Raw genomic sequence first — 56222 nt, 5'->3', positions numbered from 1 at the left:
CCTGGTGTCGTCGGGGCGGGTCACCCACTCCTGCTCCCGGCGCACCGGCAGCTGCCAGCAGACGTCCGGCTTGGTCTCCAGCGGGTGCCGGCCGGTGCGCAGCGCCATCGCGTGCAGCGCGCAGCCGGCGCCGGCGGGGAAACCGGGCCGGTTGAGGAACACGCAGGCGCCGTCGACGGTGCGGGTGCGCAGCGCCTGCTCCGCCTCCTCGCCGTCGGCCGGCTCGGTCAGGGTGTCCGGCTCGGTCCACGCGGCGCGGTCCCGGCCGACCTCGCCGGCGCGCTGCCAGTCCGCGGCGGTGAGCTCGGCGACCGACGCCTCGACCCGGGCGAGGTCGTCCTCGTCGGTGAAGAACGCGCCGTGGTCGCAGCACCCGTCGTCGGCCCGCCCCTCGACGATGCCGGCGCACCCGCGACCGAAGATGCAGGTCCACGCGCTGGTCAGCCAGGTCAGGTCGGCGCGGACGACGTGGTCGGGATCGGCCGGGTCGGGGAACTCCAGCCACTCGCGGGCGAAGTCCAGCGCCACCTCGGGAGGCGGTTCGGGGTGCACTGCAGCAGCGTAAGGGCCGCACCCGGCAGACTCAGGGGCATGCGGCTGGGAGTGCTGGACGTCGGATCGAACACCGTGCACCTGCTGGTGGTCGACGCCCACCGCGGCGCGCACCCCACCCCGATGCACGACGACCGCTGGCTGCTGCGGCTGGCCGAGCACGTGGGCTCGGACGGCAAGCTGTCCAAGGCGGGGGAGAAGGCCCTGCTCACCGCGGTGCAGCAGGCCAAGGAGCAGGCCGAGGACCGCGGGGTCGACGAGCTGCTGGCGTTCGTCACCTCGGCGATCCGGGAGGCCGACAACGGGGCGGCGGTGCTCCGGCGGGTGCGCGAGCAGACCGGCGTCGACCTGCAGGTGCTCACCGGCGAGGACGAGGCCCGGCTGACCTTCCTCGCCGTCCGCCGCTGGTTCGGCTGGAGCGCCGGCCGGCTGCTGGTGCTCGACATCGGCGGCGGTTCGCTGGAGCTGGCCACCGGCGTCGACGAGGACCCCGACGTCGCGCTGTCGCTGGAGCTGGGGGCCGGCCGGATGACCCGGCGCTTCCTGCCCGCGGCGGCGACCGGCGGCCGCCCCGACCTCGCGGCGCTGCGCAAGCTCGACGAGCACGCCGGCGACCTGCTCGCCCCCGCGGCGCGGAAGCTGCGCGGCGCGGGCGCGCCCGACCTGGTGGCGGCGACGTCGAAGACGTTCCGGACGCTGGCCCGGCTGGCCGGTGCCGCCCCCTACGCCGCCGGACTGCGGGTGCCCCGCGAGCTCAGCGCGATCGGGCTGTCGCAGCTGATCGGGTTCGTCAGCCGGATCGAGTCGCACGCGCTCGCCGAGCTGGAGGGCGTCTCCGCGCAGCGGGCGCACCAGGTGCCCGCCGGTGCCGTCGTGGCGCAGGCCGCGATGCGCGCCGTGGACGTACCGTTCGTCCGTATCTGCCCGTGGGCGCTCCGTGAGGGCGTCATCCTGCGGCGCCTGGACCAGCTGGAAGGAGCGTGACGGTCTGATGGCGGAGCCGAACGGCGACTACAGCGTCCGCACGCTCGCCGACATCCTGCGCGAGCACGGCCTCGAGACCGAGCAGGGCACCCGGCCGGGCCGCCGCGCCCCGTCCGCCGGCCGCCGGAACACCGGCGCGCACACCGCGCCCGAGCAGCCCGCGGTCCGCGACGAGGGCCGCCCGGGAGGTGCGCCCGCCGCACCGGCGGTGGCGAAGGCGGCCACCCCGGCGAAGCCGGCGCCGGCGGCCACGCCGCAGCAGCCGCCGATCCGGGTGCCGGAGACCCCCGCGCTGGCCAGGATCCTCCAGGAGCACGGCCTGGAGTCCCCGGCAGGCACCCGGCCCGACCGCCCGCAGCCGCACGTCCGCCGGCCCGAGGCCGCCGGCCCGGTGACCGGCGACCGCCGCGTCACCGGCGACCGCCGGGTCGGCGACCGGCGCACCGCGCGCCCGGCGGCCGAGCTGTTCCGCCAGGACCCCCCGGCCGCGGGCGCCGCCCCGGCGGCCGGCCCCGCCTCGGCCGCGGGCCCGGCCTCGACGGCCGGACCGAGCACCTCCGCGGTGCCGGCGGCCCGCGCCGACCGGCGGGCCGCAGCCGCGGAGCCGGCCACCGGCGCCGGCCGCCCAGGAGCCGGGCCCGCGCACCCGGCCACCGGCCGCATCCCGGCCGCCCGACCGGCCGCGGAGGAGACGCAGACGAGCGGCCGGGGCCACCGGGCCGCCGGCGCCGCGCCCGCCGCCGAGGCCACCGGCCGCGGCAACGCGCTGGACTGGCTCCGGTTCGTCGGCGAGATGGTGGTCGCGCTGGCCGGCGGTGTCGGGGTCTACTTCGCCTTCACCGTCCTGTGGCAGCTGGTGCCGTGGCTCGCGGTCGTCGCCGCCCCGCTCGTGGTCACCGGGCTGGTGGCCGGCGCCGCGTGGTGGCGGCAGCGGCGCGGCGACGGACCCCTGGGGGTGCGGCTGCTCGCCGTCCTGCTGTTCGCCGGCACCCTGCTGGCGGTCGCGCCCGCCGCCGGCCTGATCAACGGCTGACGCGGCGGGCGCCGCCGCAGGTCAGGAGCCGGCGAACTGCTCGACGATCGTCTTGCCGAAGGCGGGCAGGTCGTCGGGCTTGCGGCTGGTGGTCAGGTTGCCGTCGACGACGACCTCCTCGTCGACCCACTCCGCGCCCGCGTTGCGCAGGTCGGTCTGCAGCGACGGCCACGAGGTCATCCGGCGGCCCCGGACGACGTCGGCCTCGGCGAGCACCCACGGGGCGTGGCAGATCGCGGCCACCGGCTTGCCCGCGTCGAAAAAGGCCTTCACGAACGCCACCGCACCGGCGTCGGCGCGCACGAAGTCGCCGTTGACCACCCCGCCGGGCAGCACCAGGCCGTCGTAGGAGCCGGGATCGGCGTCGGCCACCGCCACGTCGACGTCCTTGGGGTCGCCCTTGTCGATGTGCTGGAACATCGTGATCGAGCCCGCCTCGAGGCCCACCAGCTCCGGCTGCGCGCCGGCGTCGACGAGCGCCTGCCACGGCTCCTCCAGCTCGACCTGCTCCACGCCGTCGGTGGCGAGCACCGCGATCCGCTTGCCGCTCAGTTCGTTGGCCATGGCCCGCGGCTACCCCGGGCGGCGGCCCGGCACACGGGCGGGCGCTAGCGTCGCCCGGGTGATCCCGACCCTGGCCGGCCTGGCCGCCCGCCTCCGGCCCCGCCGCGGACCGGTCGCGCCGGTGCCGCGCGCGGCCCTGCCGGAGGTGCTCTCCGGGCTGGCCGCGACCGGTGCCCCGGTCTGCGTGGTCACCGGCCCGGACGTCGACGCCGCCGGCCTGCTGGCCGAGCTGCCCGCCGGCAGCGACCTCTGCGTGCCCCTGCGGCACGTCGCCGCCGCCGGCACGCTGGCCCGCGACGCCGCCCGCCGGTCGGTGACGCTGACCCTGCGGGTGGCGACCTGGAACGGCACGGCCGCCGCGGTGCTCGCCGAGGTGCGCCGCCGGGTGCCGACCACCGGCGTGCAGCTCGACGCCCGGCTGCCCGGCGCCGAGCAGGCCTGCGCCGCGCTCGACGGGCGGGTGCAGCTGGTCACCGGCTCGCTGCCCGCCCCGGCCGGCGCGACCGCCCCGGCGGACGCCGAGCTCGCCGCCGTCCGCTGCCTGGAGGTGCTGCTGGCCGGCCCGGCTCAGGTCGCCGTCGACGCGGGCGACCCCCAGCTGGCCCGGCTGGCCGTCGAGCGGGCCGCCTGGCACGCCCGCCCGCACGTCCCGCCGTCCCCCCGACCGCCCGAGAGCTGGGAGCTGCTCATGCCGTACGACCGTCCGAACCCCCCGCTGCCGGCGCCCGTCCGGCTGCTCGTCCCGGTCACCGGGGGTGCCGCGTGAGCGCGCGCAGCGGGCTGGCCCTCGTGGGTGGCGGCAAGATCGGTGAGGCGCTGCTCTCCGGGCTGGTGCGCCGGGCGGGCAGCGGCGCCGGGATCCGGGTGGTCGAGCGCAGCCCCCAGCGGGCCGCGGAGCTCGCCGACCGGTACGGCATCGAGGCCGTCGACCTGCCGACGGCGGCCGAGCGCGCCCGGGTGCTGCTGCTCGCGGTGAAGCCGCAGGACATCGACACCCTGCTCGGCCTGCTGGCGCCGCACGTCACCCCCGACCACCTGGTCGTCTCGGTGGCCGCCGGGGTGCCCAGCAGCCGGATCGAGGCCGCGCTGCCCGCGGGCGTGCCGGTGGTGCGGGTCATGCCGAACACCCCGGCGCTGGTGGACGCCGGCATGAGCGTGCTGTCGCCCGGCGCGCACGCGGGGGAGGCCGACCTGGACGAGGCGGAGGCGCTGCTGTCGGCGGTCGGCGAGGTGCGCCGGGTGCCGGAGAGCCAGCAGGACGCGGTGACGGCGCTGTCGGGCAGCGGCCCCGCCTACTTCTTCTACCTCGTCGAGGCGATGATCGACGCCGGCATCCTGCTGGGCCTGCCCCGCGCGGTGGCCGCCGACCTGATCGTGCAGACCGCCTACGGCGCCGCCGTCATGCTGCGCGACTCCGGCGAGCACCCGGTGGTGCTGCGGGAGGCGGTGACCAGCCCGGGCGGCACGACCATCGCCGCGATCCGCGAGCTGGAGCGCCACGGGGTGCGGGCCGCGCTCATCGCGGCCATCGAGGCGGCGCAGCAGCGGTCGGTCGAGCTGGGGCGCGCGGCGGACTGAGCGCCGGTGGCCGGGGGGTGTGGATGACGCTCAGTCACGACCGTCACCGGCACCCCTCGGCTCCCACGACCCCCACCGGGGTGCGGCGGGTCGTACCGGCTGCGTACTCGAGTGACACCGGTGGAGTTACGACGGTGTGGTTTTCCACAGAAATCTGTGGACAAGGCTCCAGCCTGGCACTGTCGACTTGGGGACAACACGCCGTGACTGGAGTGTCACGCGGTGTCTCTGTCCACTTGTGCCCAGGACGGACCGTTCCGCCTGTTCGTTTCACCCATCGCATCCGTCACACGGGTCGCTCTAGGGTCGTTACCAGCACGTGATGGTCCTGCCCGCCGGTGGGGAAGCCGGTGGCCCGACTCGTGCTGTTACGGAGAGACACCACCATGAGCATGCCCCAGCGCACCCCGATGCACACCCGGCCCGGCGTCCCGGCGCCCCGCCCCGTCGGCCGCCCGATGGCCGCCTCGGCCCTCGCCCGCCCCGTCCCGGCCGCGCACCCCGCCGCCGTCCCGGTCGGCCGGCAGGCCCCGGTCCCGCAGCAGCGCGCCGCCGTCACGTTCCTCACCGTCGCCGAGGTCGCCGCTCTCATGCGCGTCTCGAAGATGACCGTCTACCGCCTCGTCCACGGCGGCGAGCTGTCCGCCGTCCGCGTCGGCCGCTCCTTCCGGGTGCCCGAGCGCGCCGTGCACGACTACCTGCGCGACGCCTACACCGACATCGCCTGAGCAGGGACCCCGCGCCGCGGGAAACAGGCACGACCGGGGACGCCGGCCGGCGCGCGCACCGCGCCGGCCGCCCCCGGGCCGGTCCGCCTCGGTGCGGTCCGGGCCGCCGGGTAGGCTCGTGCGGCGAGCGGTGTCGCTCCTCCTCGGAGGGCGGGCCGCGCACGAGCTGATCACCTCGCACGGTGCCCGGTCCACGCAAGCGTTCGTGACCCCCACGGTCACCGCTGCCGGCCGCCGCGCGACGACGACACCGGGAGCAGGACATGGGTTCGGTCATCAAGAAGCGCCGCAAGCGGATGGCGAAGAAGAAGCACCGCAAGCTCCTCAAGAAGACCCGCGTGCAGCGGCGCAACAAGAAGTGAGCTGACGCTCGTGCCGCCCGCGGTCGTCCTCGTCACCGGCGTCAGCCGGTGGCTGGGCGGCGCGCTGGCGGCCGAGCTCGCCCGGGACCCGGGCATCGAGCGGGTCATCGGGGTCGACGCCGTCGCCCCCGGGCAGGACCTGCTCCGCGAGCTCGGTCGCACCGAGTTCGTCCGCGCCGACATCCGCAGCCCGGTCATCGGGAAGGTCGTCGAGTCGGCGCGCGTGGACACCGTCGTCCACATGAACAGCCTCGGGACCCCCGCCCGGCGGGCGTCGATGAAGGAACTCAACGTCATCGGCACCATGCAGCTGCTGGCCGCGTGCCAGCGCGCGTCGACCGTCCGGCGGTTCGTCCTGACCTCCACCAGCGCGGTCTACGGGGCCAGCCCCCGCGACCCCGCGGTGTTCACCGAGGCGATGCAGGCCCGCCGCACCCCGTCGGCCGGCTTCGCCCGCGACAGCCTCGACGTCGAGGGGTACGTGCGGTCCTTCGCGCGCCGCCGCCCGGACGTCGACGTCGCGGTCCTGCGGTTCGCCAACCTCCTCGGCCCGCGGGTCGAGTCGCTGCTGACCGCCTTCTTCCGGCCGCCGGTCGTGCCCACCGCGCTGGGCTTCGACGCCCGCCTGCAGGTGCTGCACGAGCAGGACGCGCTCGCCGTGCTGGCGCGCGCCGCGACCACGGACGTCACCGGCACCGTCAACGTGGCCGGCGACGGCACCGTGCTGCTGTCCCAGGCCGTCCGCCGGCTCGGCCGCGTGCAGCTGCCCGTCCCCGCCCCGGCGATGGGGGCGCTGGGCCGGCTGAGCCGCCGGCTCGGGCTCTCCGGCGCGGTCGACTGGTCGCCCGAGCAGGTGCGGTTCCTCAACTTCGGCCGGGTGCTCGACACCCGGGTGCTGCGCGAGCAGTTCGGGTACCAGCCGCGGTTCACCACCGAGGCGGCGCTGGCCGACTTCGCCCGCACCCTCCCGCCGGTCGTGCGCCCCGACGCCGTGGCCGACGTCGCCGACGGGCTGCGCACGGCCGCCGAGCGGCTCGTGGGTGGCGCGGCGGCGGTCGCCGGTGCGCTCCCCGGCCGGCGCAGCCCCGCACCGGCCGTCCCTGGACTGCGGGCGGTGCACGATGCCTGAGGCACGGGTGATCCCCTTGCGACCGGACGACGACCAGCCCGGGCCGCCCCCACCGTCGGGCTGGGAGGCCCAGCTGGCCGGGGCGCTGGACTTCCTGCGCCGCCGGGTCACCGGCGAGTACGAGACCGACGAGTTCGGCTTCGACCCCGACCTGACCGACCACCTGCTGCTGCCGCTGCTGCGCCCGTGGTTCGAGCGGTGGTTCCGGGTCGAGACGCAGGGGATCGAGCACGTGCCCGCCGACGGCGGCACCCTGCTGGTGGCCAACCACTCCGGGGTGGTGCCGGTCGACGCGCTGATGGCCACGGTCGCCCTGCACGACGAGCACCCGGCGTCCCGGCGGCTCCGGCTGCTCGGCGCCGACCTGGTCTTCCAGTACCCGTTCGTCGGCGAGCTGGCCCGCAAGTTCGGCACCACGCTGGCGTGCAACGAGGACGCCGAGCGGTTGCTGCAGTCCGGTGAGCTGGTCGGGGTGTTCCCCGAGGGCTTCAAGGGCGTGGGCAAGCCGTTCAGCGAGCGGTACACCCTGCAGCGGTTCGGCCGCGGCGGGTTCGTCAGCGCCGCGCTGCGCACCGGCGCCCCGATCGTGCCGTGCGCGATCGTCGGCGCCGAGGAGATCTACCCGATGCTGGGCAACGCGCGCACCGCCGCCCGGCTGCTCGGGCTGCCCTACTTCCCGATCACCCCGACGTTCCCGCTGCTGGGCCCGCTGGGCGCGGTGCCGCTGCCGTCGAAGTGGTTCATCGCGTTCGGCGAGCCGATCGAGACGGCGTCCTACGGCGCGGCCGCCGCGGACGACCCGATGACGGTCTTCAACCTCACCGACCAGGTGCGGGAGACCATCCAGCACTCCCTCTACCGGCTGCTGCTCGAGCGCCGCTCGGTGTTCAGCTAGCCGGGTGCATCCACGGCGGCCCCCCGGCGCGAAGACCGGGTGTGACGCCGTTCGGTCAGGACCAGGCCCGCTGGGTGGTCCAGCCACTCGTCGACGTCGGGTTGGCCGCCGAGGAGGTGGGCGACCTCGTCTTCCGGCTCGCGTTCCAGGCGGTCGTCGGCGGCGGGACCGACGTCCACCGGGTGGTCGCCGACCGGCCCGCCGCGGTGCGGGCGGCGTGGCGCCAGACCCTCGGGCGGCTCATGGTCGCCGCCGCGGCCGGGTAGCGGGGCGGCTCAGAAGGGCCAGCGGTTGCGGCGGCGCAGCGCCACCAGCCCGCCGACCACGCCGCCGGACAGCGCGGCCGCACCCACGGTGGAGCCGGTGATCTTGGCCGCCTTCCGGCCGGTGCGGAAGTCCTTGACCGTCCAGCCGCGGGAGCGGGCGACGGCGCGCAGCTCGGTGTCCGGGTTGACCGCGACCGCCGTGCCGACCAGCGACAGCATGGGCAGGTCGTTGGTCGAGTCGCTGTAGGCGGTGCAGCGGGCGAGGTCCAGACCCTCGCGCTCGGCCAGCGCGCGCACCGCCTGCGCCTTGGCCTCGCCGTGCATCAGCTCGCCGACCAGCCGGCCGGTGAACCGCCCGTCGACGACCTCGGCCACCGTGCCCAGCGCGCCGGTGAGACCCAGCCGGTGGGCGATGATCGAGGCCAGCTCGACCGGGGTGGCGGTGACCAGCCACACCCGCTGGCCGGCGTCGAGGTGCTGCTGGGCCAGCGCGCGGCTGCCCGACCAGATCCGGTCGGCCATCAGCTCGTCGTAGATCTCCTCGCTGGCCTGCACGATCTCCGAGACCGGGCGGTCGGCCACGAACGCCAGCGCGTTGTCCCGGACGGTGTGCATGTCGCTGGCGCTCTCGCTGCCCGACATCCGGAACTTGGCCTGCTGCCAGACGAACGAGGCGACGTCGCGGCTGGTGAAGTACTTGCGCGCGGCCAGCCCGCGGGCGAACCAGAACAGCGACGCGCCCATCATCATGGTGTTGTCGACGTCGAAGAACGCGGCGGCGGTGCGGTCGGGCACCGGCGCCTGCGGTTCGGTCTCCGCGGCCGCGGCCGACGCCTCACCGGCGACCACCGCCCGGGTCGACAGGTCGTCGAGGTCGCCGGGCACCCGCGCGCCTCGACCGCGGAAGGGCACACGGACCACTGGGCATCCTCCCGTCGGCAGCGCTGTCGGACCGACCCTAGCGACAGCCCACGCCGAGCAACGGGGGGACGCAGAGGGTCACACCCGGCAGCACCGGCGGCAGGTCGACCAGCGGCGGACGGGCCGTCGTGGGCGGCGCGGTCGTCGGTGCCGGGGCGGGTGAGCCGGACCGCGTGGGCAGCGGCAGGCCGCCGCCCTTCCCGGGCGCCGCGCCGGCCCCCCGACCCGGCCCGGAGCCCGCTCCGGACGACGGCGTGGCGCTGGGTGCGGTGGCACGACCGGTCGCGGACGGCGCCGCGCTGCTCGCCGGGGCGCTCTCCCCGGCGCCGCTGCCGCCCTCCTCACCGGCCGCGGCCCCGGCGGCCGCGGTCTGCGGTGCCGAGGTCGGCGCGCTCCCGCTGCTGGGGGCGGCGGGAGCGGTCGCGGACCCGCTCGGCGAGCTGCTGCCCGGGGCGCGCACCGGCGCCGTCGGCGCGGGCGGGCAGGGCGCCGGCACCGGGCCCAGGTCGTCGGCGCCGTCGGTGGCGGGGCCGCCCGCGCAGGCCAGCGCCGCGCGCAACCCGTCGGCCCGGCCGAGCACCGCGGTCAGCAGCTGCTCGGAGGCGGTCAGCGCCTCGCCGGTCTGCTGCGGCAACGCGTCCGCCACGTCCGCGAGACCGCGCCGCTGACCGGTGGCCCACCGGGTGAGCTCGGTCAGCCGGGCGGGATCGCGGTCCTCGACCGCGGAGGTGGCCGACCACCAGGTGCCCTCGGTGGTCTGCCCGTCCATGGTGCGCAGCGTGTCGACGACGAGCGCGGGGTCCGCGCCCGCGGCGAGCACGACCTGCCGGCCGGCCGGGGCGGTGCCGGCGGGGAGCGCGGTGGTGCTCTGCCGGGCCAGCGCGTCGAGCTCGCGCAGCCGGGTGCTGGCGAACTCCAGCAGGGTGCTGCCCCGGGAGCTGTCCCCGGCCAGCGCGAGCTGGGTGCGCTCGCCGCCGCGCTTGACGTCGTAGAGGAGGTCGCCGGGGCCGGCGCCCTGGGCCGCGGCGAGCAGCCCGCCCAGGGCGGTGAGGGCGACCGCGGCACCGGCGAGGCCCGCGGTCAGCCGGGAGCGCCGGCCGGCGGTGACCAACCGGCGCAGCCGGCTCGGGCGGGCCGCCGGCGAGCGCACGCCGGCGTCCCGGACGGCGGCCATCGCCACCAGCCGCTGCCGGGCCGCGCGGCGGAACCCCTCGTCGACGGCCGGGACCAGGTCGGTGCCGGCGAGGTCGGTGGACAGGGTCGCGAGCCGGGTGAGCACCAGCGCCTCGCGGTCGAGGGGGGCGCCCGGGGCGTCGTCCTGCCGGACCGTCACCGCGCACCTCCCGCCGTCGTCCCCGGGTCCCGCCGTCCGGGACTCCCCGGCCGGTCAAACGAGGACCGGACCAAAGGCGTTACGCGGTTCCTGCGAGCACGTCCCGGTGGACGGGGTATCGGCAGCCGTCGGCCTGCGCCGGCACGGGTGCCGGCGTGGCGCCGGTCACTGCAGGCCCTCGGGCAGCAGGGTGGCCAGCCGACGGACGGCGCGGTGCTGCAGCGCCTTGACCGCGCCCTCCTTCTTGCCCATCGCGGCCGCGGTCTCGGCCACCGACAGCCCCTGCAGGAAGCGCAGGACGATGCACTCGCGCTGGTCGCCGGACAGCCGCTGCACCCCGGCCAGCAGCACCTCGTTGGTCAGCCCCTGCAGCACGGCGTCCTCGGGGCCGTCGGTGGCGCGATCAGCGTCCCGCATGTCGGCGGTGCTGACCTCCAGCCGGTACCGGCTGCTCTTCACGTGGTCGAGCACGATGTTGCGCGCGATGGTGATCAGCCAGGCGCCCACGTCGCGGCCCTGGAAGGTCAGCGAGTCGATCCGCCGCAGCGCCCGCACGAACGTCTCGCTGGTGAAGTCCTCGGCGGTGGCCCGGTCGCCGACCCGGTGCACGAGGAACCGGAACACGACGTCGACGTACCGGTCGTAGAGCTGCCCGAAGCCCTCCGCGTCGCCGGCCTGCGCGCGGCGCACCAGCTCCCAGACCTCGACGTCGGCACCGGCGGGGGCGGGCGGGTCGGCGGGCGGCCCGGCGGCGGGCTGGGGCCCCCGGAGCGGCGCCGGGGACGAGGTGGGCTCGGGAGGGGCGGACCGCGGGGAGGGGACCGGCCCTGCCAGGGCCTGCCCGGGCGCAGGCCGGGGCAGCGGCCGGGGGCGGGTCATGCCGGGTCGACCTCCCTTCCGCCCCACCGGCCGACCTCGCGGGCCACGACCAGCGCGCCCGCTGGCTGCGGCGCGAGGTCCATGGTGACAACATCGTGCCGCCGCGTCCACGCGGCGTCGCCGGCAGACCGTCCGGCGGCCGCCCCTTCGACCTGCGGAGGTCCTGGTGCCCGCTGCAGCCCGCCCTGCGGAGCCGGCCCGCACGCTCGCCGAGGTGGTGCGCATCACGGCGGCGCGGGCCGGGGACGCGCCCGCGCTGGTGCACCGCGACCGGCGGCTGTCCTGGGCCGAGGTCGACGCGCTGCTCGACCGCGCCGCCGCCGGGTACGCGGCAGCCGGCCTGGGCGCCGGCGACCGGGTGGCCGTGCAGCTGCCCAACTCGCTGGACTGGGTGGTCGCGGTGCTCGGGGCGCTGCGGGCCGGGCTGGTCGTCGTCCCGGTGAACACCGCGTACACCGACCCGGAGGTCGAGCACCTGCTCGCCGACTCCGGTGCCCGGCTGCTGGTGACCGCCGCGGAGCGCGCCGAGCTGGCCGGCGTGCCGGTGCTCGCCGGCCCGCCGTCCGCCGACGGCGCACCGCCCGAGGTGCCGGCCGACCCCTCGTCGCTCGCCCTGCTGGCCTACACGTCCGGCACCACCGGCCGGCCGCGCGGCGCGATGCTCACCCACGGGGCGCTGCTGGCCAACGAGCAGCAGCTGCTGGCGCTGGACCCGCCGCCGGTGCGCGCCGGCGACCGGGTGCTGGTCGTGCTGCCGCTGTTCCACGTCTACGGCTTCACCGCCGGCTGGGGCCTGGTCGCGGCCACCGGCGCCTGCGCGGTGCTGGTCGACGAGTTCGACCCGGCCGGAACGCTGCGGCTGATGGCCGAGGAGGACGTCACCGCCGTCCCCGGTGCCCCGCCGATGTACGCCGCGTGGCTCGCGCTGGCCGACGCCGCCGGCAGCGACGCCGAGCTGCGCCGCGGGTTCGCCGCCGTGCGCACCGCCAGCTCCGGGGCGGCGCCGCTGCCCGCCGAGGTGTCCCGCGGCATGCGGGAGCGGGCCGCGGTCACGATCTGGGAGGGCTACGGGCTCACCGAGGCCGGCCCCGTGCTGGCCAGCACGCTCGCCTCCGGCCGGCCCAAGCCGGAGTGCATCGGCGGTCCGCTGCCCGGTGTGGAGCTCGCGCTGCGCGACACCGCCGGTGGCCCGGCCGCCGCCGACGACCCGGGCAGCCGGGTGCGCGAGGACCGCTTCGGCGACCCGTACGGCGACGACGACCCGGACGCCGCCGGCGAGGTCTGCGCGCGCGGTCCGAACCTGTTCTCCGGGTACTGGCCCGACGGCGCCGACGGCCCGGACGCCGACGGCTGGCTGCTCACCGGTGACATCGCCTGGCGGGACGGCGACGGCGACCTGCACCTGGTCGACCGGCGCCGGGACCTCGTCCTGGTCAGCGGCTTCAACGTCTACCCGGGCGAGGTCGAGCGGGTGCTCGAGGAGCACCCGCAGGTCGTGGAGGCGGCGGCCATCGGCGTGCCCGACCCGCGCACCGGCGAGGCGGTGCACGCCGTCGTCGTCCGCGCGCCCGGCGCGGAGCTCACCGAGGACGGGCTGCGCGCCCACGCCGCGACCTCGCTGGCCCGGTTCAAGGTGCCGGTCGCGGTGCACTTCGTCCCCGAGCTGCCGCACTCGCTGGCCGGCAAGGTCAGCCGTGCCCGGCTGCGCGAGCTCGGGCTGGAACGGATCGCCGGTGCGGCGGCGGAGGAGGCCGGCCGTGCCTGACCTGCAGCTGCTGACCCGGGTGGGCTGCCACCTGTGCGAGGTCGCCGAGGAGACGCTCACCCGGATCGCCGGGGAGGCCGGGACGACGCCCCGGCTGGTCGACGTCGACTCCGACGACGAGCTGCGGGCGGAGTACGGCGACCGGGTGCCGGTGGTGCTGCTCGACGGGCGCGAGCACAGCTACTTCACCGTCGACGTGCCCCGGCTGCGGCGCGACCTCGGGCTCGGCTGAGCGGCCGATCCGCTCGGGTGGTCCCCCGTCGGGGGGTCGGTTACGGTGGCGTCGGCCACAGCACGTCGCGGTGACCTGCGCTGATGCCCTCAGCGACTTTGTTCCTGCCTTCACAAGCGGTTACCGTGAGGTGGCCGGGCGCTGGAGCGCCCGTGTCCCCGAAGGAACTCGTCCCTGAACGCCTCCCGACCGTCCCCGGCGCCGCCGCTGCCGGTCGGAGCTCTTGTGGAGCCTGCCCGTGACCCAGTCGCGGCCCCGGATCGTCCCGGAGGCCACCGTCGCCCGGTTGGCCGTGTACCTGCGGGTGCTGGCCGGCCTCGCCGACGGCGGCCGCACCCACGTCTCCTCCGGTGAGCTCGCCGCCGCGGCCGGGGTCAACCCGGCCGGCCTGCGCAAGGACCTGTCCTACCTCGGCCCGTGCGGCGTGCGCGGCGTCGGCTACTCCGTCGCCGGGCTGCGGCAGCGGCTGACCGACACCCTCGGCGCGGCCCGGTCGCGGCCGTGCGTGCTGGTCGGGGCCGGCCGGCTGGGCTCGGCGCTGGCCGACTACGCGGGCTTCGCCAGCCGGGGGTTCGAGTTCGTCGGCCTGCTGGACGCCGACCCGGCGCGCGTCGGCGCGCAGGTGGGCGGCCACACGGTCCGCCCGGTCGACGACCTGGAGGCCGTCGTCGCCGCGACCCAGGCCTCCATCGGGGTCATCACGACACCGGCCGAGGTGGCGCAGTCGGTCTGCGACCGGCTCGTCGCGGCCGGGGTGAGGAGCATCTTGAACTTCGCGCCGGTGGCGTTGTCCGTGCCTGCGGGCGTCGACGTCCGCAAGGTCGACCTGTCCGTGGAGCTGCAGGTGCTGTCCTTCCTGGAGCAGCAGCGCGACGACTCCCCGCCGGCCGCCCCGACCTCCGGCCCGGTGCGCGCGGCCGTGGCGGCGGGGGCGGCCCGGTGAGCCTGCTCGCGGTGGGCATCAGCCACCAGACCGCGCCGGTCTCCCTGCTGGAGCAGGTGAGCATGAACGGCGACGACAAGGTCAAGACGCTGCACGAGCTGGTCGACAGCGACCACGTCTCGGAGGCCATCGTGCTGGCCACCTGCAACCGCATCGAGGTCTTCGCCGAGGTCGACCGCTTCCACGGCGGGCTCACCGACGTCAGCCGGGTGCTCGCCCGGCACGCCGGCGCCACGGTCGAGGAGCTCTCCCCGTACGTCACCGTCTACTACGAGGACCAGGCGATCGGGCACCTGTGCACCGTCGCCGCGGGTCTGGACTCGATGGTCGTCGGCGAGACGCAGGTGCTCGGCCAGCTGCGCGCCGCCTACGCGCTCGCCCAGGAGGAGGGCACGGTCGGCCGCGAGCTGCACCCGATCGCCCAGCGGGCGCTGCGCGTGGGCAAGCGGGTCCACTCCGAGACCGGCATCGACAGGGCCGGCGCCTCGCTGGTGTCGGTCGCCCTCGACCGAGCCACGGCTGTCGTCGGCGACCTGGCCGGCCGCCCCGTGCTCGTCGTCGGCGCGGGCTCGATGGGCGCGCTGGCCGCCACCACCCTCGCCCGCCGCGGCGCGGAGGTCACGGTGAGCAGCCGGACGCCGGCCAGCGCCGCCCGGCTCGCCGAGACCGTGGGCGGCCGGGCCGCCGACCTCGAGCGGTTGCCCGAGGAGCTGGTCGCCGCCGACGTGCTGGTCACCTGCACCGGCGCCACCGGCACCGTGATCGGCACCGACGTGGTCGGCGCGGCCCTCGCCGCCCGGGGCGACCGGCCGCTGGTGGTCGTCGACCTGGCGCTGCCCCGCGACGTGGAGCCCGCCGTCGCCGCGCTGCCCGGCGTGCACGTCGTCGACCTGGCGATGCTGCAGGGGGAGCGCGTCGCCAACGACGGCCGGCCGGTCGCCGGCTCCGTCGCCGCCGACGACATCGCGGCCGCGCACGCCCTGGTCGAGCTGGAGACCTCGCTGCTGCGCGCCGAGCGCCAGGCCGCCGCGGTGGCACCGACGGTGTCGGCGCTGCGCAGCCAGGCCGCCGAGGTCGTCGACGCCGAGCTGCTGCGGCTGTCGACCCGGCTGCCCGACCTGGACGCCAAGGCCCGCAGCGAGATCGCCCGCACCGTGCGCCGCGTCGTCGACAAGCTGCTGCACGAGCCCACCGTGCGGGTGAAGGAGCTGGCCGCCGCCCCCGGCGGCACCGACTACGCGGACGCGCTGCGCGCGCTGTTCGGGCTGGCCCTGGACTCCGGGGTGGACGCCGAGACCGGTGCCCTGTCGCAGGCGGTCGCCGTCCCCACCGAGGGCAGGGTCGGCACGCCGCTGGCGCAGATCCCGGGGGCCGTCGAATGACCACGACGACCGGCACGCTGCGGCTGGGCACCCGGGCCAGCCAGCTGGCGCTCACCCAGTCCCAGCACGTCGCCGACGCGCTGACCGCCGCCACCGGCCGCCCGGTCGAGCTGGTGCACGTGCGCACCGAGGGCGACCGCTCCAGCGCCGCGATCGCCCAGCTCGGCGGCACCGGCGTGTTCGTCACCGCGCTGCGCGAGGCGCTGCTCGACGGCACCGTCGACCTCGCCGTGCACAGCTACAAGGACCTGCCGACCGCGCCGGCCCCGGGGCTGGCGCTCGCCGCGGTCCCGCCCCGCGAGGACCCGCGCGACGTGCTCGTCGCCCGCGACCGGCTCACCCTCGGCGAGCTGCCGTCCGGGGCGAAGGTCGGCACCGGGGCCCCGCGGCGGATGGCGCAGCTGCGCGCGCTCGGCCTCGGGCTGGACGTCGTCCCGATCCGCGGCAACATCGACAGCCGGATGGCCCGCGTCGTCCCCGGCGACCTCGACGCGGTCGTGCTCGCCCGCGCCGGGCTGTCCCGCATCGGCCGGCTGGCCGTCGTCACCGAGGTGCTCGACCCGCTGCAGGTGCTGCCGGCCCCCGCGCAGGGCGCGCTCGCCGTCGAGTGCCGCGCGGACGACACCGGCGTGCGCGAGCTGCTGGCCGCGCTCGAGGACCCGGCGGCCCGGGCCTGCGTGGCCGCCGAACGGGCGGTGCTCGCCGCCCTGGAGGCCGGCTGCAGCGCGCCGGTCGCCGCCTACGCCGAGCTCGCCGAGGGGGACGACGGCGTCGCCGAGCTGTACCTGCGGGCCTCGGTCACCGCGATCGACGGCAGCGACGCCGTCCGCGGCTCGCTCACCGGGCCGGCCACCGAGCCCGAGGTGCTCGGCCGGGCGCTCGCCGCCGACCTGCTCGACCGCGGCGCCGCCGAGCTCATGGCGGTCCGGCCGTGACCGCCACCCCGCGCCTCGTCGGCGCACACCCCACAGACCCCGCACAACCAGACAACCCCTCCGGGGGCAGGAACAGGAGCACGCGATGACGCGCTCACGCAAGCAGAACGGCACCTCGAACCCCCGCGTGGTGTTCGTCGGCGCGGGTCCCGGTGACCCCGAGCTGCTCACCGCCCGTGCCACGGCCGCGCTGGCCGCGGCCGATGTGGTGCACGCCGACCCGGACGTCGCGCCGGCGCTGCTGGACGCCGTCCGGGCCGCGCAGGCCGACCTCGAGGTGACCACGGTCGCCGGTGAGCCGGCCGACCTGGCCAAGGGCGCGGTCGCCGCGGCCAAGACCGGCCAGGTCGTCGTCCGGCTGGTCGCCGGTGACCCGTTCACCGGTGACGCGGTCGTCAAGGAGGTGCTGGCGGTCACCCGCACCAGCGTCCCGTTCGACGTGGTGCCCGGTGTCGCGCTCGGCACCGCCGTCCCCGAGTACGCGGGCGTCGCCATCGGCGGCACCTCGCTGCAGGCCGACCTGCGCGCCGGCAGCGACTCCCCGGCCGACCCGGCCGCCCTCGCCGCCGCCGCGGCGAGCACCGGCGCCACCCTGGTGCTGCAGGCCACTGCCGAGCAGCTGCCGACCGCGGCGACCGGCCTGCTCGAGGGCGGCATGTCCGGCAACACCCCGGTGGTCGTCACCGTCGAGGGCTCGGGCACCGCGCAGAAGAGCGTCGCGGCCAAGCTCTCCGCCGTCGCGGAGAAGAACGCCGGCCTGGACTCCTTCGCCGGCCCGGTCGTGGTGACCGTCGGCGCGGCCGTCGACAAGCGCGCCAAGCTCTCCTGGTGGGAGAGCCGCCCGCTGTTCGGCTGGCGGGTGCTGGTGCCGCGCACCAAGGAGCAGGCCGGCGACATGAGCGAGCGGCTGCGTGCCTACGGCGCCGTCCCGGTCGAGGTGCCGACCATCGCCGTCGAGCCGCCGCGCAGCCCCGCGCAGATGGACCGCGCCATCAAGGGCCTGGTCACCGGCCGCTACGGCTGGATCGTGTTCACCTCCACCAACGCCGTCCGCGCGGTGAAGGAGAAGTTCGCCGAGCTGGGCCTCGACGCCCGCGCGTTCGCCGGCGTGAAGGTGGCCTGCGTCGGGGAGCAGACCGCGCAGGCGGTCCGCGAGTTCGGCATCGTGCCGGAGCTGGTGCCCACCGGCGAGCAGTCCAGCGAGGGCCTGCTGGCCGACTTCCCGCCCTACGACGACGTCTTCGACCCGATCGACCGGGTGCTGCTGCCCCGCGCCGACATCGCGACCGAGACCCTCGCCGCCGGGCTCAAGGAGCGCGGCTGGGAGATCGACGACGTGACCGCCTACCGCACCGTCCGCGCGGCCCCGCCGGCCGCGTCGGTCCGCGAGGCGATCAAGGGCGGCGGTTTCGACGCGGTGTGCTTCACCTCGTCGAGCACGGTGCGCAACCTGGTCGGCATCGCCGGCAAGCCGCACGCCAAGACCGTCGTCGCGGTGATCGGCCCGGCCACGTCGGCCAGCGCCACCGAGTTCGGCCTGCGCGTCGACGTCCAGCCGGAGACCGCGGCCGTCGGCCCGCTGGTCGACGCGCTGGCCGAGTTCGCCCGCGCCCGCCGCGCGGAGGCCGAGGAGGCCGCCAAGTGACCGCGGAGCCCGACGTACTGACGGCCGGCGGCGCCAACCCGGGCTTCGCCCGGGGCCGCCGGCTCCGCTCCACCCCGGCGATGCGCCGCTGGACGGCGCAGACCCGGCTGGCCCCGGCCGACCTGGTGCTGCCCGTCTTCGTCAAGGAGGGCATCGCCGAGCCGCAGCCGATCAGCTCGATGCCCGGCGTCGTGCAGCACAGCCAGGAGTCGCTGCGGAAGGCCGCCGCCGAGGCGGCCGAGGCCGGGATCAGCGGGCTGATGCTGTTCGGCATCCCGGCGGAGAAGGACCCGGTCGGCTCGCAGGCCGATGCCGCCGACGGCGTGGTCAACGCCGCGCTGCAGCAGCTGCGCAGCGACCTCGGCGACGAGCTGGTGCTGATGGCCGACCTGTGCCTGTGCGAGTACACCGACCACGGGCACTGCGGGGTCGTCACCCCGGCGGGGGTCGTGGACAACGACCCCACGCTGGACCGGTACGCGGCGGTCGCGATCGCCCAGGCCCAGGCCGGCGCCCACGTGATCGCCCCCAGCGGGATGATGGACGGCCAGGTCCGGGCGATCCGGGCCGGGCTGGACAGCGCCGCGTACACCGAGACGCCGATCCTGGCCTACGCCGCCAAGTACGCGTCCGGCTTCTACGGGCCGTTCCGGGAGGCCGCCGAGGGGGCGCCGCAGTTCGGCGACCGCTCGACCTACCAGATGGACCCGCCGAACGCCGACGAGGCGCTGCGCGAGGTTGCGCAGGACCTCGCCGAGGGCGCGGACGCCGTCATGGTCAAGCCCGCGCTGCCCTACCTGGACATCGTCCGGCAGGTCGCCGACGCGGTGGACGTGCCGGTGAGCGCGTACCAGGTCAGCGGCGAGTACGCGATGGTCGAGGCCGCCGCGGCGCACGGCTGGGTGGACCGCCGGCGGGCCGTCCTGGAGACCCTCACCGCCATCCGGCGGGCCGGGGCCGGCTCGGTGCTCACCTACTGGGCGGTCGAGGCCGCCCGCTGGCTGCGCTGAGCACGGCGCACCTCCGTCCATGACCGACGACCCCTCGGACCCGGCCTACGTCGAGCCCGGGGGGTCGTGGCGGTCGTTCTGGCTGGTCGCCGCCGCGCTGGCGGTGCTCGCCGTCCTCGCGGCCGTGCTGCCCGGGCCCGACCTGCCCGCCCTGGGCTGGGCGCTCGCCGCGGTCGTCGTCCTCGGCGTGGTCGCCGGCGGTTGCCTGTCCGCGCGCCGGGTCTGGACCGTCCGGGTGGCCGGCCGCGGCCCGGACGCCGCGCTCACCGTCGGCCGCGAGCGGCTGCCGCTGGCCGACGTCGACGCCGTCCACCTGCGGGCCGTCGCCGCCGGCACCGCCGGGGTGGACGCCGGGGCGCCGGTGCTCGGCGGCGGCTGGTCGGTGCCGCAGGGCCGCACCGGGCTGCCGCTGCGGCGCGCCGACGGGCGCACCGTGCTCGTGCCCACCCGCTCCCCGCGCGAGCTGACGAGGGTGATCCTCGCCGCTCATCCGGCCGGGGGCGCGGGTTCCACAGACTCACCTGGGAGAGTGGACGCGTGACGTCGCCGTACCCCTACGAGGCGCCGGTCTCGGCGCAGCTGTTCGAGCAGGCCCAGGGGGTGATCCCCGGCGGCGTGAACTCCCCGGTGCGGGCGTTCCGGGCCGTCGGCGGCACCCCGCGGTTCATGGCCTCCGGCGCCGGCCCCTGGCTGACCGACGTCGACGGCCGCCGGTACGTCGACCTCGTCGCGTCGTGGGGGCCGATGATCCTCGGCCACGCCCACCCCGAGGTCGTCGCCGCCGTCACCGAGGCCGCCCGCCGGGGGTTCACCTTCGGCACGCCCACCGCCGGCGAGGCCGAGCTGGCCCAGGAGATCGTCGACCGGATGCCCCCGGTCCAGCAGGTCCGGCTGGTCAACTCCGGCACCGAGGCCGTGCTCTCGGCCGTCCGGCTGGCCCGCGGGGTCACCGGCCGGCCGCTGGTGGTCAAGTTCGCCGGCTGCTACCACGGCCACGTCGACGCGCTGCTCGCCTCGGCCGGCTCCGGCGTCGCGACCCTCGGGCTGCCCGACACCCCCGGCGTCACCACCGGCGCGGCCGCCGACACGATCGTGCTGCCCTACAACGACGTCGCCGCCGTCGAGGCCGTCTTCGCCGAGCGCGGCGACCGGATCGCCTGCGTGATCACCGAGGCCGCGGCCGGCAACATGGGCGTCGTCCCGCCGCTGGACGGGTTCAACGGCCACCTGCGCCGGATCACCGCCGCGGCCGGCGCGCTGCTGGTCGTCGACGAGGTGATGACCGGCTTCCGGGTGAGCCGCTCCGGCTGGTACGGGGTCGACCCGGTCGACGCCGACCTGTTCACCTTCGGCAAGGTCATGGGCGGCGGCATGCCGGCCGCGGCGTTCGGCGGCCGCGCCGAGGTCATGCAGCAGCTGGCGCCGGCCGGCCCGGTCTACCAGGCCGGCACGCTGGCCGGGAACCCGGTCGCGGTGGCCGCCGGCCTGGCCACGCTGCGGCTGTGCACCGACGAGGTCTACGCCCGCTGCGACGAGGTGGCCGCGACCCTGCGCGGCGCGGCCAGCGCCGCGCTGTTCGGCGCCGGCGTGCCGCACCGGGTGCAGCAGGCCGGGTCGATGTTCTCGGTGTTCTTCGTGCCCGACGAGCGCCCGGTGCGCGACTACGACGACGCCCGAACCCAGGACACCGCCGCGCACACCGCCTTCTTCCACGCGATGCTCGCCCGGGGCGTGTACCTGCCGCCGTCGGCCTACGAGGCCTGGTTCGTCAGCGCCGCGCTGGACGACGAGGCCGTCGAGCGGGTGCTCGCCGCGCTGCCCGCCGCGGCGCAGGCCGCGGCCGCCGCGGCCGGGGGCCGGCAGGACCCGGAGTCCAACGACGCCCTGGAGCTGCAGCCGTGAGCGGACAGGACCGTGAGCACCGCAGCGAGGAACGAGCGAGGAGCGGAGCGGTCCGCGGGAGCGAACCGTCAGACGCCGTGAGCGACAGCGAGCGCACCGTCGTGCACGTGCTGCGGCACGGCGAGGTGTTCAACCCCACCGGTGTGCTCTACGGCCGGATCCCCGGCTACCGGTTGTCCGACGCCGGGGAGGAGATGGCCCGCAAGGCCGCCGCCTGGTTCGCCGGCTCCGACGTCACCCACCTGGTGTCCAGCCCGCTCGAGCGCGCTCAGCAGACCGCGGCGCCGCTGGCCGAGGAGCTGGGTCTGGAGATCGCCACCGACGACCGGCTGATCGAGGCCGGCAACGCGTTCGAGGGCAAGAAGTTCGGCTTCGGCGACGGCGCGCTCAAGCACCCCAGCGCCTGGTGGCTGCTGCGCAACCCGTGGACGCCGTCCTGGGGCGAGCCCTACCGGGAGATCGCCGCCCGGATGGTCTCGGCGGTCGCCACCGCCCGGGACGCCGCCCGCGGGCACGCCGCGATCTGCGTCAGCCACCAGCTGCCGATCTGGACGCTGCGGCTGCACCTGGAGAACCGCAGCTACCTGCACGACCCGCGCCGCCGGCAGTGCGCGCTGGCCAGCGTCACCTCCTTCACCTGGGACGGCGACCACCTCGTCGGCATCGACTACAGCGAGCCGGCGGGGCCCAACCCGCCCGGGGCGGTGCCCGGTGCGTAGGGGCCTGCTCGGCGCGCTGGCCGCGGCCGCGCTGCTGCTCACCGGCTGCAGCACCGGCGCCAGCGCGGTGGACGTCGACAACGGCGGGCAGTTCCGCTTCGTCGAGGGCACCCCGGCCGGCCAGGTGATCCCGGCCGGTGAGCGGAAGAGCGCGCCGACGTTCTCCGGCACGCTGCTGGACGGCTCGGACTTCTCCTCGACGGCGCTGGCCGGCGACGTCGCGGTGCTCAACTTCTGGGGTTCCTGGTGCGCGCCCTGCCGGGTCGAGACGCCGCAGTTCCAGGAGGTCTACGCGGAGGTGCAGAGCTCCGGCGTCCAGTTCCTGGGGCTGAACGTCAAGGAGACGAACAAGCAGTTCGCGAACGCCTTCGTGGAGAGCAAGGGCATCACCTTCCCCTCGGTGTACGACCCGAAGGGCCAGGTGGCGCTGGCGTTCCGGGACTACCCGGCGACGGCGATCCCGTCGACGATCGTGCTCGACCGCAAGGGCCGGGTCGCCGCGGTGTACACCGGTGAGGTGCGCCAGGAGGACCTGCGCGCTGTCCTCGACGACGTGCTGAAGGAGGCCTGAGCCGTGGGGGAGACGTTCTCCGCGGCCGTCACCGACGGTCCGCTGGTGGTCGCGGCGCTGGTCGCCGCCCTGGTCGGGCTGGTCAGCTTCGCCTCGCCCTGCGTGCTCCCCCTGGTGCCCGGCTACCTCTCCTACGTGGGCGGCCTGGCCGGGACCGGCGCGGCCACGGTCCCGGCCCCCGCTCCGGCCGGCGGGGGCGCAGGCGTGGGTGGGGGCACCGCCACGGCCGTGCGCACCGCCGCGGCCGACGAGCGCTCGGCGCGCGGTCGGATGGTGCTCGGCGCGCTGCTGTTCGTGCTGGGCTTCACCGTCGTCTTCGTCGCCGCCGGCACCGCGTTCGGCGGGCTCGGCCGGCTGCTCGTGCAGTACTCCGACCTGCTCACCCGGGTGCTCGGCGTGGTCGTCATCGTCGTCGGCCTGGGCTTCCTCGGCTGGCTGCCGTTCCTGCAGCGCACCGGCCGGCTCACCGCCCGCCCGTCGGCCGGGCTGGCCGGCGCCCCGCTGCTGGGCGTCGTGTTCGGCCTCGGCTGGACGCCGTGCCTGGGGCCGACGCTGTCCGCCGTGCTCACCCTGAGCTTCTCGCAGGGCACCGCCGGGCGCGGGGCGCTGCTCGCCGTCGCCTACTGCGTGGGGCTCGGGCTGCCGTTCGTGCTGGTGGCCGTCGGTGCCCGCTGGGCGGTCGGCGCCACCACCTTCCTGCGCCGGCACGCCCGCGCGGTGACCCGGGTCGGTGGCGCCGTCCTGCTGCTCATCGGCGTCCTGCAGGTCACCGGCGCGTGGACCGGGATGATGCAGCTGATGCAGGGCTGGCTGGCCACCACCGGTCTGGGGGCCGACCTGTGACCACCACCGCCCCGCCGCGGCCCACGGCCGCGCCGACCCCGCCGTCGCGCCCGTCGCCGGGCCGCCGCGCCTGGGGCTTCCTCCTGCGCTGGTGGCGCCGGCTCACCGCGATGCGCACCGCCCTGGTGCTGCTGTTCCTGCTCGCGCTGGCCGCCATCCCCGGCTCGCTGCTGCCGCAGCGGTCGCTGTCGCAGAACAACGTCCGGCAGTACTTCAGCGACCACGCGACGCTCGCGCCGGTGCTGGACAAGCTCTACCTGTTCGACGTCTTCAGCTCGCCGTGGTTCGCCGCGATCTACCTGCTGCTGTTCATCTCGCTGATCGGCTGCGTCGTGCCGCGGGCGATCGAGCACGGCCGCGCGCTGTTCACCCCGCCGCCGCCCGCGCCCCGCCACCTGCACCGGCTGCCGGAGTCGGCCACCGTCGACACCGCGCTGGCCGGCCCGGCCGCGCTGGACGTGGTCGAGGAGGAGCTGCGGGTCCGCCGGTACCGGGTGTCCCGGCGGGTCGGCAAGCACGGCCCCGAGGTGTCGGCGGAGAAGGGCTACCTCAAGGAGACCGGGAACGTCGTCTTCCACCTGTCGCTGCTGGCGCTGCTGGTCAGCCTGGCCGGCGGGAAGCTCTGGGGCTACGAGGGCAGCATCCTGGTGACCGAGGGCCAGGGCTTCTGCAACACCTTCCAGCAGTACGACACCTACTCGGCCGGCCCGCTGGTGTCGCAGAGCGACCTCACCCCGCTGTGCGTGGACCTGAAGGACTTCCGGGCCGACTACGAGAGCAACGGGACGGCGGCCTCCTACGAGTCGTCGATCGACTACGGCCTCAACGGCGAGCCGACCCGCGACACCACGATCGGCGTCAACCACCCGCTGCGCTACCAGGGCGACCGGGTCTACGTGACCGGTCACGGGTTCAGCCCGGTGTTCAGCGTGCAGCTGCCCGACGGCACCCGGTTCACCGACGTCTCCGCGCCGTTCCTGCCCACCGACACCGGCACGATGTCCAGCGAGGGCGCGCTCAAGCTGCCCGACCTCGGCGCCGACCAGACCGACCAGCTCGCGCTGCAGGGCTTCTTCGCGCCCACCGGCGTCATCCGGGACGGCGTGCTGACCTCGGTCGACCCGCGCCCGCTGGACCCCCAGGTCGCGCTGTTCGTCTACCGCGGCTACCTCGGGCTGGACTCCGGCCTGCCGCAGTCGGTGTACTCGCTGGACCAGACCCAGATCGACCGCGACCTGCTCACCAAGGTCGGCGCCGCCAACCTCGGCGTCGGCGACTCGACCACGCTGGACGACGGGACGGTCGTCACGTTCTCCGGCGTCAAGGAGTACGCGGCGATGCAGGTCTCCCACGACCCCGGGCAGGTCTACGTGCTGGGCGCGGCGATCGCCGTCCTGGCCGGTCTGCTCGGGATGCTGCTGGTCCGCCGCGAGCGGGTGTTCGCCCGTGTCGCGGACGCCCCCGACGGCCGGGGTACCGTGCTCTCGATCGGCTCGCTGACCCGGGGGAGCGCGGAGACCGGGCCCCGGTTCACCGCACTGACCGACGACGTGCGGACGGCGCTGGCCGCCCGCGCCGACCGGACACCGAGCACCCCGCCGGCCGACGCCGACGGCCCGCTCCCGGATGGGAAGGCACCTCCCTCGTGACCGACGAGACCCTCGCACGGCTGTCCGACCACCTGTTCACCGTGAGCGTCGTGCTCTACACGCTCGCGACGGTGGCCTTCTGCGCCGAGCTCGCGTTCGGCCGCGCCCCGGCGCGCAGCCGCGAGCTGGTCGGTGCCGGTGGCCCGCCGGTGACCGCCCCGGACGGCGAGCCCGCCGAGCCGGTCAGGGCCCGCCGGCTCGGCGCCGTCGCGATGGCGCTCACCGTGCTGGGCATCGCCACCCACGCCGCGGTGATGGTGACCCGCGGGCTGGCCGTGGACCGGCTGCCCTGGGGCAACATGTACGAGTTCGCCACCGCGGTCGTGCTGGTCGGTGTGGTCGCCTACGCCGTGCTCGCCTTCCGGGCGCCGGCGCTGCGGCACATCGGCGCGTTCGTGCTCGGCCCGGTCGTGGTCTCCATGGTGATGATCGGGCTGTTCCTCTACACCGAGGCCGGTCCGCTCGTCGCGGCGCTGCGCTCCTGGTGGCTCGGCGTGCACGTGACCACGGCGACGCTGGGCTTCGGCATCTTCTTCCTCAGCGGCATCGCCAGCATGCTGTTCCTGGCCCGGGCGCGGCACGACGCGAAGGTGGCCGCCGGCGAGGCGCAGCCGACCTCGCTGCTCGACCGGCTGCCCAGCGCCGCGGCGCTGGACCGCGCCGCGCACCGCACCGCCGTCTTCGGCTTCCCGATCTGGACCTTCGCGGTCATCGCCGGCGCCATCTGGGCGGAGAGCGCGTGGGGCCGCTTCTGGGGCTGGGACCCCAAGGAGACCTGGGCGTTCATCGCCTGGGTCGTCTACGCCGCCTACCTGCACGCCCGCACCACCACCGGCTGGCGCGGCCGCCCGTCGGCGTGGATCAACGTGCTCGGCCTGGTCGTCATGGTCTTCAACCTGCTGTACGTGAACTTCGTGTCGACCGGCCTGCACAGCTACGCCGGGGTCAGCTGAGGCGACGGTTCACCCTGGGGCACCACCGGACGGGGCACCTGACCGTTCGGTGGAACCAGCGTGGTCCGGGAGGCGACACGCGTGCCATCCTGGGCGCATGACACGTGGGACCGGGGGCCGGTGACCGTGGGCAGGCACGCGGCGGACGACGACGCGACGGTCCACCCGTTGGTCGCAGCGGCGCTCGAGCGCCGGGCACCCGAGGCCGGCGACGCGCTCCCGCGGCACGGGCAGCTCGCCGTCGCGGGGCAGGCTGTCGCAGAGCACTCGGTCGCTGAGCACCCTGTCGCCGAGCACGAGGAGGGCCCGCTCGGCTGGCCCGGTGAGCCCGGTGACGGCACCGGCCTCGGCTGGCCCGCCGACACCCGCCCGGCGGCCCCCGCCGACGAGGCGGTCGGCGTCCTCACCGCGGAGCCCGCGGCCCGCCGGCGCGGCTGGCGCCGCCTCTTCCGCGCGGCCTGAGAGAGGACCCCGCCCTCCTCACCCCTCGCCGGCTCGGGAGGAGCCTCGGGGCGGGGCCGTCACGGGCCGGCGTGAGTCGGCCTACCTGGCGTTCAGCTGGCGGCGCCGTCGTCGCGCGGAGTCCAGCGGTCCAGCGAGCGGAGGAACTCCGGGTCGTCGTCCGGGGCGACCGGACGGGCCGGGGGCTGCCGCCGGACCTGCCGGGGCGGACGCCGCCGCGCTGCTCCCCGGGCGCCGTCCTGCCCGGACCCGGCGCGCACCACCAGCACGATCACGGCCGCCGCGACGACCACCAGCACCAGGAAGCCCATCGGCCCACACCCCCTCGTCGGCCCCCAGCGTACGTCGGCGGGGGATACTCGGGTCGGGAGAGCCGCCGTCCCGCCCGGGGTCGGGCGGGTCGGCACCGCGGGCCGCGTACGGCGGCCGGTGCACCCGGGAAGCCGGGGAACGGACAGACCGACGAGGACCGGAGGGCGTCATCGACGCGGTGGACGAGCAGCTGATCGCCCTGCTGCGCGAGAACGGGCGGGCCAGCTACGCGGAGCTCGCCCGGCAGGTCGGGCTGTCCGCGCCGTCGGTGCACGAGCGGGTCGGCAAGCTGGAGTCGGCCGGGGTCATCACCGGCTACCGCGCCGTCGTCGACCCGGCCACCCTCGGCCTGGGCGTGACCGCGCTGGTCGGGGTGATCGAGAGCGACTCGGTCGACGACACCAGCGTCGAGCAGGCGATGTCCGAGCTCTCGGCGGTCGAGGACTGCTGGCGGGTCGCCGGCAGCGAGGGCTACGTGGTGAAGATCCGGGTGGCCGACATCCCGGCACTCGAGGACACCATCAACGCGTTGAACCGGATCAGGGGCGTGGCGCGGACCCGCACCACCGTGGTCCTGAGCACGAAGTGGGAAGGACGTCATGGCTGAGCCGACATCTGGGCCGATCACCGGGCCGGCGACCGGGCCGACCGCCGGGGAGGTCCCGGCGCAGCCGGTGGGCCCGGCCGGCGGCCCCGCGAAGCCGCCGCCGCTGGCCGTCCCGGTGCTGCTGCTGACCGTCGGGCGGATCGTCGTCTTCGCGGCGCTGGTCTCGCTGCTGTGGGTGTGCGGGCTGGGGAGCTTCCCCGGCATCCTGTTCGGCCTGCTGCTGTCGATGCCGGTGAGCTACTTCCTGCTCCGGCCGCTGCGCGACCGGGTCACCGAGGCGATCGCGGCGCGCGCCACCCTCCGCACCACGCGCAAGGAGCAGCTGCGCGCCCAGCTCAGCGGCGAGGACGCCGGGGCCGCACCGCTCAGCTGAGCCGCACCGCCCGCAGCTTGTCCGGGGCGAGCACCAGGTCGACCCGGGTCACCCGGCCGCCGGTGACGGTCAGCGAGCCGACCAGGTACGGGCGGTCCCCGTCGAGCACCAGGAAGCCGGGCACCCCGTTCACCGGGGCGAGCACCAGCCGCTGACCGGGCTGCCAGCGGCCGGTGATGCCCAGCAGGAAGCGGGCCACCTTGTCCGCGCCGGTGACCGGGCGCCGGGCGGCGCTCACCACGCCGCCGCCGTCGCTGGTCAGGACGACGTCCGGGTCGAGGACGGCGAGCAGCCCGCCCAGGTCGCGGCCGGTGGCCGCACCCAGGAACGCCTCCAGCGCCGCCGCGTGCACCGCCGGGTCGACGGGGAACCGCGGCGCCCGGTCCGCCACGTGCGCCCGGGCGCGGGCGGCCAGCTGGCGGACGGCGGCCGGGCTGCGGCCCACCACCGCCGCGACCTCCGGGAACGGCACGCCGAACAGGTCGTGCAGCACCCACGCCGTGCGCTCCGCCGGGGTGAGCGACTCCAGCACGACCAGCAGCGCGAACCCGACCGACTCGTCGAGGGTGACCCGGTCGGCCGGGTCGGCGGCCGCCTCCACGAGCGGCTCGGGCAGCCACGGGCCGACGTACGTCTCCCGCCGCGCGCGGGCCGAGCGGAGCACGTCCAGGGCCCGCCGGGCCACCGCGACCACCGCCCAGCCCTCCACGTCGGCGACCGGGTCGCGGGCGTCGGCGTCGACCAGCCGCAGCCAGCAGTCGGAGACGACGTCCTCGGCCTCGGCGGCGCTGCCCAGCACCGCGTACGCGACCCGGACCAGCCGGGGCCGGGCCGCGGTCCAGGCGGCGGCGAGCTCGGCCTGCCGGCTCATGCGGCCACGGCGCCCAGGTGCTCGGCGAACGTGCGCCGTCCGGTGTCGTGGTCACCCTGCGGCAGCAGCGCACCGCCGGCGAGGGCGCGGCCGGTGGCGCCGGGCAGCCGCACGGGCAGGACCAGCCGGCGCTGGTGCCGGGCCCGCAGCTCGGCGCGGGCCATGTCGGCCACCTGCAGCTGCTCGGGGCCGGCGAGCTCCCGCGCGTACCCGGCCGGCGCGGTGGTGGCCAGCTCGGCCAGCCGGGCGGCGACCTCGCCGACCGCGACCGGCTGGCTCAGCATCCGCGGGAGGACGGCGACCGGCCCGCGGGAGGCGGCCAGCAGCTGCCCGGCGAACTCGAGGAACTGGGTGGTGCGCAGCACGGTCCACGGCACCGGGCCGCCGGTGACCAGCTCCTCCTGGCGGCGCTTGCCCACGTAGTAGCCGAGGTCGGCCCGGTCGACGCCGACGATCGACAGCACCAGCAGGTGCCCGACGCCGGCCCGCGCCGCGGCGGCGGTGAGCGTGGCCGCCGTGGTGCCGAAGAACTCGACGGCGGCGGCGCGGCGCATGGTGCCGACGTTGGTCACGTCGACGACCGTGTCGCAGCCGGCCAGCGCGTCGTCCAGCCCCTGCCCGGTGAGCAGGTCCACCCCGCGCGACCGGGCCAGCACCACCGTCTCGTGCCCGCCCTGCCGCAGCTCCTCGACCACCAGCCGCCCGGTCAGCCCGGTCCCGCCTGCCACTACCACCCGCATCGTGGGTGCTCCTCCCTGTCCGTTCCCGTCTTCCACCCGGAGGACGAGATCAGCGGCGGGAGTGTGACATCCCCCCGTCCCGCTTTCCCGCGAGAAAGCGGATCGGGTGGGGTCAGCTCAGGGCGAGGCCGACGCCGAGCAGGACGCCCATCGCCAGGGTGAGCTGGCCGGTGGCCTTGAGCGCGCCGATGAGCACCGGTCCGCGCCCGCCGCCGAGCACCGTGCGCACCGGCGGCACGGCCAGCGGCAGCGCGACCAGCGCGAGCAGCGCCCACGGCCGGGCCAGCCCGATCAGCACCACGACGACGAACGCGACGACCAGCAGCGCGGTGTAGGCGATCCGGGTGCGCTGCTCGCCGAGCAGCACGGCCAGGGTCCGCTTGCCGACGGCGGCGTCGCCGTGCACGTCGCGCAGGTTGTTGACCACCAGCAGCGCCACCGAGCACAGCCCGATCGGCACCGCGGCGGCGAACGCCAGCCCGTCCAGCGACTCCGTCTGGCCGAACGTCGTCCCGACGACCGCGACCAGGCCGAAGAAGACGAAGACGAACACCTCGCCCAGCGCCCGGTAGCCGTAGGGGATCGGCCCGCCGGTGTAGGTCCAGGCGGCGACGATCGACGCGGCGCCGACCGCGACCAGCCACCAGCTCGACACCGCGGCCAGCGCCAGCCCGGCCACACCGGCGACCGCGAAGGCGATCGCGGCGGCCACCAGCACCTGGCGGGGGCTGGCCGCGCCGGAGCCGACCAGCCGCATCGGGCCCACCCGGTCGGCGTCGGTGCCGCGCTTGCCGTCGGAGTAGTCGTTGGCGTAGTTGACCGCGACCTGCAGCGCCAGGGCGACCACGAGGGCGAGCAGCGCGGGGCCCAGCCGGAAGCCGTCGAGGGCCGCGGCGGCGCCGGTGCCGACGAAGACGGGCGCGAGCGCGGCGGGCAGCGTGCGGGGGCGGGCGCCCTCCAGCCACTGGGCGGGGGTCGCCATCAGTCGGTTTCTCCAAGCGTGCGAAGGACGGCCCGGCGGTCGGGCTTACCGGTGTGCAGGGTGGGGACGGCGTCGGTGAGGTGCAGCTGCTTCGGCGCCGCCGCGGCGCCGAGCCGCTCGGCGACCCAGGGCCGCAGCTCGGCCAGCTCGGGGGTGGCGCCGGGCGCGGGGACGACGACGGCGACCACCCGCTGCCCCCACTCCGGGTCGGGCAGCCCGGTGACCACGGCGTCGGCCACCGACGGGTGCTCGCGCAGCGCGGCCTCGACCGCTCCCGGCGCGACGTTGACCCCGCCGCTGATCAGCACGTCGTCCAGCCGGCCGGTGACGGTGAGCAGCCCGTCGGGGGAGAGCGAGCCGGCGTCCCGGGTGCGGAACCAGCCGTCCCTGAACGCCTCGGCGGTGGCGGCCGGGTCCAGGCGGTAGCCGTGCGCGAGCACCGGGCCGGCCAGCTCGACGCCGTCGCCCACCCGCCCACCGATGCCGTCACCCACCCGCCCACCGACGCCCTCGCCCACCCGCACCCGCACGCCGTCCAGCGGCCGCCCGTCGTAGACGCAGCCGCCGGCGGTCTCGCTCATCCCGTAGGTGGTGCGCACCTGCACGCCGACAGCCCGGGCCTCGGCGAGCAGCGCGGCGTCGGTGGCGGCACCACCGACCAGCACCCCGTCGAAGGCGGCGAGGGCGTCGGGGTCCTCGGTGAGGAAGCGGCGCAGCTGGGTCGGCACCACCGAGGCGTAGCGGCGGTCGCCGGCCGGCAGCCGGGCCAGCGCCGCGGCCAGCGGCTCGCCGCGCTCGAGCAGCACGGGCTCCCGGCCGGCCAGGGCGGTGCGCACCAGCACCTGCAGGCCGCCGACCGCCGAGGTGGGCAGCGACAGCAGCCAGCTGCCGGGGCCGCCGAGCCGGTCGAGGGTCGCGGTCGCCGAGGCGCGCAGCGCGGCGGCCGACAGCAGCACGCCCTTGCCGGCGCCGGTCGAGCCGGAGGTCACCACGACCAGGTCGGTGCCGGCCTCGAGCGGCTGGTCGGGGCGCAGCACGGAGCGGGCCGCGGCCGCGGGACCGTCGCCGGCCGGCAGCACGGCCAGCGGCGCGGCGCCGTCCAGGCAGGCGCGCAGCGCGGGCCAGACGGTGGTGAGCAGCGCCCGGGACTGCTCCGGCCCGGCCGGCGGGGCCGGGACGACGGTCAGCAACGCGGGCACGACTGCTCAGCGTAGTTGGGGGCGAACTAGGCTGCTGCCGTGATCGCACCGGCTGCTCCCGCCGGGGCCCCGCTCGAGGCGCACGTCTACCGCATCCCCATGCGCACCCGCTTCCGCGGGCTGGAGGTCCGTGACGGCGTGCTGGTCAGCGGCCCGGCCGGCTGGGGGGAGTTCTCCCCGTTCTGGGACTACGACGTGGCCGAGAGCCGCCGCTGGTGGGCCGCGGCCCGCGAGGCGGCGGAGGTCGGCTGGCCCGAGCCGCAGCGGGGGAGCGTGCCGGTCAACGTGACGGTGCCCGCGGTCGGCCCGGAGCAGGCGCACGCGATCGTCCGCGCGTCGGGCTGCCGCACCGCGAAGGTGAAGGTCGCCGAGCCCGGGCAGACCGAGGCCGACGACCTGGCCCGCGTCGAGGCGGTCCGCGACGCGCTCGGGCCGGACGGCGCCATCCGGGTCGACGCCAACGCCGCCTGGGACGTCGACGACGCCGCCGCCCGGCTGCGCGCGCTGGACCGGTTCACCCTCGAGTACGCGGAGCAGCCGGTCGCCACCCTGGCCGAGCTCGCCGAGCTGCGCAGACGGGTCGACGTGCGGGTGGCCGCCGACGAGGTGGTCCGGCGGGCGGAGGACCCGCGGCGGGTCGACCTGCGCGGGGCGGCGGACGTCGTCGTCCTCAAGGTGCAGCCGCTGGGCGGGGTGCGCGCCGCGCTGGAGGTCGCCGAGGCGCACGGTCTGCCGTGCGTCGTCTCCTCGGCGCTGGAGACGTCGGTGGGCATCGCGGCGGGGGTGGCGCTGGCCGCCGCGCTGCCGGAGCTGCCGTTCGCCTGCGGGCTGGCCACGGTCGCGCTGTTCACCGGCGACGTCACCAGCGAGCCGCTGCTGCCGGTCGACGGCGCGCTGCCGGTGGCCCGCCCGGTGCCCGACCGGCTCGCCGAGGTGGCCGCGGACCCGGGCACCGAGCGGCGCTGGCTGGACCGGCTCGCGGCGGTGCGGGCGTGAACCCGTCGACCGCGTTCGCCCGGGTGCTGGTCGACGAGCTGGTCCGCGGCGGGGTCACCGACGCCGTCGTGTCGCCCGGCTCCCGCTCGGCGCCGGTGGCGCTGGCGCTGGCCGACGCCGAGGTCGCCGGCCGGCTCCGGCTGCACGTGCGCACCGACGAGCGGACGGCGTCCTTCCTGGCGCTCGGCCTGGCCAAGGCCGGCGGCCGGCCGGTGCCGGTGCTGACCACCTCCGGGACGGCGACCGCGCACCTGCACGCCGCGGTGCTGGAGGCGCACGAGAGCGGGGTGCCGCTGCTGGCGCTCACCGCCGACCGGTCCCCGGAGCTGCGGGCCACCGGCGCCAACCAGACCATCGACCAGGTCGGGCTGTACGGCGGCGCGGTGCGCTGGGCGCTGGACGTCGGCGTGCCCGAGCCCGGTCGCGAGGAGGCGCAGAACCGCTACTGGCGGTCGGTGGTGGCCAAGGCGCTGCTCATCGCCCGCGGCGCGCTGTCCGGTGACCCGGGCCCGGTGCAGCTGAACCTGTCCCTGCGCGATCCGCTGATGCCCGACGACGCCGGGGCCCCGCAGCCGCTGGCCGCGCCGTTCGCCGGCCGTCCCGACGGCGCCCCGTGGGCCACCCCCGCCGCGGGCGGGCCCGCGGCCGCCGTCCCGCTGCAGGTGCCCGGCGACGCGGCGCACACGGTGCTCGTCGCCGGTGACGCGCCGTCCGCGGTGGGCCGGGCCGCGGCGGTCGTCGCCGACCAGCGCGGCTGGCCGGTGCTCGCCGAGCCCAGCAGCGGCGCCTGGGGCGCGGCCGGCGCGGTGCGCGGCGGTGCGCTGCTGCTCGGCGCGCCCGACTGGCTGGCCCGGCACCGGCCCGAGCGGGTGGTCGTGGTCGGCCGGCCGACGCTGTCCCGCCCGGTGTCGGCGCTGCTGGCCGACCCCGCGGTGCACGTGGAGACCTTCGCGCCGAGCCCGCGGTGGGCCGATCCCGGCCGGGGCAGCGCGGTCGTGGGCGGTGCCCGGCTCGACCCCGACCAGGTGCTGCGCGACCCGTCCGCGCGGCCGGCCGGCGACCCGTGGGCGGCCGGCTGGGCCGCGGCCGCCCAGCGGGTGGGCCGGGCGGTCGACGCCGAGCTGACCGGGGGAGCGGGCAGCGCCGGGCTGACCGCGGCCCGGCTGGCCCGCGACGTGGTGGCGGCGCTGCCGGCCGGGGCGCTGCTGGTGCTCGGCTCGTCGACGCCGATCCGGGACGTCGACCGGCTCGCCGTGCCGCGCCACGGGCTGACCGTGCTGGCCAACCGCGGGGTGGCCGGCATCGACGGCACCGTCTCCACCGCGATCGGGGCGGCGTTCGCGCACGCCGACGCCGGCGGTGGGCCCGCGTTCGCGCTGATGGGCGACCTGACGTTCCTGCACGACCTGACCGGGCTGCTCACCGGGGACGGCGAGCGGCAGCCGGACCTCACCGTGGTCGTCCCGGACAACGACGGCGGCGGCATCTTCGCCCAGCTCGAGCCGGGCCGGCCGCAGTACGCCGACAGCTACCGCCGGGTGTTCGGCACGCCGCACGGCCGGGACCTGGTCGCGGTCGCCCGGGCGCTGGGCTGGTCGGCGACCGCGGTCACCGACCCGGCGCAGCTGGAGCCGGCGCTGCGGGCAGGTGGGCCGCGGGTCGTCGTCGTCCGCACCGACCAGCGGGCCGAGGCGGCGCTGGCCACCCGGCTGCGCGAGGTCGCCGTGGCCGCCCTGCGGGAGGACTGACCGCCGTCAGCGCGGCGCGACCGCGCGGGAGCCGGCGGCGAGCAGCAGCAGCTCCGCGTCGGCGGCCTCCAGCGGCGGGGAGAACAGGTAGCCCTGCGCCAGGTGGCAGCGCTCCGACCGCAGCCGGTCGCGCTGCACCGGCAGCTCGACGCCCTCGGCGACGACCTCCAGCTGCAGCGTGCGGCCCAGCTGCACCAGGCCGTGCACGATCGCCGCGTCCTCGCCGCCGCCGCTGAGCAGCTCGACGAACGACCGGTCGATCTTGAGCACGTCGACCGGGAACTGGCGCAGGTAGCTCAGCGACGAGTAGCCGGTGCCGAAGTCGTCCAGCGCGATGCGGACGCCGAGGGTGTGCAGCTCGGCCAGCCGCTGGGCCACCGCGGTCGGGTCGGCCACGAGCGCGGTCTCGGTGATCTCCAGGGTCAGCGAGCGCGGCTGGATGCCGCTGGTGGCCAGCGCCTGCGCGACGTCGGCCAGGAACGAGGTGCCGGCCAGCTGCCGGGCGGAGACGTTGACCGCCATGCTCAGCGGCGTGCCCGGGTGGGCCCGCTGCCAGCGGGCGGCGGTGGCGCAGGCCTCGGCGAGCACCCAGCGGCCGATCGGCACGATCAGCCCGGCCGCCTCGGCGACGGGCACGAAGCGGTCCGGCCCGACGGCGCCCAGGGTGGGGTGCTGCCAGCGGACCAGCGCCTCGAACCCGACCACGTGCTCGGTGCGCAGGTCGACGACCGGCTGGTAGACCAGCCGCAGCTGGCAGCCCTCCAGCGCGCCGGCGAGCTCCCGCTCCAGCTCGATGCGGTGCAGCGCCTCGGCGCGCATCGCGGGCTCGAACAGCACCCACTGGGCGCGGCCGGCGGCCTTCGCGCGGTACATCGCGATGTCGGCGTCCTGCAGCAGCGACAGCGGGGTGGACTGCGGTTCGGCGGTGACGATCCCGATGCTCGCCGCGATCGACACCGAGTGGCCCTGCAGGTCGACCGGGGTGACCAGGACGGCGAGCAGCCGGTCGGCCAGGTCGTGGACGCCGGCCGGGCCCTCGCCCGCCGGGTCCTCCACGAGCACGGCGAACTCGTCGCCGCCGAGCCGGGCCACGGTGTCACCGGCGCGGACGACGCCGGCCAGCCGGGTCGCCACCACCTTCAGCAGCTCGTCGCCGACCAGGTGGCCGAGGCTGTCGTTGACGTCCTTGAACCCGTCGAGGTCCAGCACGAGCACCACCGGCGCGGTGCCGGCGCGACCGGCCCGGCGCAGCGCCTGCTCGGCGCGGTCGAGGAACAGCGACCGGTTGGCCAGGCCGGTCAGCCCGTCGTGGAACGCCTGGTGGGCGAGCTCGGTCTCGGCCAGCTTGCGGGCGGTGATGTCGTAGACGCTCACCACGATGCCCCCGACGTCGGGGTCCTGCCGCAGGTCCACGGCGCGGCCGCCCAGCCACACCGGGCCGGTGGCGGCGTGCCCGCCGGGCAGCTCCAGCTCGACCGGCGCGCCCGGGTCGCGCCGGGCGCGGGTCAGCGCCGCGGCGACGTCCGCCGGGTCGACCCCGATGGCGGCGAGCAGGTCCGGCAGGGAGGTCCCCCGGGGAGCCGGCCGGCCGAGCAGGTCCGACATGGTCCGGGAGTCCTGGGTCAGCAGACCGGCGGCGTCGACCACCGCGACCGCGTCGGAGGAGTGCGCGGCCAGCGCGTCGGAGCGGCGGGCCTGCGAGCGGACCGCGGCCCAGGCCCGCTCGCCGTCCAGGGCGAGCGCCCGGGTGCGGACGGTGGCGATCGCCAGCAGCACCGTCCAGACCACGACCCCCGGGAACGGGTTGACGTCGATGTCGCGTGCCCAGCCGATCACCTCGGCGAGCACGGGACCGATGAACGGGGCGACGTTGAGGGCGATCCGCCAGGGGCCGTGCCCGCTGCCCGGCAGGGCGCCGGGGTTGCGGACCCGGGACTGCGGCAGGAACGGCACGACGGCGAACAGGGTGATGCCGACCAGCCAGCCGGCGTGCCGCAGCCCGAGCCCGTCGGCGGCGGGTGTGGTCAGCAGCCAGCCCAGGTCGCCCAGCAGCCAGCAGACCACGCCGGCCAGCATCAGGGCGGCCGCGGGGCGGACCCGGCCGTGCAGCACGACCCGCCAGGCCAGCAGCCCGATCATCAGGGCGTCGAGCACCGGGAGGCTGTTCCAGGTGAGCCGGGTCAGCGTGCTCTTGCCCTGCTCGAGGAGGCTGCTGTCGATCGAGCTGTGCCAGCACAGGAGCAGCGCCACCGAGAGGGCGGCCAGCCCGTCGAGGACCGGGAAGAGCCGGGCCCCCCGGACCTGGCGGCCGCCGAACCGGCCGGTGAGGGCCACGCCGCTGAGCGCGATGTAGCTGGCCAGCCAGCTGACGTCGGCGACGGACACGTCGGGCGGGGAACCGGTCGTCCAGGCGGTGAGCTGCCAGACCAGGTCACCGGTGGCCGTGCAGGTCAGCGCGATCGGCACCCACGGGTGGCGGCCGCGCCGGTTCTGCGGCCAGCGCCGGTCCGCCCACCAGGCCGCCGCGGCCGCGCCGGTGCTGACCGCCAGGTAGGCCGCGTCCACGGGCGGTTCGCCGGTGCGGGTGAGCACGGTCCAGGTCAGCGCGGCGAGCACCAGCCCGCCGAGGGCGCCGCACACGGCGAGGCGCCCGCGCCGCAGGCGCGGCACGTCCGGCGGAGGGCACGTTCGGCTCACTGGAACCCTTTCGGCCGGTACCCGCCGGTTCTACACCAGCGCGGCGCCGACCGCCCCCTCCGGGTGAGGGGTCAGTCCTCCAGGGCCACCTGGAAGGCGGCGAACTTGGCCTGCGTCTCGGCCAGCTCCGCCTGCGGGTCGGAGCCGCTGATGATCCCGCAGCCGGCGAACAGCCGGGCCGACCGGCCGCCGTCCTCGCCGCTGAGCTGGGCGCAGCGCAGCGCCAGGCCGAACTCGCCGTCGCCGCGCGCGTCCAGCCAGCCGACCGGGCCGGCGTAGCGCCCGCGGTCCATGCCCTCGAGCTCGGCGATCACCCGGTACGCCCGGTCGGTGGGGGTGCCGCAGACCGCGGCGGTCGGGTGCACGGCGCCGACCAGCTCGAGCAGCCCGGCCGGGTCGTCGTCCCGCTGCCGGCCGACCACGTCGCTGGCCAGGTGCCGCACGTTGGGCAGGGTGAGCAGCGAGGGGGTCGCCGGGACGTCGAGCTCCGCGCAGTGCGGCGCCAGCGCGCGGGCCAGCGAGTCGACGGCGTAGGCGTGCTCGGTGTGGTCCTTCGCCGAGTGCAGCAGCTCGTCGGCCAGCCGCTGGTCGTCGGCGCCCGCGCCGCGGCGCACGGTGCCGGCCAGCACCCGCGCCGACAGCGTGCGGCCGGTGCGGGCCAGCAGCATCTCCGGGGTCGCGCCGAGCAGGCCGTCGACGGCGAAGGTCCAGGTGTCGGGGAACCGCTCGGCCAGCCGCAGCAGCAGCCGGCGGGGGTCCAGCGGCCGGTCGGCGGTGGCGATCAGGTCGCGGGCCAGCACCACCTTGGCCAGCTCGCCGGCGTCGATCCGGCCGATCGCGGCGGCCACGGCGCCGCACCAGGCCATCGGGTCGAGCGCGCCGTCGGAGTAGGCGAGCCGGCCGATGGTCTCCGCGGCGTCCTGCTCGGTGAACTCGGGGACCGCGCGCTCCTCGGCGTCGGCGTCCCCGGTGACCGTCACCCAGGTCTGGCCGTCGCGGCGGCCGACCACGACCGCCGGGACCACGAACACCGACGTGCCGGCCGTCGGGTCGAAGGCGACCGAGCCGAAGACCACCGGGCCGCTACCGGGCACGCCCAGCGGGTCGTGCACCTCGGTGCGGGCGCAGCGCTGCGCCCACCAGTCGCCCGCCTCGGCCAGCGCCCCCGGACCGGAGACCTCGAGCCGGTCGGCCTCGCCCCAGCCGACCAGGCCCTCCCCGCGGCGGACCCAGGCCAGCGCGCCCTCGGCGGGCAGCAGCGTGAGCAGCGGGGTGCGGCGGGTGCCGAGCGGGGTGGTGCGGACGTCGACCGCGGTGGTGGTGGAGCCGGCGGTCGGAGTCACGCCTCCAGGGTAGGAGGGGCGCCGGGTAGCGTCGCGGGGCGTGGCAGCAGACGACTCCTTCCGAGCGGGCCTGGACAAGCGGCCGGCGGACGTCGCTGCGATGTTCGACCGGGTGGCCGGGAAGTACGACCTGACCAACACCGTGCTGTCCGGCGGCCTGGACGCCGGCTGGCGGCGGGCCACCCGTGAGGCGCTCGGGGCGCGGCCCGGCCAGACCGTGCTGGACGTCGCCGCCGGCACCGCGGTCTCCACCGTGGAGCTCGCCGCCGGGGGCGTGCACGCGATCGCCTGCGACTTCTCCCAGGGCATGCTGCGCGCCGGCGCCGCCCGGCCGGTGCCCAAGGTGGCCGGCGACGCGATGGCGCTGCCGCTGGCCGACGAGACCGTCGACGGCGTGGTCATCTCCTTCGGGCTGCGCAACGTCGCGGACCCGCGCGCCGCGCTGCGGGAGTTCGCCCGGGTGACCCGGCCGGGCGGCCGGCTGGTGGTGTGCGAGTTCTCCAGCCCCACGTTCGCGCCGTTCCGGACCGTCTACACCGAGTACCTGATGCGCGCGCTGCCGCGGATCGCCCGCGCGGTGAGCAGCAACCCGGAGGCGTACGTCTACCTCGCCGAGTCGATCCGCGCGTGGCCCGCGCAGGCGGAGCTCTCGTCCTGGCTGCAGGAGGCCGGCTGGTCGGACGTCGCCCACCGCAACCTGACCGGCGGCATCGTGGCGCTGCACCGGGGCACCCGGGCCTGACCCCGTCGGCGGACGGGGTGCCCCGCGGCCGCGCCGAGGAGCAGGGTCGGCGCATGACGACTCCGCCCGTGCCCGGCCCCCCGCCGCCCGCGCCGTCCCCCTCGCCCATCGACCCGGTCGAGCCGGTGGTGCCGCCGGCGCCGTTCCCCCAGCCCGGTCCCGCCGACCCGGCAGTGCCGCCGCCTGCCCCGGACCCCGGCCCCCTCACCTGACCCCACCGCGAGGTCCTCCGCGGACGAGCGGGCGTCCGTGCAGGTCGCGGGCGGTGGCCACCGCCCGCGCCCCGGCGTGTGCGCTGGCTCACAGAAGGTGCTGGCGCTCTGTCGCCCCCTGGGCTTACGCTCCCCGAAGAGCCGACTTTGTGAAGTAGTTCACAAGCCAGCGTCCGGACTCGTTCCGGTCGGGAGCGGAGGTCGAGGTCGTGGGGAGCCCGCTGCAGCACGCGCCGGAGGGTGCCGCGCACACCGCCGACGTGGTCGTCGTCGGCGCGGGCCCGGGCGGCGCGACGGCGGCCTGGTGGCTGGCCACGGCCGGCCTGGACGTCGCCGTCCTGGAGAAGGCGGCGTTCCCCCGGGAGAAGGTCTGCGGCGACGGGCTCACCCCGCGAGCGGTGGCGAGCCTGCAGGCGATGGGCGTCGACCTCTCGCCCGGGGCCGGCTGGGTGCGGCAGCGCGGGCTGCGCGTGCACGGCGGCGGGCAGGCCGTCGAGGTCGACTGGCCGGCGCTCACCCGCTGGCCCGACTTCAGCCTGGTGCGCACCCGCCGCGAGCTCGACGACCTGCTGGCCCGGCACGCCGCGGCCGCCGGCGCCCGCGTGCACGAGGGCGTCACCGTCACCGGCGCGCTGCTCGACGACGCCGGCCGGGTCGCCGGCGTGCACGCCGAGGTCGGCCCCGACCGCGCACCGCAGACCTGGCACGCCCCGCTGGTCGTCTCCGCCGAGGGCGTCTCCGGCCGGCTGGCCAAGTCGATCGGCCTGCTCCGCCGCGAGGACCGGCCGCTGGGCGTCGCCGTGCGCCGGTACGTCCGCACGCCGCGCAGCAGCGACGACCACCTGGAGATCTGGTTCGACCTCTCCGCCGAGGGCCCCACCCGCGAGTCGATGCCCGGCTACGGGTGGGTGTTCGGCATGGGCGACGGGACGGCGAACGTCGGCTTCGGCCTGCTCGACACCCGCGCCGCGGCACCGGGCACCGACCACCGCGCGGTGCTGCAGCGGTGGCTGGCCACCCTCCCGCCGGACTGGGAGATGGACGACGCGCACGCCGCCACCCCGATGCGCGGCGCCGGGCTGCCGATGGCCTTCAACCGCCAGCCGGCCTACACCCGCGGCCTGCTGCTGGTCGGCGACGCCGCGGGGGCGGTCAACCCGTTCAACGGCGAGGGGATCAGCTACGCGATGGAGACCGGGCGGATGGCCGCCGAGACCGTCGTCGACGCCCTCGCCGCCCCGGAGGGCCCGCTGCGCGAGGCGGCGCTGCGGCACTACCCGCGCCGGCTGCGTGCGGAGTACGGCAGCCACCACCGGCTCGGCACCGGCTTCCTCGACCTGCTGAGCCACCCGGAGCTGGTCCGCTTCGCCGCCGCGCACGGGCTGCGCCGACCGGCCCTGGTCCGCGGCGCGCTGCGGCTGATGGGCAACCTGTCCGACGGGCCGGACGGCGACGGCGTAGACCGCACGCTCGCCCTCCTGCACGCGCTGGCCCCGGCGGTGTAGCCGTGGCCCTCTACGCACCGCTCCTCGGCCTGTTCGCGCTCGCCGCCGCGTTCGCGCTGTTCTCGGTCACCGTCGCGCCGTTCGTCGGCCCGCGCCGCTACAACCGGGCCAAGCTCGAGGCCTACGAGTGCGGCATCGAACCGGTCGACCAGCCGCTCACCGGCGGCCGCTTCCCGGTCAAGTACTACCTGACCGCGATGTTGTTCATCGTCTTCGACATCGAGATCGTCTTCCTCTACCCGTGGGCCGTCGCCAACGACGCCCTGGGGGTCTTCGGCCTGGTCGAGATGGCCGTGTTCATCGCCACCGTGTTCATCGCCTACGCCTACGTGTGGCGGCGCGGGGGGCTGGAGTGGGAGTGACCGGGGTGCCGGGCTCCTCGGTCGAGGGGAGCGGGGTGGTCTGACATGGGGCTCGAGGAGAAGCTGCCCAGCGGTGTGCTGCTGACCTCGGTGGAGAAGCTGGTCAACTGGACGAGGAAGTCCTCGCTCTGGCCGGCGACCTTCGGGCTGGCCTGCTGCGCCATCGAGATGATGGCCTCGGGCGCCGGGCGGTACGACCTCGCCCGGTTCGGGATGGAGGTGTTCCGCGCCTCGCCCCGGCAGGCCGACCTGATGATCGTGGCCGGCCGGGTGAGCCAGAAGATGGCGCCGGTCCTGCGCCAGATCTACGACCAGATGCCCGAGCCGCGCTGGGTGCTCGCGATGGGCGTCTGCGCCAGCTCCGGCGGCATGTTCAACAACTACGCGATCGTGCAGGGCGTCGACCACGTCGTCCCGGTGGACATGTACCTGCCCGGCTGCCCGCCCCGGCCGGAGATGCTCACCGACGCCATCCTCAAGCTGCACCACAAGATCCAGCACGAGCCGCTCGGTGCGAAGCGGGCCCGCCAGCTGGCCGAGGCCCGGGCCGAGGGCACCGCGCCCGACCTGCACGTCGAGATGCCCTCGACCGTCCGCGCCGACCCCGCGCAGCGGCGGGCCTACGAGGCGGCGGCCGCGGCCGGCCGCACCGGCCAGTTCCCGATGGAGCAGCGCGGCGGCACGGTGATGGCCCCGGGGAGGCACCCGTGACCGACGGGTTCCGGCGCGGCGCGTTCGGGGTCACCGGCAGCGGCGACACCTCCGGCTTCGGCGGGCTGGTGCGGGTCGAGCCCGGCGGCGCGGTCGCGCTGCACTCCACCGACCGGCCCTACGGCGGCTGGTTCGACGAGGTCACCGACGCGCTGGTCGACGCGGTGGGGGAGCAGACCTGGGCGGCCGCCGTGCCGCGGGTGCTGGTCGACCGCGGCGAGATCACCTACTTCGTCCGCCGCGAGCACCTGCTCACGCTGGTCCGCGCGCTGCGCGACGACGAGGCGCTGCGGTTCGAGCTGCTGTCCAGCGTCTCCGGCACCGACTACCTGGACAGCGGCGGCCCGGACGCCGGCCCCGGCCGGCCCCGGCTGCACGTCCTCTACCACCTGACCTCGATGACCTACCGGCGACGGATCCGGTTGGAGGTGGCGGTCACCGGCGAGGACCCGCACGTCCCGTCGGTGACCGCCGTCTACCCCACGGCGGACTGGCACGAGCGGGAGACCTGGGACATGTTCGGCATCGTCTTCGACGGCCACCCGGCGCTCACCCGGATCCTGATGCCCGACGACTGGGAGGGCCACCCCCAGCGCAAGGACTACCCGCTCGGCGGCGTCCCGGTCGAGTACAAGGGCGCGACGGTCCCTCCCCCCGACGAGCGGCGGTCCTACCGATGACCACGTTGGACGACCCGTACGCCGGCTCGCGGGAGACCACCGAGGGCCGCGTCTACACCGTCACCGGTGGCGACTGGGACCAGACCTTCGGCGCCGACCCGCACGAGGACGAGCGGCTCGTGGTCAACATGGGCCCGCAGCACCCCTCGACGCACGGCGTCCTCCGGCTGGTGCTCGACCTGGAGGGCGAGACCGTCACCAAGGCGCGGGTGGTCATCGGCTACCTGCACACCGGCATCGAGAAGACCACCGAGTACCGCACCTGGACCCAGGGCACGACGCTGGTCACGCGGATGGACTACCTCTCGCCGCTGTTCAACGAGACCGCCTACTGCCTGGCCGTGGAGAAGCTGCTCGGCATCGAGGCGCCGCCCCGCGCGCAGACCATCCGGGTGCTGGTCATGGAGCTCAACCGGATCGCCTCGCACCTGGTGGGCCTGGCCACCGGCGGCATGGAGCTCGGCGCGCTCACCGCGATGACCAACGGCTTCCGCGAGCGCGAGATGTGCCTGGACCTGCTGGAGGAGATCACCGGGCTGCGGATGAACCACGCCTACGTGCGCCCCGGGGGCGTCGCGCAGGACCTCCCGGACGGCGCGGTCGAGCACGTCCGCGAGTTCCTGCAGGTCATGCCGGAGCGGGTGGCCGGCTTCCACCGGCTGCTCACCGGCCAGCCGATCTGGCAGCGGCGGCTCAAGGACGTCGGCTACCTCGACGTCACCGGCTGCGTCGCGCTGGGCGTCACCGGCCCGGTGCTGCGTGCCGCCGGGCTGCCCTGGGACCTGCGCAAGACCGAGCCCTACCTGGGCTACCAGTCCTACGACTTCGAGGTGCCGACCGCCGACACCTCCGACGCCTGGGGCCGCTACCTGGTGCGGATGGCCGAGATCAGCGAGTCGCTCAAGCTCGTCGCCCAGGCGCTGGACCGGCTCGAGCCCGGGCCGGTGATGGTCGAGGACAAGAAGATCGCCTGGCCCGCCCAGCTCTCCCTCGGCGCCGACGGCACCGGCCAGTCGCTGGAGCACGTCCGGCACATCATGGGCTCCTCGATGGAGGCCCTGATCCACCACTTCAAGCTGGTCACCGAGGGCTTCCGGGTGCCGGCCGGCCAGGTGTACGTGCCGATCGAGTCACCTCGCGGCGAGCTGGGCTACCACGTGGTCAGCGACGGTGGGACCCGGCCGTCCCGGGTGCACGTCCGCGACCCCAGCTTCGTGAACCTGCAGGCCACGGCGGCGATGAGCGAGGGCGGGATGATCGCCGACGTCATCGCCGCGATCGCCTCGATCGACCCCGTCATGGGAGGGGTGGACCGCTGATGACCGCACTGGACGGGTCCGCGGAGGGCACCGCCGTCACCGGGCTGGACAGCTCGCCGACGGCGGTCGTGCCCGACCTGCCGCCGATCCCGCCGCGGGCCGAGGACGAGGCGCGCCAGCTCATGGCCCGCTACCCGCAGCCCCGCTCGGCGCTGCTGCCGATGCTGCACCTCGCGCAGAGCTACCAGGGGTACGTCTCGCCCGAGGGCATCGCGTTCTGCGCCCGGCTGCTGGGGCTCACCAAGGCCGAGGTCGGCGCGGTCTCGACCTTCTACACGATGTTCAAGCGGCACCCGACCGGCCGGCACCTGGTCAGCGTCTGCACCAACACGCTGTGCGCCGTCCTCGGCGGGCAACGGATCTACGACGCGGTCTCCGCCGACCTCGGCGTCGGCCACGACCAGACCACCGCCGACGGCACGGTCACCCTCGAGCACGCCGAGTGCCTGGCCGCCTGCGACCACGCCCCGGTGGTCACCGTCGACTACGAGTTCTACGACCAGCAGGACGTCGAGTCGGCCCTCGCCCTGGTCGCCGCGCTGCGCCGGGGAGAGAAGCCGCTGCCCACCCGGGGCGCGCCGCTCACCGACTTCCGCGGGATCTCCCGCCAGCTGGCCGGCTTCAGCCAGTGGCCGGACGCCGCCACCGAGCAGGCGGCCCTCGACGCGCCGTCCACCTCGACGCCGACGCTGGCCGGGGTGCGGCTGGCCGCCGAGCGCGGGGAGGCGGCGCCCCCGATGGCCGGCCCCGAGCCCGAGCAGGCGCCCGAGCCGGACGTCACGCCGTCCGCGAGCCCGGGGGAGACGCCGTCCCAGCGCGCGGCGGACACCGCCGTCGCCTCGGCCGACAACCCGGCCGAGCGGGCCGGCGCCGCCCAGCACCACCCCGACACCCCCGAGCCGGCCGGGCGGCAGCCCGCCGAGCGCGGCGGCGAGGGCACCGGCACCCCACCCACCGGCTCCGGTGCCGGCCAGCAGAGCTCGATCGAGCGGGAGGCCTGACGTGCCGCTGACCCCCGTCCTGACCCAGCGCTTCGCCGAGCCGCGCTCGTGGACGCTGGACACCTACGAGCGCACCGACGGCTACCGGGCGCTGCGCCAGGCGCTGACCATGACCCCCGACGACGTCGTCGCGCTGGTCAAGGACTCCGGCCTGCGCGGCCGCGGCGGCGCCGGCTTCCCGACCGGGATGAAGTGGAGCTTCATCCCGCAGCCGAAGCCCGGGGAGACCCCGACCGGCCCGGCCGCCGCGCCGAAGTACCTGGTGGTCAACGCCGACGAGGGCGAGCCCGGCACGTGCAAGGACGTGCCGCTGATGATGGCCGACCCGCACTCCCTGGTGGAGGGCGTGATCATCACCGCCTACGCGATCCGGTCGCACTTCGCCGTCGTCTACGTCCGCGGCGAGGCGGTGCACGCCCACCGGCGGCTCATGGCAGCGGTGCAGGAGGCCTACGCCGCCGGCTACCTCGGCACCGACGTGCTGGGCTCGGGCTACGACCTGGAGCTGGTGGTGCACGCCGGGGCGGGCGCGTACATCTGCGGCGAGGAGACCGCGCTGCTGGACTCGCTGGAGGGCTACCGCGGTCAGCCGCGGCTCAAGCCGCCGTTCCCCGCCGTCGCCGGGCTGTACGGCGCCCCGACGGTGATCAACAACGTCGAGACGCTGGCCACCGTGCCGTACGTGCTGCGCGGCGGCGCCGACTGGTTCAAGGAGTTCGGGCCCGAGCGCAGCCCCGGCCCGAAGATCTACTCGCTGTCGGGCCGGGTCGTCCGCCCCGGGCAGTACGAGGCGCCGATGGGGACGACGATGCGCGAGCTGCTGGCCATGGCCGGCGGGGTGCGCCCCGGGCACGAGCTGAAGTTCTGGACGCCGGGCGGCTCGTCGACGCCGTACTTCACCCCCGAGCACCTCGACGTCCCGCTGGACTTCGACTCGGTGGCCGCGGCCGGTTCCATGCTCGGCACCACCGCGCTGATGGTCTTCGACGAGACCGACTCGATCGTCGAGGCCACGCTGCGGTTCACCCAGTTCTACGCGCACGAGAGCTGCGGGAAGTGCACCCCCTGCCGGGAGGGCACCTACTGGCTCACCCAGGTGCTGCAGCGCCTGGTCGACGGGCAGGGCCGGGCCACCGACCTGGACCTGCTCACCGACATCGCCGACAACATCCTCGGCCGCTCGTTCTGCGCGCTCGGCGACGGAGCGACCAGCTGCATCGCCAGCTCGATGAAGTACTTCAGGGACGACTACGTCGCCCTGCTGCCCCCCGACGAGCAGGCGCGGCTGGGCCGCACGCTGCGCATCGAGCCCGTGGGAGTGCCCGCATGACCGCTGTGGACCCGGCCGTCCCCGCTGTCCCGGACCCGGCGCCGGCGCTGCCACCGGGCGCCCCCGGCCCGCACACCCCGCCGGACGCCGTGCACCTGACCATCGACGGGTTCGCCGTCGCCGTGCCGAAGGGCACGCTGGTCATCCGCGCCGCGGAGCTGATCGGCGTGCAGGTCCCGCGGTTCTGCGACCACCCGCTGCTCGACCCGATCGGCGCCTGCCGGCAGTGCCTGGTGGAGGTGGAGGGCCAGCGCAAGCCGGTGGCCAGCTGCACCACCCCGGTCGCCCCGGACATGGTGGTGCACACCCAGCTCACCAGCCCGGTCGCGGACAAGGCGCAGCAGGGCACGATGGAGCTGCTGCTGGCCAACCACCCGCTGGACTGCCCGGTCTGCGACAAGGGCGGCGAGTGCCCGCTGCAGAACCAGGCGATGAGCAACGGCCGCACCGAGAGCCGGTTCACCGAGCGCAAGCGCACCTACCCCAAGCCGCTGCCGATCAGCTCGCAGGTGCTGCTGGACCGCGAGCGGTGCGTGCTGTGCGCCCGGTGCACCCGGTTCAGCCAGCAGGTGGCCGGCGACCCGTTCATCGAGCTGTTCGAGCGCGGCGCGCTGGAGCAGGTGGCGATCGCCCCCGACGAGCCGTTCGAGTCCTACTTCTCCGGCAACACCACGCAGATCTGCCCGGTCGGGGCGCTCACCAGCGCGCAGTACCGGTTCCGCGCCCGCCCGTTCGACCTGCGCAGCGAGCCCAGCGTCTGCGAGCACTGCGCCAGCGGCTGCGCCCAGCGCACCGACCACCGGCGCGGCAAGGTCATGCGCCGGCTGGCCGGTGAGGACCCCGCGGTCAACGAGGAGTGGAACTGCGACAAGGGCCGCTACGCCTTCCGGTACGCCACCTCGGCCGAGCGGCTGACCACGCCGCTGGTCCGGGGTGCGGACGGCGAGCTGCGGCCGGCGTCCTGGCCCGAGGCGTGGACGGCGGCCGCCGCGGGCCTGCGCCGGGCCCGCGACGCCGGCGGTGTCGGGGTGCTGCCCGGCGGCCGGGTCACCGTCGAGGACGCCTACACCTGGGCCACCTTCGCCCGCGTGGTGCTCGGCACCAACGACGTCGACGCCCGCGCCCGCGCCCACTCCGCCGAGGAGCTGGACTTCCTCACCGCGCACGTCGCCGGCACCGCCCCCGGCGCGGGGGCGGTCACCTACGACGAGCTCGCCGCCGCCCCCGCGGTGGTGCTGGTCGCGCTGGAGCCGGAGGAGGAGTCGCCGATCGTCTTCCTCCGGTTGCGCCGCGCGGTCCGGCAGAACGGCCTGCCGGTCTTCGACGTCGCCCCGTTCACCACCCGCGCCGCGACCAAGCTCCGGGCCACCGTGCTGCCCACCGTGCCCGGCGCCGAGGCGGCGGTGCTGCGGGCGCTGGCGGACGAGGACACCGGGGCGGCCGCCGCGCTGCGCCGGCCGGGCGCCGTCCTGCTGCTCGGGGAGCGGCTGGCCGAGGTGCCCGGCGGGTTCTCCGCGGCGGTGGCGCTGGCCGGGGCCACCGGCGCCCGGCTGGCCTGGGTGCCCCGCCGGGCCGGGGAGCGCGGCGCCGTGGAGGCCGGCGCGCTGCCCACCCTGCTGCCCGGCGGCCGGCTGGTCAGCGACCCGGCCGCCCGCGCCGAGGTGGCCACCCGCTGGGGCGCCCCGGTGCCCGAGACCCCCGGCCGGGACACCACCGGCATCCTGACCGCCGCCCGGGACGGCGTCCTCGGCGGCCTGCTGGTCGGCGGGGTCGACCCGGCCGACCTGCCCGATCCGCGGCTCGCCGAGCAGGCGCTGGCCGCCGCCGGGTTCGTGGTCAGCCTGGAGATGTTCCCGACCGCGGTCACCGCGCACGCCGACGTCGTCCTCCCGGTCGCCGCCGCCCCGGAGAAGGCCGGCGCGTACCTGGACTGGGAGGGCCGGGTGCGCCCGTTCGACGGCACGCTGCACGACGAGGGCCGGCTGCCCGACGCGCGGGTGCTGGTCGGGCTCGCCGAGCGGATGGGCGTCGAGCTGCGGCTGGACACGGTGCTCGCCGCGCGCGCGGACCTGGTCGCGCTCGGCGGCGCTCCGCGCCGGCCCGAGCCCCGCGGCCTCGACCGGCGCCCGGAACCGGCGGCGCCGCGGCGGGACGGCGAGTTCCTGCTCGCGACCTGGCGCCAGCTGCTCGACGGCGGCACCCTCACCCGCGACGAACCGGCCCTCGCCGGCACCGCCCGCGCCCCGCGCGCCCGGCTCGCACCGGAGGCCGCGGCGCGGCTCGGGCTGGCCGAGGGCGACCCGGTGACCGTCACCGGCCCGGCCGGCGCGCTCACCCTGCCGCTGGAGCTGGCCGACCTGCCCGACGGTGTGGTCTGGCTGCCGCTGCGCTCACCCGGGCACGACGTCCGCAGCCAGGTCGGGGCCGGCGCCGGCGGGGTCGTCGCCGTCACGGCGGGAGGTGCCCGGTGAGCACCGTCGCCGCGCCGCCCACGCTCGAGGACTTCGGGCACGACGTCTGGTGGATCGTGCTGGTCAAGATCCTCGGCGTCTTCGTGGTCTGCGTGCTGATGACGCTGTTCGCGATCGTCTTCGAGCGCAAGGTCGTCGCCCGCATGCAGCAGCGGATCGGCCCCAACCGGGTCGGCCCCCGCGGCTACCTGCAGAGCCTCGCCGACGGCCTGAAGCTGGCGTTCAAGGAGGACATCATGCCGGCGCTCGCCGACCGGCCGGTGTACTTCCTGGCCCCGGTCATCGCCACCATCCCGGCGTTCCTGGCCTTCTCGGTGGTCCCGCTCGGCCCCACGGTGAGCATCTTCGGCGAGCGCACCCCGCTGCAGCTCACCGACGCCCCCATCGGCGTGCTCATCGTGCTGGCCTGCTCGGCGATGGGCGTCTACGGCATCGTGCTGGCCGGCTGGGCGTCCGGCTCGACGTACCCGCTGCTCGGTGGGCTGCGCAGCGCCGCGCAGATGGTCAGCTACGAGATCGCGATGGGGCTGTCGATCGTCGGGGTGTTCCTCTACGCCGGCACGATGTCGACCTCGGAGATCGTCGCCGCGCAGTCCGACGGCACCTCGCTGTTCGGGTCCACCCACAACGGGCCCAGCTGGTACGCCGTCCTGCTGCCGGTGTCGTTCGCCATCTACGTGATCGCCGTGGTCGGCGAGACCAACCGGGCGCCGTTCGACCTGCCGGAGGCCGAGAGCGAGCTCGTCGGCGGGTTCCACACCGAGTACTCGTCGCTGAAGTTCGCGCTGTTCTTCCTCGCCGAGTACGTCAACATGGTCACCGTCTCCGCGCTGGCCGCGACGCTGTTCCTCGGCGGCTGGCGGGCGCCGTGGCCGATCTCGGTCTGGGACGGCGCCAACTCCGGCTGGTGGCCGCTGCTGTGGTTCCTCGGCAAGGTCGTCGTCGCCCTGTTCGTCTTCATCTGGCTGCGGGGCACGCTGCCCCGGCTCCGCTACGACCAGTTCATGCGGTTCGGCTGGAAGGTGCTCGTGCCGACCGCGCTGGTGTGGATCCTCGTGGTCGCCACCATCCGCACGGTGGCCCGCGAGGCCGGCGCCGACGTCGGCGCGGTGTCGGTGTACGTCGGCGTGCCGGTCGCGCTGCTGCTGCTCGGCGGGCTCCTGGTCGCGTCCCGGCGGGCCAACCGGTCGACCCGGCTGGACGCCCGCGCCGCCGCCCCGGGCGAGCCGCCGCCGGCCGGGCCCGAGGTGCTGCCCCCGGCCGGGCGGCAGCGCCCGCCCGCCGGCGGGTTCCCGGTGCCGCCGATGGACCTGGTCGTCCCGCCGTCCCCACGGCTGCGCCGCCGGGAGCCGGTGCCCGCCGGGAGCGCCACGCAGCCCGCCGGCAGCACCACCCAGCCCGCCGGCAGCCCAGCGCAGAAGGAGGACGTCGATGTCTGAGCACGTGCCGGCCCGCCGGCAGGACACCCCGGCGACGCCGGCCCGCACCAGCCGGCTGCCCGGGCCCGCCCAGGGCTTCGGGGTCACCTTCGCCACGATGTTCAAGCAGGTGACCACCGAGCAGTACCCGTTCCAGCACAAGGAGACCAAGCCGCGCTACCACGGCCGGCACGTGCTCAACCGGCACCCGGACGGGCTGGAGAAGTGCGTGGGCTGCGAGCTGTGCGCCTGGGCCTGCCCCGCCGACGCCATCTACGTCGAGGGTGGCGACAACACCGAGGACGCGCGCTTCAGCCCCGGTGAGCGGTACGGCCGCGTCTACCAGATCAACTACCTGCGCTGCATCTTCTGCGGGCTGTGCATCGAGGCCTGCCCGACCCGCTCGCTGACGATGGGCAACGACTTCGAGCTCGCCGACGACGACCGGCAGAGCCTGATCTACACCAAGGAGCAGCTGCTCGCGCCGCTGCTGCCGGGCATGGAGGCGCCGCCGCACCCGATGCGGCTGGGTGACGACGAGCAGGCCTACTACGTGCGGGAGCCCGGCCCGGCCGAGACCGGTGTGCCGGACCGGCCCGTCTCCGGAGCGCAGGCGTGAGCCCGCACATCGGCACCGCGGAGACCGTCGTCTTCTGGGTGCTGGGGCCGGTCGCGCTGGCCGGGGCGCTGGGCATGGTGCTGTCGCGCAACGCCGTCCACTCGGCGCTGTGGCTGGTCAACACGATGCTGTCGCTGGGCGTGATGTACGTCGTCCAGCAGGCGCCGTTCCTCGGCGCGGTGCAGATCATCGTCTACACCGGCGCGATCATGATCCTCTTCCTGTTCGTGCTGATGCTGGTCGGCCGGGAGTCCTCGGACTCGGTGGTCGAGACGCTGCGCGGGCAGCGGGTCGCGGCCGTGCTGCTCGGGATCGGCTTCGCCGGGCTGGTGGGTGCCGGGGTGGCCCGGGCGGTCGAGGGGACGACCCTGCGCGGCCTCGGGGACCGGGGCGGCGAGGGCAACGTCGAGGGCATCGCGCGGCTGCTGTTCACCCGCTACCTGCTGGCCTTCGAGGTGACCAGCGCGCTGCTCATCACCGCCGCGGTGGGTGCCATGGTGCTCGCCCACACCGAGCGGGAGCCGGGGCAGCGGCGCACCCAGAAGGAGCTGTCCCGGGCGCGCTTCCTGGAGGGCTCGCCGCAGACCCTGCCCGGTCCCGGGGTGTACGCCCGGGCCAACTCCATCGCCGCCCCGGCACGGCTGCCCGACGGCACCGTCGCGCAGGCCAGCCTCACCAGCGGGGTCGAGCAGCAGCAGGTCGACGCGCTGCCGCCGGCCGGCACGGTCGGGGTGGAGCGCCAGGGCATCCCGCACGCCGGCGGCCCGGACGCGGCGCTCGGCACGAGCACGCCCGGAGGGGAACCCCGATGAGCATCGCGAGGACGACGGGCGAGCGAGCATCGCAGGGAGCGCCAGCGACCGAGGAGCGGAACGAGTCCGGAGTCGAGCGATGAGCATCGCGAACTACCTGGTGCTGGCGGCCGTGCTGTTCACCATCGGCGCGGTCGGGGTGCTGGTGCGCCGCAACGCGATCGTCGTCTTCATGTGCGTCGAGCTGATGCTCAACTCGGTGAACCTGACCCTGGTCACCTTCGCCCGGGCCAACGGGTCGCTCGACGGCCAGCTGATCGCCTTCTTCGTCATGGTCGTCGCGGCCGCCGAGGTGGTGGTCGGGCTGGCGATCATCATGTCGATCTTCCGGACCCGCCGTTCCGCCAGCGTCGACGACGCCAACCTCCTGAAGTACTGAGCGGAACGGGGACCCCGGGAATGGAAACGGTGCCGGCGACCGGCCTGCTCAGCGCCTCCTGGCTGCTCATCGCGCTCCCGCTGGCGGGCGCCGCGGTGCTGCTGCTCGGCGGCCGCCGCACCGACCGGTGGGGGCACCTGCTCGGCACCGGCACGGTCGCCGCGGCCTTCGTCATCGGCCTGCTGTGCACCGTGCAGCTGCACGGGGTCGACGGCCGGTCGGTCTCGGTCGACCTGTTCACGTTCATCTCGACCGGCCGGCTCGACGTCCGCGCCGGGCTGCTGGTCGACCCGCTGTCGGCGGCGTTCGTGCTGCTGATCACCGGTGTGGGTGCGCTGATCCACGTCTACTCGATCGGCTACATGGCGCACGACCCCGGCCGCCGCAGGTTCTTCGCCTACCTCAACCTGTTCGTCGCCGCGATGCTGCTGCTGGTGCTGGGCAACAGCTACGTCGCCCTCTACGTCGGCTGGGAGGGCGTCGGTCTCGCGTCCTACCTGCTGATCGCCTTCTGGTACCAGCGGCCGGCCGCCGCCACCGCGGCGAAGAAGGCCTTCCTGATGAACCGCATCGGCGACGTCGGCCTGGCCCTCGCGGTGTTCATCATGTTCGCCCAGCTCGGGACGACGTCCTACGCGGGCGTGCTCGGCGACGTCGGCCTGCTCGCCGGGGGCACCGTCACCGCGATCGGCCTGCTGCTGCTCCTGGGCGCCTGCGGCAAGAGCGGCCAGTTCCCCCTGCAGGCGTGGCTGCCCGACGCGATGGAGGGCCCCACCCCGGTGTCGGCGCTGATCCACGCCGCCACCATGGTCACCGCCGGGGTGTACCTGATCGCCCGGTCGGCGCCGCTCTACGACGCCACGCCCACCGCGCGCACCGTCGTCCTGGTGGTCGGCGCGGTCACGCTGCTCATCGGCGCGATCGCCGGCTGCGCGCAGGACGACATCAAGAAGGTGCTGGCGTACTCGACGGTCAGCCAGATCGGCTACATGTTCCTGGCCGTGGGCCTGGGCCCGGCCGGCTACGTCGCGGGGCTGGCGCACCTGTTCACCCACGGCTTCTTCAAGGCCGGGTTGTTCCTCGGCGCCGGGTCGGTGATGCACGCGATGGACGACTCCACCGACATGCGCCGCTACGGCGGGCTGGCCCGGCGGCTGCCGGTCACCTTCGTCACCTTCGGGCTGGGCTACCTCGCGCTGATCGGCTTCCCGTTCCTGTCCGGCTACTGGACCAAGGACGCCATCGTCGAGGCCGCGCTGGACCGCGGCGGGGCGTCGGGCTGGGTGCTGGGCGCGGTCGCCACCCTCGGCGCGGGGTTGACCGCGTTCTACATGACCCGGCTGATGGTGCTGACCTTCGCCGGGAAGCCGCGCTGGGCTGATCCCGACGCCCCCAACCCGCCCCCCACCCCGCACGAGTCCCCGCCGGTGATGACCGCGCCGATGGTCGTGCTGGCCGCGGGCTCGGTCGCCGCCGGGTTCCTGCTGGTGCAGGCGTTCCCGCTGGCGGAGTGGTTCACCCCGGTGTTCGGTGAGCCGGCCGAGGCCGAGCACGTGGTGGCCCCCGCGCTGGTCGGCGTGGTGCTGACCGTGGTGATGCTGGCCGGCGCCGGGCTGGCCTGGGTGCTGTTCGGCCGGCGCGAGGTGCCGACGACGGCGCCGGCCCGGGTCTCGCCGGTCGTCGCCGCGGCCCGCCGGGCGCTGTACGCCGACACGGTCAACGAGGCGCTGGTCATGCGTCCCGGGCAGCTGCTCACGCGGGGGCTGCTGGTGCTCGACGACCGCGGGGTCGACGGCGCCGTCACCGGCACCGCGGCGGCGCTGGGTGGCTCGTCGTCCCTGCTGGGCCGGCTGCAGACCGGTTTCGTGCGCAGCTACGCGCTGGGGATGCTCGGCGGCGCGGTGCTGCTGACCGGGGCGCTCTGGGCGGTGGCAGCGGGATGAACGGGTTCCCGTGGTTGCTGCTGATGCTGCTCGTCCCCGCGGCGGGGGCGGCCGCGATCGCGGCGCTGCCGCGCGGCGGGGACCGGCTCGCCCGCCAGGTGGCGCTCGGCGCGAGCGGGCTGACGCTGCTGCTGGCGGTGCTGGCCACCGTCGCCTTCGACACCGGCGGCGCCCGGTTCCAGCTCACCAGCTCGGTGTCGTGGATCCCCGACTTCGGCGTCGACTTCGCCCTCGGCGTCGACGGCATCGCGCTGGTGATGCTGCTGCTGGTGGGCCTGCTCGTGCCGGTCGTGGTGGTCGCGTCGTGGCGGGAGGACTTCGGCCCCGGACGGCGCTCGCTGCGCGCCTACCTGGGCTGGCTGCTGCTGCTGGAGGCCACCCTGGTGGGGGTCTTCGCCGCCACCGACGTGTTCCTCTTCTACGTCTTCTTCGAGGCGATGCTCGTCCCGATGTACTTCCTGATCGGGAGCTTCGGCGGGCCGCGCCGGCAGTACGCGGCGGTGAAGTTCTTCCTCTACAGCTTCCTCGGCGGGCTGGTGATGCTGGCCGCGGTCATCGGGCTGTACGTGGTGAGCAACTCCCAGTTCGGCGCGGGCACTTTCGCCTTCGACGCGCTGCGCCAGCTGGAGATCACCCCCGGTGTGCAGAAGCTGCTGTTCGCCGGGTTCTTCATCGCGTTCGCGATCAAGGCGCCGCTGGTGCCCTTCCACACCTGGCTGCCCGACGCCGGTGCCCAGGCGCCGATCGGCAGCGCGGTGCTGCTGGTCGGCGTGCTGGACAAGGTGGGCACCTACGGGATGCTGCGCCTCTGCCTGCCGCTGTTCCCCGACGCCGCCCGCGACCTCGCGCCGGTGGTGCTGGTGCTCGCGGTGGTCGGCATCCTCTACGCCGCGGTGCTGGCCGCCGGCCAGGACGACCTCAAGCGGCTGGTCTCCTACACCTCGATCGCGCACTTCGGCTTCATCGCGCTGGGCGTCTTCGCCTTCACCACCGAGGCGGCCACCGGCGCGGTGCTCTACATGGTCAACCACGGCATCGCGACCGGGCTGCTGTTCCTGGTGGTCGGCATGCTCATCAGCCGCGGCGGGTCGCAGCGGATCAGCGACTACGGGGGAGTGGCATCCGCGGCGCCGGTCCTGGCCGGCACCCTGCTGCTGGCGGGCCTCGCCACCCTGTCGCTGCCGGGCACGAACAGCTTCGTCAGCGAGTTCCTGGTGCTGATCGGCGCGTTCCCGACCCGGCCGGTCTTCACGGTGCTGGCCACCGTCGGCATCGTGCTGGCCGCCGTCTACGTGCTGCTGATGTACCAGCGCACGATGCACGGCCCGCCCCGCGGCGTGCTGTTCCCCGACGTGCCGCCGGAGGCGGCCACCCCGGCGGTCCCGGACGGCGGCGGCGCGACCGCGGTGGCCACCCGGCCGACGGTGCGGTCGGCGGTGCGTGACCTGGCGCCGCGCGAGCTGGCCGTCGTCGCACCGCTGATCGCCCTGGTCATCGGGCTGGGCGTCTACCCGCAGCCGCTGATCGACCTGGTGCGCCCGGCCGTGCAGGCCACGATGGTCGACGTCGGCGCGGACCCCGACGGCACCACCCCCACCCACGACGGAGGGCAGCGCTGATGGGCGGCATCTCGGCACCGTCGCTGTCGTACCCGGCGCTGGCGCCGCTGCTGTTCGTCTTCGGTGCCGCCGCGGTCGGGGTGCTGGTCGAGGCGTTCGTGCCCCGGGCCCGCCGGGAGCGGGTGCAGGTGGGGCTGGCGCTGGTCGGCACGGTCGGTGCGCTGGTGAGCAGCCTGCTGCTGGCCGGCCGCGAGGAGGTCACCGCCGGTGGGGCGCTCGCCGTCGACGGTGCGGCGCTGTTCCTGCAGGCGGTGCTGGCCGGCACGGGCGCGCTGTCGGTGCTGCTGTTCGCCGAGCGGGCGCTGGACCCGGCCCGGTCGGCGTTCGTCGCCGTCGCCGCGGTCCCGGCGGGCACCGCCCGCGACGCCGAGCTCGCCACCGCTCACCGGGTGCAGACCGAGGTCTACCCGCTGGCCGGCTTCGCCCTCGGCGGGATGATGCTGTTCACCGCCGCCAACGACCTGCTGGTCATGTTCGTCGCGCTGGAGGTGCTCAGCCTCCCGCTGTACCTGCTCTCCGGGCTGGCCCGCCGGCGGCGGCTGCTGTCGCAGGAGGCGGCCGTCAAGTACTTCCTGCTCGGCGCCTTCGCCTCGGCGTTCTTCCTCTACGGGCTGGCGCTGGTCTACGGCGCCACCGGCAGCGTCCGGCTGTCGGTCATCGGCGAGGCGGCCCGGACCGACGGCGACGCGACCCTGCTGGTGCTCGGCCTGGCCCTGCTGCTGGTCGGGCTGATGTTCAAGGCCAGCGTCGCGCCGTTCCACGCCTGGACGCCGGACGTCTACCAGGGCGCCCCCACCCCGGTCACCGCGTTCATGGGCGCCGCCACGAAGGTCGCCGCCTTCGGGGCGCTGCTGCGGCTGCTCACGGTGGGCTTCGGCGCCGCCGACGGCACCTGGCGGCCGCTGGTCTACGCGCTGGCGATCGTCTCGATGGTCGCCGGCGCGGTGCTCGGGCTCGCGCAGACCGACGTGAAGCGGATGCTCGCCTACTCCTCGG

55 protein-coding genes and 1 pseudogene (2 of these 56 cut by a window edge) are annotated in these 56222 nt (G+C 76.0%); 44 read left to right on the top strand and 12 right to left on the bottom strand.

Annotation, left to right across the window (positions count from 1 at the left end; all coding sequences use genetic code 11):
• Positions 1-552 carry the 5' portion of a hypothetical protein gene (locus AB0J00_RS00570; RefSeq protein WP_357738613.1) on the bottom strand. The gene continues 276 nt to the left of window position 1, outside the view, so the window shows 552 of its 828 coding nt (coding positions 1-552); the start codon lies at positions 550-552; its stop codon lies beyond the left edge, outside the window.
• A gap of 39 nt (positions 553-591) precedes the next feature.
• On the opposite strand from AB0J00_RS00570, the gene AB0J00_RS00565 reads away from it, so the two are divergent.
• The gene (locus AB0J00_RS00565) at positions 592-1536 is read left to right on the top strand and encodes a Ppx/GppA phosphatase family protein (protein ID WP_357738610.1); all 945 of its coding nucleotides are present in this window, start codon (positions 592-594) and stop codon (positions 1534-1536) included.
• 7 nt (positions 1537-1543) lie between these two features.
• On the top strand, positions 1544-2569 hold the full coding sequence (locus tag AB0J00_RS00560) for a hypothetical protein (protein ID WP_357738607.1): 1026 nt from the start codon (positions 1544-1546) through the stop codon (positions 2567-2569).
• 21 nt (positions 2570-2590) lie between these two features.
• On the opposite strand, the gene AB0J00_RS00555 is transcribed toward AB0J00_RS00560, so the two are convergent.
• Complete coding sequence (locus AB0J00_RS00555; protein WP_357738604.1) at positions 2591-3133, bottom strand: type 1 glutamine amidotransferase domain-containing protein; 543 nt, start codon at positions 3131-3133, stop codon at positions 2591-2593.
• Positions 3134-3191: 58 nt separating this feature from the next.
• Between AB0J00_RS00555 and AB0J00_RS00550 the strand changes: the two genes are divergently transcribed.
• From AB0J00_RS00550 to AB0J00_RS00520, 7 genes are all read left to right on the top strand, one after another.
• Complete coding sequence (locus tag AB0J00_RS00550) at positions 3192-3899, top strand: hypothetical protein (RefSeq protein ID WP_357738601.1); 708 nt, start codon at positions 3192-3194, stop codon at positions 3897-3899.
• On the top strand, positions 3896-4711 hold the full coding sequence (proC, locus tag AB0J00_RS00545) for a pyrroline-5-carboxylate reductase (RefSeq protein WP_357738598.1): 816 nt from the start codon (positions 3896-3898) through the stop codon (positions 4709-4711). Before AB0J00_RS00550 ends, proC begins: the two co-directional genes overlap by 4 nt.
• 386 nt (positions 4712-5097) lie before the next feature.
• Positions 5098-5439 (top strand): helix-turn-helix domain-containing protein, encoded by a 342-nt coding sequence (locus tag AB0J00_RS00540; RefSeq protein WP_357738595.1) that lies wholly within the window; start codon positions 5098-5100, stop codon positions 5437-5439.
• 263 nt (positions 5440-5702) lie between these two features.
• Positions 5703-5801, top strand: a complete 99-nt coding sequence (locus tag AB0J00_RS00535; protein ID WP_012854759.1) for an AURKAIP1/COX24 domain-containing protein — start codon at positions 5703-5705, stop codon at positions 5799-5801.
• A 10-nt stretch (positions 5802-5811) separates the two neighbouring features.
• Positions 5812-6930, top strand: coding sequence for an NAD-dependent epimerase/dehydratase family protein (locus tag AB0J00_RS00530; RefSeq protein ID WP_357738590.1), 1119 nt, complete (start codon positions 5812-5814; stop codon positions 6928-6930).
• Positions 6923-7825, top strand: a complete 903-nt coding sequence (locus AB0J00_RS00525; protein ID WP_357738587.1) for a lysophospholipid acyltransferase family protein — start codon at positions 6923-6925, stop codon at positions 7823-7825. The genes AB0J00_RS00530 and AB0J00_RS00525 overlap by 8 nt, the downstream gene beginning before the upstream one ends.
• A gap of 41 nt (positions 7826-7866) precedes the next feature.
• Positions 7867-8091, top strand: a complete 225-nt coding sequence (locus AB0J00_RS00520; protein WP_357738584.1) for a hypothetical protein — start codon at positions 7867-7869, stop codon at positions 8089-8091.
• A gap of 9 nt (positions 8092-8100) precedes the next feature.
• On the opposite strand, the gene AB0J00_RS00515 is transcribed toward AB0J00_RS00520, so the two are convergent.
• The 3 genes from AB0J00_RS00515 to AB0J00_RS00505 all read right to left on the bottom strand — a co-directional run bounded on the left by AB0J00_RS00515 (position 8101) and on the right by AB0J00_RS00505 (position 11224).
• Positions 8101-9012: an HAD-IB family hydrolase gene (locus AB0J00_RS00515; protein ID WP_357738581.1), complete on the bottom strand. Its 912-nt coding sequence runs from the start codon at positions 9010-9012 to the stop codon at positions 8101-8103.
• A gap of 37 nt (positions 9013-9049) precedes the next feature.
• Entirely contained in the window at positions 9050-10345 is a 1296-nt protein-coding gene (locus tag AB0J00_RS00510) for a DUF5667 domain-containing protein (RefSeq protein ID WP_357738578.1), read from the bottom strand.
• 165 nt (positions 10346-10510) lie between these two features.
• Positions 10511-11224: a sigma-70 family RNA polymerase sigma factor gene (locus AB0J00_RS00505; protein WP_357738575.1), complete on the bottom strand. Its 714-nt coding sequence runs from the start codon at positions 11222-11224 to the stop codon at positions 10511-10513.
• A gap of 166 nt (positions 11225-11390) precedes the next feature.
• On the opposite strand from AB0J00_RS00505, the gene AB0J00_RS00500 reads away from it, so the two are divergent.
• From AB0J00_RS00500 to AB0J00_RS00430, 15 genes are all read left to right on the top strand, one after another.
• Positions 11391-12989, top strand: a complete 1599-nt coding sequence (locus tag AB0J00_RS00500) for an AMP-binding protein (RefSeq protein ID WP_357738572.1) — start codon at positions 11391-11393, stop codon at positions 12987-12989.
• Positions 12982-13221, top strand: coding sequence for a glutaredoxin family protein (locus AB0J00_RS00495; RefSeq protein ID WP_357738569.1), 240 nt, complete (start codon positions 12982-12984; stop codon positions 13219-13221). Before AB0J00_RS00500 ends, AB0J00_RS00495 begins: the two co-directional genes overlap by 8 nt.
• A gap of 238 nt (positions 13222-13459) precedes the next feature.
• Positions 13460-14164, top strand: a complete 705-nt coding sequence (locus AB0J00_RS00490) for a redox-sensing transcriptional repressor Rex (RefSeq protein WP_357738566.1) — start codon at positions 13460-13462, stop codon at positions 14162-14164.
• Entirely contained in the window at positions 14161-15546 is a 1386-nt protein-coding gene (locus AB0J00_RS00485) for a glutamyl-tRNA reductase (protein ID WP_357738563.1), read from the top strand. Before AB0J00_RS00490 ends, AB0J00_RS00485 begins: the two co-directional genes overlap by 4 nt.
• On the top strand, positions 15543-16481 hold the full coding sequence (hemC, locus tag AB0J00_RS00480) for a hydroxymethylbilane synthase (protein ID WP_357738561.1): 939 nt from the start codon (positions 15543-15545) through the stop codon (positions 16479-16481). The genes AB0J00_RS00485 and hemC overlap by 4 nt, the downstream gene beginning before the upstream one ends.
• A gap of 85 nt (positions 16482-16566) precedes the next feature.
• Entirely contained in the window at positions 16567-18126 is a 1560-nt protein-coding gene (locus tag AB0J00_RS00475; protein ID WP_357738558.1) for a uroporphyrinogen-III synthase, read from the top strand.
• Positions 18123-19136 carry a porphobilinogen synthase gene (gene hemB / locus AB0J00_RS00470; RefSeq protein ID WP_357738555.1) on the top strand — a complete coding sequence of 338 codons (1014 nt, stop codon included), beginning with the start codon at positions 18123-18125 and terminating at the stop codon, positions 19134-19136. The genes AB0J00_RS00475 and hemB overlap by 4 nt, the downstream gene beginning before the upstream one ends.
• A 19-nt stretch (positions 19137-19155) precedes the next feature.
• On the top strand, positions 19156-19677 hold the full coding sequence (locus tag AB0J00_RS00465; RefSeq protein WP_357738553.1) for a hypothetical protein: 522 nt from the start codon (positions 19156-19158) through the stop codon (positions 19675-19677).
• Complete coding sequence (gene hemL, locus AB0J00_RS00460; RefSeq protein ID WP_357738550.1) at positions 19674-21038, top strand: glutamate-1-semialdehyde 2,1-aminomutase; 1365 nt, start codon at positions 19674-19676, stop codon at positions 21036-21038. Before AB0J00_RS00465 ends, hemL begins: the two co-directional genes overlap by 4 nt.
• Before the next feature lie 77 nt (positions 21039-21115).
• Positions 21116-21757, top strand: coding sequence for a histidine phosphatase family protein (locus AB0J00_RS00455; protein WP_357738547.1), 642 nt, complete (start codon positions 21116-21118; stop codon positions 21755-21757).
• Positions 21750-22328 (top strand): TlpA disulfide reductase family protein, encoded by a 579-nt coding sequence (locus tag AB0J00_RS00450; RefSeq protein WP_357738545.1) that lies wholly within the window; start codon positions 21750-21752, stop codon positions 22326-22328. The genes AB0J00_RS00455 and AB0J00_RS00450 overlap by 8 nt, the downstream gene beginning before the upstream one ends.
• Positions 22329-22331: 3 nt before the next feature.
• On the top strand, positions 22332-23171 hold the full coding sequence (locus AB0J00_RS00445) for a cytochrome c biogenesis protein CcdA (RefSeq protein WP_357738542.1): 840 nt from the start codon (positions 22332-22334) through the stop codon (positions 23169-23171).
• Positions 23168-24820: a cytochrome c biogenesis protein ResB gene (locus AB0J00_RS00440; RefSeq protein ID WP_357738540.1), complete on the top strand. Its 1653-nt coding sequence runs from the start codon at positions 23168-23170 to the stop codon at positions 24818-24820. Before AB0J00_RS00445 ends, AB0J00_RS00440 begins: the two co-directional genes overlap by 4 nt.
• Positions 24817-25773 (top strand): c-type cytochrome biogenesis protein CcsB, encoded by a 957-nt coding sequence (ccsB, locus tag AB0J00_RS00435; protein WP_357738537.1) that lies wholly within the window; start codon positions 24817-24819, stop codon positions 25771-25773. The genes AB0J00_RS00440 and ccsB overlap by 4 nt, the downstream gene beginning before the upstream one ends.
• Before the next feature lie 120 nt (positions 25774-25893).
• Positions 25894-26235, top strand: a complete 342-nt coding sequence (locus AB0J00_RS00430; protein WP_357738534.1) for a hypothetical protein — start codon at positions 25894-25896, stop codon at positions 26233-26235.
• A 92-nt stretch (positions 26236-26327) separates the two neighbouring features.
• Here the strand turns inward: AB0J00_RS00430 and AB0J00_RS00425 are convergent, their stop codons facing one another.
• A complete protein-coding gene (locus AB0J00_RS00425) occupies positions 26328-26546 on the bottom strand; it encodes a hypothetical protein (RefSeq protein ID WP_357738531.1) in 219 nt (72 codons plus the stop codon).
• Between the two features lie 179 nt (positions 26547-26725).
• Here AB0J00_RS00425 and AB0J00_RS00420 point away from each other — a divergent pair, with 179 nt between their 5' ends.
• Both AB0J00_RS00420 and AB0J00_RS00415 read left to right on the top strand, forming a co-directional pair.
• Positions 26726-27154: an Lrp/AsnC family transcriptional regulator gene (locus AB0J00_RS00420; protein ID WP_357738528.1), complete on the top strand. Its 429-nt coding sequence runs from the start codon at positions 26726-26728 to the stop codon at positions 27152-27154.
• The gene (locus AB0J00_RS00415; RefSeq protein WP_357738525.1) at positions 27147-27527 is read left to right on the top strand and encodes a DUF4229 domain-containing protein; all 381 of its coding nucleotides are present in this window, start codon (positions 27147-27149) and stop codon (positions 27525-27527) included. Before AB0J00_RS00420 ends, AB0J00_RS00415 begins: the two co-directional genes overlap by 8 nt.
• Here the strand turns inward: AB0J00_RS00415 and sigJ are convergent.
• From sigJ to menE, 4 genes are all read right to left on the bottom strand, one after another.
• Positions 27520-28398 (bottom strand): RNA polymerase sigma factor SigJ, encoded by an 879-nt coding sequence (sigJ, locus tag AB0J00_RS00410; protein WP_357738522.1) that lies wholly within the window; start codon positions 28396-28398, stop codon positions 27520-27522. The genes AB0J00_RS00415 and sigJ overlap by 8 nt on opposite strands.
• Entirely contained in the window at positions 28395-29126 is a 732-nt protein-coding gene (locus AB0J00_RS00405) for an NAD(P)H-binding protein (RefSeq protein ID WP_357738519.1), read from the bottom strand. The genes sigJ and AB0J00_RS00405 overlap by 4 nt, the downstream gene beginning before the upstream one ends.
• A 124-nt stretch (positions 29127-29250) precedes the next feature.
• Positions 29251-30120, bottom strand: coding sequence for a 1,4-dihydroxy-2-naphthoate polyprenyltransferase (locus AB0J00_RS00400; protein WP_357738516.1), 870 nt, complete (start codon positions 30118-30120; stop codon positions 29251-29253).
• Positions 30120-31319, bottom strand: coding sequence for an o-succinylbenzoate--CoA ligase (menE, locus tag AB0J00_RS00395; RefSeq protein WP_357738513.1), 1200 nt, complete (start codon positions 31317-31319; stop codon positions 30120-30122). The genes AB0J00_RS00400 and menE overlap by 1 nt, the downstream gene beginning before the upstream one ends.
• A 39-nt stretch (positions 31320-31358) precedes the next feature.
• On the opposite strand from menE, the gene AB0J00_RS00390 reads away from it, so the two are divergent.
• Positions 31359-32315, top strand: a complete 957-nt coding sequence (locus tag AB0J00_RS00390; RefSeq protein WP_357738510.1) for an o-succinylbenzoate synthase — start codon at positions 31359-31361, stop codon at positions 32313-32315.
• A complete protein-coding gene (menD, locus tag AB0J00_RS00385; protein WP_357738507.1) occupies positions 32312-34063 on the top strand; it encodes a 2-succinyl-5-enolpyruvyl-6-hydroxy-3-cyclohexene-1-carboxylic-acid synthase in 1752 nt (583 codons plus the stop codon). Before AB0J00_RS00390 ends, menD begins: the two co-directional genes overlap by 4 nt.
• 6 nt (positions 34064-34069) lie before the next feature.
• Here the strand turns inward: menD and AB0J00_RS00380 are convergent, their stop codons facing one another.
• Positions 34070-36733 carry an EAL domain-containing protein gene (locus AB0J00_RS00380; RefSeq protein ID WP_357738504.1) on the bottom strand — a complete coding sequence of 888 codons (2664 nt, stop codon included), beginning with the start codon at positions 36731-36733 and terminating at the stop codon, positions 34070-34072.
• 98 nt (positions 36734-36831) lie between these two features.
• Entirely contained in the window at positions 36832-38103 is a 1272-nt protein-coding gene (locus tag AB0J00_RS00375; RefSeq protein ID WP_357738501.1) for an isochorismate synthase, read from the bottom strand.
• 40 nt (positions 38104-38143) lie between these two features.
• Between AB0J00_RS00375 and AB0J00_RS00370 the strand changes: the two genes are divergently transcribed.
• From AB0J00_RS00370 to nuoN, 16 genes and pseudogenes are all read left to right on the top strand, one after another.
• Complete coding sequence (locus tag AB0J00_RS00370; protein ID WP_357738498.1) at positions 38144-38845, top strand: demethylmenaquinone methyltransferase; 702 nt, start codon at positions 38144-38146, stop codon at positions 38843-38845.
• Positions 38846-39266: 421 nt separating this feature from the next.
• Positions 39267-40562 (top strand): geranylgeranyl reductase family protein, encoded by a 1296-nt coding sequence (locus AB0J00_RS00365; RefSeq protein ID WP_357738495.1) that lies wholly within the window; start codon positions 39267-39269, stop codon positions 40560-40562.
• A 2-nt stretch (positions 40563-40564) separates the two neighbouring features.
• Positions 40565-40924 (top strand): NADH-quinone oxidoreductase subunit A, encoded by a 360-nt coding sequence (locus AB0J00_RS00360; RefSeq protein ID WP_357738493.1) that lies wholly within the window; start codon positions 40565-40567, stop codon positions 40922-40924.
• A 45-nt stretch (positions 40925-40969) separates the two neighbouring features.
• Positions 40970-41422 (top strand): annotated as a pseudogene (locus AB0J00_RS00355) (NADH-quinone oxidoreductase subunit B family protein); the annotation flags it as partial.
• A 209-nt stretch (positions 41423-41631) separates the two neighbouring features.
• Positions 41632-42315, top strand: coding sequence for an NADH-quinone oxidoreductase subunit C (locus AB0J00_RS00350; protein ID WP_357738490.1), 684 nt, complete (start codon positions 41632-41634; stop codon positions 42313-42315).
• Positions 42312-43634 carry an NADH-quinone oxidoreductase subunit D gene (locus tag AB0J00_RS00345; RefSeq protein WP_357738487.1) on the top strand — a complete coding sequence of 441 codons (1323 nt, stop codon included), beginning with the start codon at positions 42312-42314 and terminating at the stop codon, positions 43632-43634. Before AB0J00_RS00350 ends, AB0J00_RS00345 begins: the two co-directional genes overlap by 4 nt.
• On the top strand, positions 43634-44635 hold the full coding sequence (nuoE, locus tag AB0J00_RS00340; RefSeq protein WP_357738484.1) for an NADH-quinone oxidoreductase subunit NuoE: 1002 nt from the start codon (positions 43634-43636) through the stop codon (positions 44633-44635). The genes AB0J00_RS00345 and nuoE overlap by 1 nt, the downstream gene beginning before the upstream one ends.
• Position 44636: 1 nt before the next feature.
• The gene (gene nuoF, locus AB0J00_RS00335) at positions 44637-45965 is read left to right on the top strand and encodes an NADH-quinone oxidoreductase subunit NuoF (RefSeq protein ID WP_357738481.1); all 1329 of its coding nucleotides are present in this window, start codon (positions 44637-44639) and stop codon (positions 45963-45965) included.
• Entirely contained in the window at positions 45962-48436 is a 2475-nt protein-coding gene (locus tag AB0J00_RS00330) for an NADH-quinone oxidoreductase subunit G (RefSeq protein WP_357738478.1), read from the top strand. The genes nuoF and AB0J00_RS00330 overlap by 4 nt, the downstream gene beginning before the upstream one ends.
• On the top strand, positions 48433-49875 hold the full coding sequence (gene nuoH / locus AB0J00_RS00325) for an NADH-quinone oxidoreductase subunit NuoH (protein WP_357738476.1): 1443 nt from the start codon (positions 48433-48435) through the stop codon (positions 49873-49875). The genes AB0J00_RS00330 and nuoH overlap by 4 nt, the downstream gene beginning before the upstream one ends.
• Complete coding sequence (gene nuoI, locus AB0J00_RS00320) at positions 49868-50473, top strand: NADH-quinone oxidoreductase subunit NuoI (protein ID WP_357738473.1); 606 nt, start codon at positions 49868-49870, stop codon at positions 50471-50473. Before nuoH ends, nuoI begins: the two co-directional genes overlap by 8 nt.
• The gene (locus AB0J00_RS00315; RefSeq protein ID WP_357738471.1) at positions 50470-51285 is read left to right on the top strand and encodes an NADH-quinone oxidoreductase subunit J; all 816 of its coding nucleotides are present in this window, start codon (positions 50470-50472) and stop codon (positions 51283-51285) included. Before nuoI ends, AB0J00_RS00315 begins: the two co-directional genes overlap by 4 nt.
• A gap of 79 nt (positions 51286-51364) precedes the next feature.
• Complete coding sequence (nuoK, locus tag AB0J00_RS00310) at positions 51365-51664, top strand: NADH-quinone oxidoreductase subunit NuoK (protein ID WP_357738468.1); 300 nt, start codon at positions 51365-51367, stop codon at positions 51662-51664.
• 20 nt (positions 51665-51684) lie between these two features.
• Positions 51685-53607, top strand: coding sequence for an NADH-quinone oxidoreductase subunit L (gene nuoL / locus AB0J00_RS00305; protein WP_357738465.1), 1923 nt, complete (start codon positions 51685-51687; stop codon positions 53605-53607).
• Complete coding sequence (locus AB0J00_RS00300; protein ID WP_357738462.1) at positions 53604-55226, top strand: NADH-quinone oxidoreductase subunit M; 1623 nt, start codon at positions 53604-53606, stop codon at positions 55224-55226. Before nuoL ends, AB0J00_RS00300 begins: the two co-directional genes overlap by 4 nt.
• Positions 55226-56222, top strand: partial view of an NADH-quinone oxidoreductase subunit NuoN gene (nuoN, locus tag AB0J00_RS00295; RefSeq protein WP_357738459.1) — the 5' portion only. The gene runs 548 nt beyond the window's last position; 997 of the gene's 1545 nt are visible here — the first part of the coding sequence; its start codon is at positions 55226-55228; the stop codon falls past the right edge of the window. Before AB0J00_RS00300 ends, nuoN begins: the two co-directional genes overlap by 1 nt.

The organism is Modestobacter sp. NPDC049651, assembly GCF_040659695.1.
GTDB lineage: Bacteria > Actinomycetota > Actinomycetes > Mycobacteriales > Geodermatophilaceae > Modestobacter.
This window is presented reverse-complemented; position numbering and strand designations above follow the sequence as displayed.

Coding starts and splice junctions, on each gene's coding strand:
- AB0J00_RS00565 (WP_357738610.1), top strand. CDS start 592: ATGCGGCTGGGAGTGCTGGACGTCGGATCGAACACCGTGCACCTGCTG.
- AB0J00_RS00560 (WP_357738607.1), top strand. CDS start 1,544: ATGGCGGAGCCGAACGGCGACTACAGCGTCCGCACGCTCGCCGACATC.
- AB0J00_RS00555 (WP_357738604.1), bottom strand. CDS start 3,133: ATGGCCAACGAACTGAGCGGCAAGCGGATCGCGGTGCTCGCCACCGAC.
- AB0J00_RS00540 (WP_357738595.1), top strand. CDS start 5,098: ATGAGCATGCCCCAGCGCACCCCGATGCACACCCGGCCCGGCGTCCCG.
- AB0J00_RS00535 (WP_012854759.1), top strand. CDS start 5,703: ATGGGTTCGGTCATCAAGAAGCGCCGCAAGCGGATGGCGAAGAAGAAG.
- AB0J00_RS00525 (WP_357738587.1), top strand. CDS start 6,923: ATGCCTGAGGCACGGGTGATCCCCTTGCGACCGGACGACGACCAGCCC.
- AB0J00_RS00505 (WP_357738575.1), bottom strand. CDS start 11,224: ATGACCCGCCCCCGGCCGCTGCCCCGGCCTGCGCCCGGGCAGGCCCTG.
- hemC (WP_357738561.1), top strand. CDS start 15,543: ATGACCACGACGACCGGCACGCTGCGGCTGGGCACCCGGGCCAGCCAG.
- AB0J00_RS00475 (WP_357738558.1), top strand. CDS start 16,567: ATGACGCGCTCACGCAAGCAGAACGGCACCTCGAACCCCCGCGTGGTG.
- AB0J00_RS00465 (WP_357738553.1), top strand. CDS start 19,156: ATGACCGACGACCCCTCGGACCCGGCCTACGTCGAGCCCGGGGGGTCG.
- AB0J00_RS00425 (WP_357738531.1), bottom strand. CDS start 26,546: ATGGGCTTCCTGGTGCTGGTGGTCGTCGCGGCGGCCGTGATCGTGCTG.
- AB0J00_RS00415 (WP_357738525.1), top strand. CDS start 27,147: ATGGCTGAGCCGACATCTGGGCCGATCACCGGGCCGGCGACCGGGCCG.
- sigJ (WP_357738522.1), bottom strand. CDS start 28,398: ATGAGCCGGCAGGCCGAGCTCGCCGCCGCCTGGACCGCGGCCCGGCCC.
- AB0J00_RS00400 (WP_357738516.1), bottom strand. CDS start 30,120: ATGGCGACCCCCGCCCAGTGGCTGGAGGGCGCCCGCCCCCGCACGCTG.
- AB0J00_RS00345 (WP_357738487.1), top strand. CDS start 42,312: ATGACCACGTTGGACGACCCGTACGCCGGCTCGCGGGAGACCACCGAG.
- nuoE (WP_357738484.1), top strand. CDS start 43,634: ATGACCGCACTGGACGGGTCCGCGGAGGGCACCGCCGTCACCGGGCTG.
- AB0J00_RS00330 (WP_357738478.1), top strand. CDS start 45,962: ATGACCGCTGTGGACCCGGCCGTCCCCGCTGTCCCGGACCCGGCGCCG.
- nuoI (WP_357738473.1), top strand. CDS start 49,868: ATGTCTGAGCACGTGCCGGCCCGCCGGCAGGACACCCCGGCGACGCCG.
- nuoK (WP_357738468.1), top strand. CDS start 51,365: ATGAGCATCGCGAACTACCTGGTGCTGGCGGCCGTGCTGTTCACCATC.
- nuoL (WP_357738465.1), top strand. CDS start 51,685: ATGGAAACGGTGCCGGCGACCGGCCTGCTCAGCGCCTCCTGGCTGCTC.
- AB0J00_RS00300 (WP_357738462.1), top strand. CDS start 53,604: ATGAACGGGTTCCCGTGGTTGCTGCTGATGCTGCTCGTCCCCGCGGCG.